Here is a 57,671-nt window from a genome sequence, read left to right as displayed (position 1 = left end):
GGCGGCGTGGTTCCGGGCGTGCGCCCCTTTTCGTCGTTCGAACACCGCTTGACCCTACGACCTGTCGGGCGCCGGAGGCACGAAGGATGTCCGTGGATTCCGAAACAGGCGACCTGTTCGGGTACCGTAACGTTTCTACACCCTTGTAAAAGCAGTGGATCTTGGGCCGGGGGGGGGGGGGGGGGGGGGGGGGGGGGGGGGGGGGGAGGGAGGGGGGGGGGGGGGGGGGGGGGGGGGAGGGGTGCTCCCCCCCCCCCCCCCCCCCCCCCCCCCCCCCCCCCCCCCCCCCCCCCCCCCCCCCCCCCCCCCCCCCCCCCCCCCCCCCCCCCCCCCGGTCCGGGAACAGCAGAAGGAAACGCCACCCGCATGGAAACAGCCACACCGACCTCCGTGGTGCACCGCGGCCGCCGCCGCGCGAACGGAGCGCTGGAGGGCGAGGTGCTCGCCGCGTTGCAGCGCGCCGAGGGGCCGCTGACCCCCCGCGAGGTCCAGAGCCGGCTGGCCGGTGAGCTGACGTACAGCACGGTGGTGACGATCCTGTCCCGGCTGCACGGCAAGGAGGTGCTCTCGCGCACGCCGCGGGGGCGGGCCTACGCCTATGCCCCGGTGGCCGACGAGGCCGGGCTCGCGGCGCGGCGCATGCGCAGGGTCCTGGACGGCCTCGCCGACCGCGAGGCCGTGCTGACGCGCTTCGTGGCGGAGCTGCCGCCCTCCGACGAGGCGCTGCTGCGCTCGCTCTTCACGAGCTCCTTCCCCGCCGTGCGCTGACCCCTCAGCCGCGCCTGCGCCGGCGCAGCAGGACCCCCGTCACGCCCGCGGCGGCGACGGCCGCCCCCAGCACCACGCCGATCGGCGCCCCTGATCCCGGCGCCGGCTCGGCCGGCGCGGCGGCGGCCTGCGGGCCCGGCTCCCCCGCCGCCGTCACCGGCGTCATCGCCGCGTCCTCCGTGCGCACCGAGCCGTCCTTGTCGAGCAGCACCCGCCGCTCGTGCGGGTGCGCGAAGTCGAAGAGGTTGAGCAGCGACCCGGCCCGGCTGTCGAAGGACGCGCCGCCGATGGGGGCGGTGTGCCAGTTCCACTCCACGAACCTCAGCACCGAGGTCTGCTCGGTCGGCGTGTGGTCGACGGTGTTGACCTTGCTGTACGGCGAGATCACCAGCAGCGGCTGCCGGGGGCCAGGCCCGCAGCGGTCGGCGAAGCCCCCGGCGGGGGCGGGCCCCTTCCGGCAGGCCGGACCGTCGACGGCGCGCCCCCTGGGGCCCTTGCCACGGTCGAGGGAGCCGTTCAGGGGCTTGGCGTAGGCGTGGTCGTACCAGCCGTCGGAGTCGTCGTAGGCGATCACCACGGCGGTGTTCCGCCACTCCGGCGCGCTCTGGATCTTGTTGATCCACTCCACCAGGAAGTGCTGCTCGTCGAGGGGGCCGGAGTATCCGGCGTGGCCGTCCTGGTAGGCCGGGGCCTTCAGGAAGCTCACCGCGGGCAGCCGTCCGGCGCGCAGGGCGGCGTCGAAGTCGGCCAGGTCGTACTGATGGTTGGCCGGCCCGTCGTGGCCGATCTCGGCGACGGAGCGCGGCGGCAGGTGGTGCGGGTTCGCCGTCGACGCGTAGTACTGGAACGGCTCGTGGTGCGGGCTGTAGTCGACGACCCGCGCGCCGCCGGCGTTGGTGTGGGTGCTGCCGGAGCACTTCGCGTAGTGGCCGCGGCGGCCGTCCCAGGCGGTGCTCGGCCGGAAGCCGCCCTGGAACCAGCCCCAGGACACGCCCTCCTCGCCGAGCCGGTCGCCGATGTTGGGCCCCTGGAGGGCGGCCAGGGCGCCGCGGCCGGTGTGGTCGTTGCCCGAGCAGTCGTCGTACGCCGGGTCCGGGTCGTTGATGAGCGTGCCGACGCCGTCGGCGCCGGGCGAGGCCACGGCGTACGGGTCGGGCTTCGGCGTGCGCCGCGGGTGCTCGGTGCCGGACGCGGGGTCCATCGAGACCACCCCATGGGTCTGGCCGGAGACGAGGTTGATCGCGCCGGGCGTGGACGGGCCGTAGGTGGTACCGAAGGAGCGGTCGCTCATGCTGAAGTGCTGGGCGTAGTTCCACAGCGCGGTGACGGTGTTGCCGTCGTAGTAGTCCATGACGAGGCCGGGCTCGCCGTAGAGCTTGCCCGAGCACTTGCCGGAGTCGGTGTCCTGGACGTAGCGGTCGGCCCTTCCGGCGGCGGCCGCGTACTGCTCGGGGCTGTAGGAGTGGTTCTGGTCGCAGGTCATCGCCTGCCGCGGGCCGAGCCGCTTCGGGGGGTACTGGTTGGGGTTCTTCGCGAGCAGGCCCGCGGTGCGCAGGTTGTCCACGCGGGGTGTGTCACCGGCGGGGGTGAAGCGGGTGCCGTCGGTGTTGGCCGCCTTGGGGTAGGTGGCGAAGTAGTGGTCGAAGGAGACGTTCTCGTCGAAGACGACCACCAGGTGCTCGACGGGCGAGGCGGTGTCCGCCGCCCGCGAGGGGGTGGCCGGTGCCATGGCCAGCGCGGCGGCGCCGAGCGCGGCGACGAGGCCGGGGCAGCGGGTGACTGTGCCGTCATGGGCGTTACGGAGCATGTGCGGTCCCACTCTCGTCCATCAAGGCGCGGCCGTAGAAGTCCGCGCCGTCGCGCACCCCGGGCAGCGCGAAGAAATAGCCGCCGCCGAACGGGGTGACGTAGTCGGTCAGCGGCTCGCCCGCCAGGCTCCGCTGCACGGCGGCGAACTGCCGCTCCGGGTCCTGCTGGTAGCAGCAGAAGAGCAGCCCCATGTCGAGGTTGCCGTTGCGGTCCGTCCCCCGGTCGTAGTTGTAGGAGCGGCGCAGGATGCGCCGGGGCTCCGCCTCGGGGGTGCGCGGGCCGGCCAGCCGGATGTGGCTGTCCAGCGGGATCACGTCGCCCTTGGGATCGAGGGCGTAGCGCGGCGCGTCCGACTCCCGGTCGCCGTCCAGCGGGGCGCCGGTGTCGCGGTCGCGGCCGAGGATCCGCTGCTGCTCGGTGAGGGAGACGCGGTCCCAGAACTCGACCAGCATCCGGATCAGGCGCACCACCTGATAGCTGCCGCCGGTCGCCCAGCGGGGCTCGCCACTGTGCGCGCCGGTCCACACGAGCCGGTCCATCAGGCGGGTGTCGCGGGGGTCGGGGCTGGCGGTGCCGTCCTTGAAGCCGAAGAGGTTGCGGGGGGTGCCGGAGGGGCGGGGCGGGGCGGTGAAGCCGTCGGTCCGCCAGCGAATCTGGAGGGCGCCGCGCGTGTGCCGGGTCAGGTCCCGCAGGGCGTGCAGGACGGTGTCGGTGCTGTCGGCGCAGAGCTGGACGCTGAGGTCGCCGTGGCACCAGGCGGGGTCGAGGTCGTCGTCCGGGAACGCCGGCATGGCCCGCAGCCGGCGCGGTGCGCTGCCGGACAGCCCGAAGCGGTCGTCGAAGAGCGAGGAGCCGACGGCCACGGTCACCCGGAGCCCGCCGTCGGCGGGCACGCTCGGGCCGAGGAGCCCGGAGTCGGAGGGCGGGCCGGTGATGCCGACCGGGGGCGGGGTGCCGCCGGCCGTCAGGAAGCGGGCGCGCGCGGTGAGCGTACGCAGCAGGTCGGTGAGCTCGCCCCGGCCTTCGGCGGTGACGTCGAAGGCGACGAAGGCGGTGCTCCGGGCGGGCGGGGTGAGCACGGCCGCCTGGTGGGTGCCGTGGAAGCCGGCGTACGGCTCGGGGGGCGCGGCACCGGCGGCGGCACCGGCCGGGAACCGCCTCGGGCCGCCGCCCCGTTCGAGCACGCTCCCGGCCATCGCCCCGCCGAGCCCCAGGGCGGCTCCCCGCAGGAGGCCGCGCCGCGGTGGCCGCGGTGGCCACATCATGGTGCCCTCCGGGGTTCGCAGAGGGTCGCGACGGGGGCCAGGCGTTCCACGAGGTCGGCGACGGCGGCGTCGACGCGCTCGCGGTCGGCGCGGGAGAGCCGGGCGAGCGGGGTCCAGCGGGGGTGGCCGGGACGGGGTCCCTGGCGGTCCAGCAGGGCGGCGGCGCGGGCCAGGTGCCGGTCCAGACCGGCGAGACCGGGGTGGCGGCCGCGCAGGAGCGGCCGGAGGCGGTCGAGGACGGCGCGGGTGCCGTCGAGGCCGGCGCGTGCGGTGGCGAGGTTCGTGCCGCTGCCGTGGTCGGTGCGGCCGGTCAGCTCGTGCTCCAGGGTGTCCTCCAGGATCTCGTGGGCGCGCAGGCCGAGTTCGGCGGGGTCCATGCGCGTCCGGTCCCAGGTGTCGCGCAGCGCGCGGACGTCGGTGGCGAGGCGGCGCGCGGCGCGGCGCAGGGCGGGGCCGCGCTCGCCGTGCCACAGGCCGTGCTCGACGCGGTGGAAGCCGGTGAACTCCGGGTCGCGCACGCCGCCCGGGAGTCCGGCGGCGGTGCGGTCGACCGCGCGGCCCGCGTCGCCGAAGGCGCCGTACGCGCCGCCCAGCCGCGCGTAGTCGAGGTGGGCCGGCAGCCAGGCCGCGCGGGCGGCGGCCCGGTCGCCGCGCTCGACGGCGGCCCGCAGGGCGTCCGTGGCGGTCACGAGCCCGGCCATCCGCTCGCTCACCCACCGCTGGTAGTCCTGGGCGGCCGGGATCAGGTCCTCGCTCGTGACGGGGACGGCCGCGGGCCCGCCGCCGCTCCCCCGCGCGGGCCCGGCGATCCGCACGGTGGGGCCGGTGACGGCGTCCGCGTCGTCGGGCAGGCAGACGAAGGCGTACGCACCGGGCCCGAGCCGGGCGCGCAACGCCCGGTGCGTACCGGGAGCGAGGTCCTCGGCCTCGGCGTGGACGGCGCCGGTACGGTCCACGAGGCGGGCCTCGGTCGCGGCGCCGGAGATGTTGTGCAGGACGAAGGTCTGGTCGCCGGGGCGGGGACGGGGCCAGGCGGTGCCGCAGGCGCCGGGCGAGATCTCGATGAGGACGGGGGGCCGCACCGGGCGGGCGGCCGACGGCGCGGCGACGGCGAGCACGGCGACGGCGGCGAAGACCAGGCCGGTCAGACGCCGCTTCCGCGAATTCCGCGACGGGACGCCGGGGGCGGGGGTGATGGCCGGGCAACTCCCGCGGCTGGGCGCGGACTTGAGAGCCGGGCTCCCGGAGGCTGGGAGGGGCGGGCTGGCATCGCACCCGGCGGCACCCGTCGCCGGTCTCACGCCGGTCGACATCGCTCCCGCATCAACGCCGCATCCGGCTGCGGGAGGCGGCGAGCCTGTGTCGCGTCCGGCAGTTGTCGTCGCCGACGGCGTCTCCCCCACATCGGCGGCGCGCCCGCTACCGGAGCCAGGCGCGGGCCCGACGACCGGACACCCGGCCACGAGAGCCCGCGGGCTCGCATCGCACCCGGCGGCGTCCACCTCTGACGGCGCCTCCCCCACACCAGCGGCGCACCCGGCGGCCGGACGCCCGGCCACAAGAGACGGCAGGCATTCGGCGCAGCCGGCGGATCTCGTCGCCGGTTGCCCGGGGGGCGACATCGCTCCCGCGTCAGCGCCGTGCCCGGTCACGGGAAGCGGCAGGCCCGCGTCACCCCGTCTCACCCGCCGCAGCGTCGCCCCCGCCCCACCGCCGCCGCGGCCCTCGGGCGTTCGAGGGTGGTCAGGGCCCGGTTCTGGCACTGCGACGGCTCCCTATGGCAGGCGGACGGTTCGAGCGCGCACGTCCTGGCCATGCTGGCACCGGGGCGCCCGCCCGCGGCGGGTCACCGCACCGCGCGCCCCGAAAGAGGCCGAGGATTCACCCGGGCGGTGACTCTCACGCCCACAGCCAGACGCGGCGGTTGCGGGCCACCGTGTGGACGCGGTCGGCGCGGCGGGGGTGCAGCGCCCCGCCGCCGGCGCCGAGCGTGGCCGCCGCCGGGGCCTCCAGCACCAGGACGTCCTCCAGCGACGGGTCCACCTCCACGCGCTCGGCTCCCACGAACACCAGGACCGGCCGCACCTGGACGAGGAAGCCGCAGCCCTTGGTCAGGACGAGCGAGGCCCGCGCGCAGTCGTGCCGGATCTCGCGGACGTACGGGAGCGGGTGGCGTTCGCGGGAGCTGCGGACCGAGGTCTCGCCCACCCGGACGCGGGCCTTGGACGCGGCCTTGGAGGCGACGCCGAAGACCCCGCCGGGGCCGATGAGGAGGTGCGCTATGACGGCGTCGCCGGGCAGGACGATCGAGTGGACCACGTCCCAGCCGCCCGCCGTCAGCTCGTCCAGGGCCGTGCCCACGGTCTGTTCGGCCGCGAGCGCGCGCCGCCAGCCGTCCTCGGCCGGGCGCCGGCCGAGGCAGCGGGCGAGCGCCAGGGCCACGCGGCCGGTGCCGGAGGCGTCGAGCCGGGCGCGGAGCGTCTCGCCGGGCCGGTTGGGGGCGAGGTCGTCGTCCGGGGGCAGGAACAACCGCTCCGGGTCGTATGCCTTCCCGTTGGCGCTCGTCTTCCCGTCCGGCCGCTCACGCACGACCACCACCCCCCACCCGCCATATTGCCGCAGATGCGGGGGAACCAACCCGATCGGCCGTCCGTTTGAAGCGGTGAGGCCCCGCGACATCCCCCCGATCGCGGGGCCTCACCAGTGCCCGGGGCCGCGGGCGAGCAGGGCGCGGAACAGGTCAACGTACCAACGGCCCCACCCGCCACGGGCGGCCTTGCCCCCGCAGTGACGCAGACCACATGTGCGGCCCGGATCCCGGGAAGCGGGTGAAGGTCCAGGCCAGGCCCCGGTTCGGGGGCGGCCCCCGGCGGCCGGGTTCGCGGAAGTCCCGTGCCGATCAGCGCGCAGGGCCTACGGTGCGGTGCCGCACGAGGAGGCATCATGCGATCGTTCACCGGCACCGGCCTGGTCGTCACCGCGCTCACGGCGACCCTCGCCGCGCTGCTCTTCCCGCTCTGGTCCTACCGCGACCGCACCGGCACCGGGGCCGTCGACCTCACCGCGGGGTCCGTGGCCACGCCGTACGGGCCACTGTCCGCGCTCGACCGCGACTTCGTCGACCGCGTCCGGCAGGCCGGGCTGTGGGAGCTGCCCGCCGGGCAGCAGGCCGAGGAGCGTGGCACCACGGACGCCGTGCGGCGGGCGGGCGAGCATCTCGTCGAGGGCCACACCGCGCTCGACCGGCACGTCCGCGACGTCGCGGCCCGGCTGGGCCTGGAGCTGCCGAGCCAGCCCAGCGCCCAGCAGCGGCAGTGGCTGACCCGGCTCGCGGCGGCGCGGGGCGGCCGTTACGACCGGGAGTTCACCAACATCCTGCGGCTCGCGCACGGCACGGTCTTCACGGTCGTCGCCCAGGTGCGGGCCACCACCCGCAACGCGGCGGTGCGGGAGCTCGCCGACGACGCGAACACCACGGTCCTCGACCACATGAAGGTGCTGGAGGACACGGGCCTGGTCGACTTCGACGGCATCGCGGCCGGCACGAAGCTCCGGCAGCCGCCCCCGCCGACCGCGGTCCCGTCGGGCATCCGCGCGCCGAGCGCCTTCCCGCTCCCGCCGGCCGCCACCCGGTCCGAGCCCTCCCCCGGCACCACCATGCCCTCCGCGATCTCCCCGACCCCCGCGACCCCCTCATCCCCCCAGCCCTCGGAGAAATGAGTTCCCATGCCCGTACGTCACCGGCGCCGGCTCGGCGCCAAGCACCTCGTCCTCATCGCGTTACTCGCGCTGCTCGGCTCGGCCGGCACCTTCGTCGCCGTCACGGGCAGCGCCTCCGCCCACCCCGACCCCTCGTCCGGCGCGGCGTCACCCGACGGCGGCCACGCCCACGCGGGCCCGGCCGCCGCGGACTTCGCCGACATCCGCGCCGCGCGGCCCGGCCCCCGCGACCCGCGGAGCGGGCCGGACGCCTCCACCGGCTCCTTCACCACCCGCTGCGGGCGCAACGAGAACGGCCACCGCAACCCCGACAACTTCATCGTCACGCCGGGCGTCACCAACGGCGCCCACCACCTGCACGACTACGTCGGCAACCGCTCGACCGACGCCTTCTCCACCGACGACTCGCTGCGCGCGGCGGGCACCACGTGCTCGCAGGGCGACAAGTCGGCGTACTTCTGGCCCGTCCTGCGCGTCCTTTCCCGGCGCGCCGAGGGGCGCGGGGCGGCCGACCGGGCCAACCCCGGGCGCGTCCTCACCGCCGACAGCGTCGCGCTCACCTTCCGCGGCAATCCGGCCGCCCGCGTCACCGCGATGCCCGACGCGCTGCGGGTGATCACCGGCGACGCGAAGGCCCTCACGAACGGGACGGCGAACGCCCGCGCGCGGTGGACGTGCACGGGCTTCACCGACCGCGCCTTCACGGACCGGTATCCGCTGTGCCCGTCCGGCAGCCGGGTCATGCGGGTGCTGGACTTCCCCAGCTGCTGGGACGGCAGGAACACCGACAGCGCCGGCCACCGCTCGCACATCGGCTTCCCGGACGCCGCGACGGGCCGCTGCCCGCGCGGCCGCACGCCCGTGCCGCAGCTGCGGATGACGCTGACCTACAGCGTGCCGCCGGGCCCGGTGTTCGCGGTCGACAGCTTCCCCGAGGAGCTGCGCAAACCGGTCACCGACCACGCCGACTTCGAGAACGTGATGCCGCGCGGCCTCATGGCGACGGCCGTGCGCTGCATCAACTCCGGCCGCCGCTGCGGCTGAGCGTTCCGGCGGCGATGTGGGCCGCATCCGGGCGGAACAGCCGTCCGGATGCCGGTCCGACCGATGGCGGGATCACGGGACGGTCGAGTACACATCCTGTATGTGGGTCCTCCTCCTGCTCGTCGCCTGGGCCGCCGCCTTCCTCACCTGCGGCCGCCTCTGTCTGGCCGCGGCCGCCGCCGGGCAGGCCCCGGAGCCCGCCCCGGGCGGCGTCCGGCCGCGGACGCTGACGCTCTACGAGGCGGCGTTCCTCGCCGGCGGCCCGGGCCGGGTCACCGACCTCGCGCTGGTCACGATGGGCCGGCAGCGCCGGCTGCTGCTGGCCCGCACCGGCTGGGCGACGGTCGTCGACCCGGTGGGCCGTGACGAGCTGGAGCGCTCGGTGATCACCGCCATAGGGCCGGAGGGCCAGTCGCCGGTGCCCGAGGTGCGCGTCGCGCACGCCGCCGCCGACGCCGTGCGGGCGCTGGCCGACCGGCTGACCGCCGCCGGGCTCGCGGTGCCCGCCCCGGCCCGTACGCACATGTCCGCGGCGGTGCGGCAGGTCCGCGGGGCCTGCCTGCTGATCCTGGTGACCGGCGCGACGGCGGTGCTGCTGGCCGCGCCGGGGGCGGACCAGGGGCAGGTGGCGGCCTGGTTCTCGCTCCCGCTGCTGCTCACGGGCGCCTGCCTCGCGATCGCCCGGATCGAGATCCACCCCTATACGAGCTGGGCCTCGCCCGCGGGGCAGGAGCTGCTGGGCCACCTCTCCGGCGGGCTGCCCCGCCGGAGGCTGCTCCCCTCCCGCGCGGCGGCCGGTGCCGCGGGCGACGACACGGGCCTGCTCACCGCGCTCGCCATCAAGGGCCGCAAGACGCTCACCGACCCCGAGCTGCGCTCCGCCCTCGCCGAAACCCTGCGCGACCACCGTTACTGACGGGCCGTCGGGACGGCGGCCGCCGCTGAGCCCATCGTGCCCAATGCGCCCGACACCGGGCGTGGGTGCTGTACTTCACCCACCACCGAATCAATTATCCCTTTTGTCGGATTAGCACCGCGAAGGGATGGCCAGTGAGATCAGCAGCCTTGTACGGAGCCCTCGGATCCCTGGTCCTCACCGCGCTCACCGCGGCCCCCGCGCCGGCCCACGGCCCCGGCGAGGCGTGGCCGCCGGGCGGCCGCGCCGAGGCCCGCGGGGTGGAGCTCGCCGCCCGGCAGGCCGCCGCGAAGGGCATCCGCTTCGGCGCCTGCCCCGCCTCCGAGCAGCTGCCCGCGCCCGTGCAGTGCGGCATCGTCTCCGTCCCCCTGGACTACGCCCGGCCCGGCGGCAAGCACATCGGCATCACCGTCAGCCGCGCCCGCTCGCTGGGCACCCGCTCCCAGCACCAGGGCGCGCTCCTCTACAACCCCGGCGGGCCGGGCGGGTCCGGCATGTTCTTCCCGCTGCTCACCGCCGTCAAGCAGTGGCAGAGCACGGCCAGGGCCTACGACTTCGTGGGCTACGCGCCCCGCGGCGTCGCCCGCTCGGCACCGCTGTCCTGCGCCGACCCGGCGAGCTTCACCAAGGCTCCCAGCCCGGCCGAGGAGCACCCCACGGCCGCGTTCAAACGACAGCGGATCGCCGAGGCCAGGGCGTACGCGCGGGGCTGCGCCCGCCGGGCCGGGCAGGACCTGCCGTACTACAACAGCCTCAACAACGCCCGTGACCTGGACGTCCTGCGCGCGGCGCTCGGCGAGAAGAAGCTCAACTACATGGGGGCGTCGTACGGCACGTACTTCGGCGCGCTCTACGCCACGCTCTTCCCCGGTCACGCGCGCCGGATGGTCTTCGACAGCGTGGTCGACCCCACCCGGAGCAAGATCTGGTACGACAGCAACCTCACCCAGTCCGCCGCCTTCGAGCGGCGCTGGGGCGACTGGCGCCGCTGGGTGGCCAAGCACGACGCGGTCTATCACCTGGGGCGCACGCCGCAGCAGGTGGCCGCGGCCTACGAGCGGGCCCGGCAGCGGCTCGCCCGGCGGGCCGCCGGCGGCAAGGTCGGCCCCGGCGAGCTGCACTCGGCCTTCCTCCAGGTCGGCTACAGCGACAGCCACTGGGCCCGGAGCGCGGACGCGCTGTCGGCGTATCTGCGCGGTGACGACCGGGCGTTGCGCACCCTCGCGACGCCCGACCCGGCGGCCGCGCGGGCGAGCGAGAACTCCAACGCCGTCTACACCGCCGTCGAGTGCAACGACGCGGCCTGGCCGCGCTCCTGGTCGGTGTGGGACCGGGACAACACCCGGCTCGCCCGCCGGGCGCCGTTCGAGACCTGGCAGAACGCCTGGATGAACCTGCCGTGCGCCTTCTGGACCGCGCACCGGCAGCGCCCCATCGACGTCGGGGCGGCGCCGCGCGCGCTGCCGCCGACGCTGCTGCTGGCCGCCGAGCGGGACGCCGCGACGCCGTACGAGGGCGCGGTGGAGCTGCACCGGAGGCTGCCGGGCTCGTCCCTGGTGACCGAGCGGGGCGCGGGCACGCACGGGATCGCGTACGGGCCGAACGCGTGCGTCAACCGGCACGTGGAGCGCTACCTGCTCACCGGCCAGGTGCCGGGCCGGCACGCCTCCTGCGGACCCCGCCAGGAGCCGGCGGCGACGACGGGCGCGAAGACGGCGCCCGGCCTGGCCGGCTAGGCCGGGGAACCGGGCGGGCCGCGAGGCCCGCCCGGCCCGCGTTACGCCAGGCCGGCGACGAGCTCCGCGACCGCCTTGCGGCGGCCCGTGTAGAACGGGACCTCTTCGCGGACGTGCATGCGGGCCTCGGAGGCGCGCAGGTGGCGCATGAGGTCGACGATGCGGTAGAGGTCGTTCGCCTCGAAGGCGAGGATCCACTCGTAGTCGCCCAGCGAGAAGGACGCCACCGTGTTGGCCCGGACGTCGGGGTAGCCGCGCGCCATCTTGCCGTGGTCCGCGAGCATGCGGCGGCGGTCCTCGTCGGGCAGCAGGTACCAGTCGTAGCTGCGGACGAAGGGGTAGACGCTGACGTAGTCGCGCGGCGTCTCGTCGGCGAGGAACGCCGGGATGTGCGACTTGTTGAACTCCGCCGGGCGGTGCAGCGCCATGTTCGACCACACCGGCTCCAGGGTGCGGCCGAACTTCGTGCGGCGGAAGCGGTTGTACGCGTCCTGGAGGGCGTCCGAGGTCTCGGAGTGCCACCAGATCATCACGTCGGCGTCGGCCCGCAGGCCCGAGAGGTCGTACGTGCCACGCACGGTGACGTCCTTCTCGGCGAGCTGCGCGAACAGCTCCTCCACCTCGTCGGCGTAGCCGGAGCGGTCCTGGGGCAGGACGTCGCGGAGCTTGAACACGGACCAGAGGGTGTAGCGGATGACCTCGTTGAGGTCCTTCGCCTTCTTGCCGGCGTTCTGGATCTTCTCAGGGGCGTCAGTCATGTCCCTATTGTCACTCGCCGCTTCCGGCGCCCGGGACCAGGGGGGTCAGGGCCGCCAGGATCTCGTCGGCGGCCCGGTGCGCGCTGGACACGCAGGCCGGGATGCCGACCCCGTCGTAGGCGGCGCCGCACACCCGCAGGCCCGGCACGGCGCCCACGTGATCACGGATCCGGGCGACGCGGCCGAGGTGCCCGACGGGGTACTGCGGCAGGCCGCCGGTCCACCGGTCGACGCGGGTCTCCAGCGGGGCCGCCGCCAGGCCGACCGCGTCACCGAGGTCCTTCAGCGACATCGCGACCAGCTCGGCGTCCTCGCGCTCCAGGTCGGCCTCGTCCCCGAACCGCCCGATCGAGGTGCGCAGCACAAAGGTGTCCGGGCCGGCGTCCGCGATCCAGCCCCACTTGTTGCTCGCGAAGGTGGACGCCTTGATCTTCCGGCCGTCGACCGGCGGCACGAGGAAGCCGCTGCCCTGGGGCAGTCCGGCGGTGTCGGAGCGGCGGAAGGCCATGGTGACCAGGGCCATCGAGGCGTACTCCACGGTCGCGAGCTCCGCCGCCGCGGCGCCCGCCGTGCCGTCCAGGAGGCGGGCCGCGGCGCCCGCCGGGGTGGCGACGACGACCGCGTCGGCCGTCAGCCGCCCGGCGCCCAGGGCGACCCACCAGCCGTCGGCGCCGCGGCCGATCGCGGTCACGGGGGCGTCCGTGCGGATCTCGCCGCCCGCCGCGCGCACCGCGTCGGCGACCGCGAGCGGCAGCCGCCCGATGCCGCCGTCGATGCCCATGAAGACCGGCCCGGTCCGCTGCCGCGCGGCGGCCCGCCGCTGGGCCTCGCGCACGCCGTCGGTCAACGACCGGTGAGTGCGGGCGAGTTCGAAGAGCTGCGGCACGGCGGCGCGCATCGAGATGCGGTACGGGTCGCCCGCGTAGACGCCGCCGAGCAGCGGCTCCACCAGCCGGTCGACGACCTCGCGGCCCATGCGGTCCGCGATGTACGCGCCGATGGCGACGTCCTCGCCGACCTCGGTGGGCGGCAGTTCGGTGTCGCGGGCCACCCGGGCGAGGCCCTCCTCGGAGAGGACCCCGGAGGCGGCGAGCGGGGCGAGGTCGCCGGGCACGCCCATCATGTGGCCCTTGGGCATCGGCCGCAGGCTGCCGCGCGTCCAGATGCCGGCGGTGGCGGTGGCCGGGGGCTGGAGGCGCTCCGCGAGGCCGACCGCGCGGGCCAGTTCGACCGCCTCCGGCCGCCGGGCCAGCATCGACTCGGCGCCCAGGTCCACCGGGACCCCGGCGATCTCACCGGCGTGGAGCTTGCCGCCGAGCCGCCCGGACGCCTCCAGCAGCGTGACCCGCGCGCCGCCCGTCACCAGCCGGTGGGCCGCCGCCAGCCCGGAGATCCCGCCGCCGATGACCACCACGTGACGACCGGGGCGCTGCCTGGGAATGTCGCTCATGCCCCCACTCTCTCAAACGCCCCTGCGGCGCCGGGTGCCCGGTCAGCCGATGGGGAGCGCGCGGTGGACGGTGGCCGTGCGCAGGTCCGCCCCGATGCGGGCCGCGGCCTCGCGCAGGGCGGGCAGGACGTCGCGGCGGAGGCCGTCGGCGGTGCCACGGGAGGCGTGGGTGGCGACGTTGAGCGCGGCGACGACGCGGCCGTGGGCGTCCTCGACCGGTACGGCGATCGAGCGCAGCCCCTCCTCCAGCTCCTGGTCGACGAGCGCGTATCCCTCGCGCGCCACCTCGGCGAGGATTCCGGCGAGCTCGGCGGGGGACGTCACGGTGTAGGGGGTCAGAGGCCGTGCCGCCGCGCCCGTCCCGTCCCGTCCCGATCCGGCGAGCAGCACCCGGCCCATGGAGGTGGCGTGTGCGGGGAAGCGCGTGCCGATGGTGATGTCGACGCTCATGATGCGCACGGTGGGGAGACGGGCGACGTAGCGGATGTCGTCCCCGTCGAGCACCGCCATGGACGCCGACTCGCCGACGCGCTCGACGAGTTCGCGCAGGTGGGGGTGGACGAGTTCGGTGAACGTGAGCGCGGTGAGCGGCGCGTGGCCGAGTGCCAGGACGCGCGGGAGCGGCCAAAAGCGGCCGTCTTCCGCGGCGACGTAGCCGAGCGCGGTGAGGGTGAGGAGCGCGCGGCGGGCGGTGGCGCGCGGGAGCCCGGTGGCGCGGGCGAGCTCGGCGAGGGTGGCGCCCCGGTGGGGCGCGTCGCTCACGGTGCCGAACGCCCGCAGGACGGCGAGGCCGCGCGCGAGCGACTGGAGGTAGGCGCTGCCGAGTTCGCGCTTGGCGGCGGGCGAGGGGTCCTCGGCGGGCGCGGCCGGGAGCCGGGGGCCGGGCGGCGCCGCGAGGGCCGCCTCCAGCGCGGGGAGCGCGGCCCGCAGTCGGGGCAGGGCCGCTTCCTCCAGCGAGTGCGCGGAGTGCCTGCTGGTGTGGCTGGTGACGGTGACGGCACAGGCCGGGTGACCGGAGGGGGCGCGGACGGGCACGGCCACGGCGACCAGGCCGGGTTCGGTGCCCTGGTCGTCCACGGCCCAGTCGGCCGGGTCCGGCCGGGCGAGGAGGGCACCGGCCGCGCAGCGGTCGCCGGGGAGGAGGTCGCCGACCCGGAGGGTGAGGGAGACGGCCCGCCGCCGTCCGTGGTGGGCGACCACACGGACGTCCCCCGCGTCGGCCACGCCCACCGAGACGGGCTCGTCCAGCTCGGCGGCCAGCCGCTCGATGTGCGGGCCGAGCGCGGCGGGGACACCGCTCGCCGTCAGATAGGCGTTGCCGAGCTCCATCAGCCCCACGGCGAGGCCGACGTCACGGCCGTCGGACCGTACGTGGCCGAGGTGCCCGAGCGTGGCGAGGACGCGGTCGACGACGGAGCGGGAGAGGCCGGTCGCGCGGGCGATGTCGGCCGGGCGCACCCGGGCCGTGGCCTCGTGCCCGGCGAGGGCACGCAGCACCGCGAGCCCGCGCACCAGCGGGCCCGCGCCGGGAGCGGTGGTGATCGGTTCGAGGCCGTTGACAGCGGGTGGCGGCGGCCCGAGACTCGGCATGGGTTCGATTATGAACGAAAGTTCACTGGGCGAACGCCCCTGGGAGCGCCGAGGAGCAGGCATGAACGACCGGGTCCGGGATGTGTTCGTCGTGGACGCCGTGCGCACCCCGGTGGGCAAGTACGGCGGCGCGCTGTCGGCCGTGCGCCCCGACGACCTCGCGGCGCACGTCGTCGGGGCCGTGGCCGGCCGGTCGCCCGGCCTGGACCCGGCCCGTATCGACGACGTGGTGCTCGGCAACGCCAACGGCGCCGGTGAGGAGAACCGCGACGTGGCCCGCATGGCGGTGCTGCTGGCCGGGCTGCCGGTCTCGGTGCCCGGCGTGACGGTCAACCGGCTGTGCGCCTCCGGCCTCGAGGCGGTGGTGCACGCGTACCGCGCGATCGCGCTCGGGGACGCGTCGGTGGTGGTCGCGGGCGGCGTCGAGTCGATGAGCCGGGCCCCCTACGTCCTGCCGAAGCCCGAACGGGCCTTTCCCGCGGCCCACCAGGAGATGTTCTCCACGACGCTGGGCTGGCGGATGACCAATCCGGCCATGCCTCGGCGGTGGACGACGCCGCTGGGCGAGGGCGCCGAGCTGATCGCCGACAAGCACGGCATCAGCCGGGAGCGGCAGGACGCCTTCGCGCTCGCCAGCCACCGGAAGGCGGCGCGGGCGTGGAAGGAGGGCGCGTACGACGCCGAGGTCGTGCCGCTGCCGGAGGTCGTGCTGCCGCGCGACGAGACCATCCGGGACAACACCTCCGCCGAGGCCCTCGCCCGCCTCAAGCCGGCGTTCCGCAAGGAGAACGGCACGGTCACCGCGGGCAACTCCTCGCCGCTGAACGACGGCGCGGCCGCGCTGCTGCTGTGCGACGAGGAGGGGCTGCGGGCGACGGGCCGGGAGCCGCTGGCGCGGGTGCGGGCCTCCGCCGTCACCGGCATCGAGCCGGATCTGTACGGCCTCGGTCCGGTCGAGGCGGTGCGGCGCGTCCTGGCCAAGGCCGGCCGCACGTTCGCCGACGTCACGCACTTCGAGCTGAACGAGGCGTACGCGGCACAGGTGCTGGGCTGCTTCGCCGAGTGGCCGGAGCTCGATCCGGAGGTGGTCAACCCGCGCGGCGGGGCGATCGCGATCGGCCATCCTCTGGGGTGCTCGGGGGCCCGGCTGGTGGGGTCGGTCGCGCATCAGCTGGCCGCGGCGGGTACGGGCGTGGGGCTGGCGGCGCTGTGCATCGGGGTGGGGCAGGGGCAGGCGCTGGTCCTCGAACGCTGAGCCGGGCCCTGGCCGGGAATCACGCACCGACGGCCCGCGCCGGGCGGCCGGGGATGACCCGTGGGGGCGCCGGGGTAGGGGTCGCCCATGGCATCGGAACCCCTCCAGGAACAGCTGAGCCGTCGCATATCCGCCCTCCCCGCCGTGGACCGCGCGAACGGCGCGCCCGCGGGCGACTCCGTCCCCTACCGGGGCATGCCGGCACGGCAGCCCGCCCTGCCTCCCGTGCCCGTCGTCGCGCCCGGCGCCGTCGAGCTGACCGGCCCCGTCTTCGGGCGGGCCGATGTCGGCCCGCTGGATCACGACCTGACCCGGCGGCACCGCGGCGAGCCGCTCGGCGAGCGCATCACCCTCTCCGGCCGGGTCCTGGACCGCGACGGCCGTCCGGTGCGCGGCCAGTTGGTGGAGGTGTGGCAGGCGAACGCGGCGGGCCGCTACGCCCACCGCACCGATCAGCACGCCGCGCCCCTCGACCCGAACTTCACCGGCGCGGGCCGCTGCCTCACCGACGACGACGGCCGCTACCACTTCACCACCGTGCGCCCCGGCGCCTATCCCTGGAACCTCCACACCAACGCCTGGCGCCCGCCGCACGTGCACTTCTCCCTCTTCGGCACGGCGTTCACCCAGCGCCTCGTGACGCAGATGTACTTCCCCGGCGACCCGCTGACGCCGCACGACGCGATCTGGCGCGCCGTCGGCGATCCCGCGGCGAGAGCCCGTCTGATCGCCGCCTACGACCCCGCCCTCAACGTGCCCGAGTGGTCGCTCGGCTACCGCTGGGACATCGTCCTGGACGGGCCGGCCGCCACCCCGGCCGAAGGGAGCCGGTGAATGTCGCTCCCCCTCACGCCCTCGCAGACCATCGGCCCCTTCTTCGGCGACGCGCTGCCGGTGCCGGGCGGTGGTGAACTCGCCCCCGCCGGGCACCCGGACACCGTCACCGTGCACGGGTACGTCCACGACGGCGAGGGCGCGCCCGTGCCGAACGCGCTGCTGGAGTTCTGGCAGGCGGCCCCGGACGGCTCGCTCAGGGGCGCGCCCGGCAGCCTGGACCGCGACGGCGTCACCTTCACCGGCTTCGCCCGGGTGCCCACCCGCGCGGACGGCCGTTACGTCCTGCGGACGCTGCGGCCCGGCGGCGCGCCCTTCCTCTCCCTGTGCGTCTTCGCGCCCGGCGTGAGCCGCGCTCTGTTCACCCGGGTCTACCTCACCTTCCCGCCGGACGACGGGCTGCTCCTGGGCCTGCCCGCCGAGCGCCGGGCGACGCTCCTCGCGGCGAGGGATCCGGCGACACGCCGGGGGTACCGCTTCGACGTGCGCCTGAGCGGCGAGCGGGAGACGGTCTTCCTGACGTTCGCGAGCGCCGGCCCCGCGGAAGAAGCGGGCCCGTCCGGCGGTTGAGGGCACATCGGCGCAGCCGCGTCCGGCACGGCGAGAGGGGACAATCGTGGTCGCATCAGAGCGCATGGTGGTCATCGGGGGCGACGCCGCGGGGATGTCCGCCGCCTCCCGGGCCCGGCGGCACCGGGAGGCCGGCTCGCTGGAGATCACCGCCTTCGAGCGCGGTCACTTCACCTCCTACTCCGCCTGCGGCATCCCCTACTGGGCGGGCGGTGAGGTCGACGGCCCGGACGCGCTGATCGCGCGTACGGCCGAGGAGCACCGCGAGCGCGGCATCGACCTGCGGACGCGCACCGAGGTGACCGAGATCGACGTGGCGCGGCAGCGCGTGCGGGCCCGCGACCTGGAGGGCGGCACGGACCGCTGGCACCACTTCGACCACCTCGTCGTGGCGACGGGCGCCCGGCCGGTGCGGCCGCGCCTGGAGGGGATCGACGCCCCCGGGGTGTACGGGGTACAGACCCTGGACGACGGCGGCGCCCTGATCGACGGGCTCACCCGGGCGGAGGGCCGCCGGGCCGTGGTCATCGGCGCGGGGTACATCGGCGTGGAGATGGCGGAGGCGCTCGTGCGCCGCGGCTTCGGGGTGACCGTCGTCGACCGGTCCGCGCAGCCGATGGCCACGCTCGACCCGGACATGGGCGCGCTGGTGCACGAGGCGATGTGCGGGATGGGCATCGAGGTGGTGACGGAGGCCGAGGTCACCGGCATCGTCACCGGCCCGGACGGCCGGGTGGCCGCGGTCGCGACGGCGGCGAAGGAGTACCCGGCGGACGTGGTGGTGCTCGGCCTGGGAGTACGCCCCGAGACGTCGCTGGCCGAGGCGGCCGGGCTGCCGCTCGGGGAGTCCGGCGGGCTGCTGACGGACCTGGCGATGCGGGTGCGGGGCCACGGCAACGTCTGGGCGGGCGGCGACTGTGTGGAGGTGCTCGACCTGGTCTCCGGCCGCACCCGGCACATCGCGCTGGGCACCCACGCGAACAAGCACGGGCAGGTCATCGGCACCAACATCGGCGGCGGCTACGCCACGTTCCCCGGGGTGGTGGGCACGGCCGTCAGCAAGGTGTGCGACCTGGAGATCGCCCGCACGGGCCTGCTGGAGGCCGGGGCGCGGGCGGTGGGCCTGCGCTTCGTGACGGCGACGATCGAGTCGACGAGCCGCGCCGGCTACTACCCGGGGGCCCGGCCCATGCGCGTGAAGATGCTGGCCGAGCGCGGCACGGGGCGGCTGCTCGGCACGCAGATCGTGGGCCGGGAGGGCGCCGCGAAGCGGGTGGACGTGGCGGCGGTGGCCCTGACCGCCCGGATGACGGTGGATCAGATGACGGCGCTGGACCTGGGCTACGCGCCGCCGTTCTCGCCGGTGTGGGACCCGGTGCTGGTCGCGGCGCGCAAGGCGGCCGCCGCGGTCCGGGAGGCGGGGGCGTAGCCCGCCCGGCCGGGGCGGTACGGCCCCGGCCCGTACGGTGCCGCCCAGCGGGCCGGGGGAAGTCCACCGCGGTCCGGCGGCGCGGCCAGAAGCCGGTGTGCGGCTGCGCCGCGCGGGCGCGGCCGGCCGCGACGGCGCCGCGGACGACCGGCGGCGCCTCGCGGAATGTCCGGCGGAGCGGTCAGCGCGCCGTCTGTTCGTGGACGAACTCCACGAGGCGGGTCAGCGCGTCCGGGTCCGTCGTCGGGAGGACGCCGTGGCCCAGGTTGAAGACATGGCCTTCCAGGCCGCGCGCGGCCTGGAGGACCTCGCGGGTCTTCGTCTCGACCGCCTCGCGGCCGGCGAAGAGGACGGCCGGGTCCAGGTTGCCCTGGAGCGCCTTGCCGGGGCCGGCACGGCGGGCGGCCTCGTCCAGCGGGATCCGCCAGTCGACGCCGACGACGTCCGCGCCCGCCTCGCCCATGAGGCCGAGCAGCTCGCCCGTGCCGACACCGAAGTGGATGCGCGGCACGCCGAGGCCGGCGACGGCGTCGAAGACCTTGGTGGAGGCGGGCATGACGGAGCGGCGATAGTCCGCGGGGGCGAGCGCGCCGACCCAGGAGTCGAAGAGCTGCACGGCCGAGGCCCCGGCCGCGATCTGCACCTTCAGGAAGGAGGCGGTGATGTCCGCGAGCCGGTCCAGGAGGTCGGCCCACAGCTCGGGGTCGCCGTACATGAGCGCCTTGGTGTGCTCGTGGTTGCGCGAGGGGCCGCCCTCGACCAGATAGCTGGCCAGGGTGAAGGGCGCCCCGGCGAAGCCGATGAGCGGGGTGGCGCCGAGCTCGGCGGTGAGCATGCCGATGGCCTCGGTGACGTACGGCACGTCAGAGGCGTCGAGCGGGCGGAGCCGGTCCAGGTCGGCGCGGGTGCGGATCGGCTCGGCGACGACGGGGCCGACGCCGGGCTTGATGTCCAGGTCGATCCCGATGGCCTTCAGCGGGACGACGATGTCGCTGAAGAAGATCGCGGCGTCGACGCCGTGCCGCCGGACGGGCTGGAGGGTGATCTCGGTGACGAGGTCGGGCCGCATGCAGGAGTCCAGCATGGGGATGCCCTCGCGGAGCTTGCGGTACTCCGGCAGCGAGCGGCCCGCCTGACGCATGAACCACACCGGTGTGTGCGGCACCGGCTCGCGTCGGCACGCCCTCAGGAACGCCGAGTCGTACGCCGCGGTGCGGCCGGTCTGCTGCTGGCTGGCGGGCTGGCTGGGCTCCCTGCGCTCACTCATGCCCCAAATCTTCGCACGGGCCGAACGAGTGACCCGCCCATGTGGGTGTCCTACCCGGAACGGGGCCACCTTCCGCCTAGTCTTCCGGGCATGGCTGCGGCGCAGGGACACCTCTCGGACGGTCCGGACGACGCGGATGGGGAGGACTCCCCGTCCGTCTTCCGGCAAGCGGTCGCGGGACTGCAAGGAGTGCGCCTGCGGCCCGAGATCGAGCTGGACGCGACACCGCCGCCCCAGCGGCTCGCCCCTTTCTCGTACGCACTGGAGGCCGCGGTCGTCGTCGACGACGAGGAGCTGGCGGACGGCCGGCTGATCCTGCTGCACGACCCGGCGGGCCACGAGGCGTGGGGCGGTACGTTCCGGCTGGTCACGCTGGTGCACGCCGACCTGGAGCCGGAGATGGCGGCGGACCCGCTGCTGCCGGAGGTGTGCTGGTCGTGGCTGACGGGCGCGCTGGAGGCGCGGCGGGTGCCCTACGGGGCGCCGAGCGGGACGGTGACCCGGGCGAGCTCGCACTACTTCGGAGGGCTGCGGGAGCGGGAGCCGTCGACCCGCATCGAGATCCGGGCCTCGTGGTCGCCCGCGGAGCCGCCCGCGGGCCCGGCGGGGCAGGCCGCCGCGGGGGCGGGCGGCGGCGTGCCGGACACGGCGGCGCACCTCGCCGCCTGGTGCGACCTGCTGTGCCAGATCGCGGGGCTGCCGCCGGGCGGGGGCCCGGAGGCCGGGGTGGTGACGCTTCCCCAGCGCCGGGATCCGCAGAGTCGGTGACCGGCGCGTTGACCAGCGCCGTTGATCGACCAACCGTCCGAATTGCCCGAATTGTTACTCATCAATTCGTGATCATTCCCTAAAGCCGGGACGCTTCGCTGCCGAAGAGGCTTGTGACCCTTCCCATACGGATCGCCCCGGCACACCCCCCACGCCGGCACCGTCCCCCCGCCACTCCCCCCTGGAGGCTTGGTGTCCGTTCTCCTCGAGCAACCTGCGAGCCTCGCCTACCGCCCGAACAAACCGACGGCCATGGTCGTCGTCGCCGACCCCCGCGTCCGCTCCACCGTCACCCGCCACCTGTGGGCGCTGGGCGTGCGAGATGTGATCGAGGCGTCGTCCATCGCGGAGGCGCGCCCCCGCGTCGGCAACCCGCGCGACATCTGCGTGGCCGACGTCCACCTTCCCGACGGCTCGGGGCTCACCCTGCTGTCCGAGACCCGCGCCGCGGGCTGGCCCAACGGCCTGGCCCTGTCCGCCGCCGATGACATCGGCGCCGTGCGCAACGCCCTCGCTGGAGGCGTCAAGGGCTATGTCGTCACCGGCACCCGCACCAACCTGGGCCTGCCCGGCCGCCCCGGCGCCGCGCCCATCGGCTCCGCCGCCGCGGCCCGCATGCACCGCCGCCCGCCCGGCGCCCCCGGCCACCCCGGCGGTTACCGCGAGCTCTCCGGCCGGGAGGTCGAGGTGCTGCGGCTGGTCGCGGAGGGTCAGTCCAACAAGGCCATCGGCGTCTCGATGGGCCTGTCCGCGCTCACCGTCAAGAGCCACCTCGCCCGCATCGCGCGCAAGCTCGGCACCGGCGACCGCGCCGGAATGGTCGCCGTCGCGCTGCGCACCGGCATCATCCACTGACCGCTCCCGGCGGGCGCCGCGCGCCCCTGGAATCGGCACCGCGCCCGCCGAGGGGACGTACCGTCGGCGGGCGCTTGCCATACACAGATACCCTTGACCGGTGACCGACGCCCAAGAGACCGCAGAAGACACGACACTGCGAACCACCGGGGGCGCTCCCCCGGACGACGTCGATTCGGCGCCGATCCCCCTGCTGGAACCACGCGAAGGCATCCCGCCGGTCGTCGCTGACAACGATGCCCTGGCCGCCGTCGTCGCGGCGTTCGCAGCGGGCACCGGCCCCGTCGCCGTCGACGCGGAGCGCGCCTCCGGCTACCGCTACGGCCAGCGCGCCTACCTCGTGCAGCTCCGCCGCGAAGGCGCGGGCTCCACCCTGATCGACCCCGTCGGCTGCCCCGACCTGTCCACGCTCGGCGCGGCCATCGGCGACGCCGAGTGGGTGCTGCACGCCGCCACGCAGGACCTGCCGTGTCTGCGCGAGATAGGGATGACACCGTCGCGGCTCTTCGACACGGAGCTGGCGGGACGGCTCGCCGGATTCGCGCGCGTCGGCCTCGGCGCCATGGTCGAGAACGTCCTCGGCTACGCCCTGGAGAAGGGTCACTCCGCCGTCGACTGGTCCACTCGCCCGCTGCCCGACCCCTGGCTTCGCTACGCCGCGCTCGACGTGGAACTGCTCGTCGACCTGCGCGACGCCCTGGAGACCGAGCTGAACCGGCAGGGCAAGCTGGAGTGGGCCCGCGAGGAGTTCGCGGCCATCGCCGCCGCCCCGCCCGCGCCGCCGCGCAAGGACCCGTGGCGCCGCACCTCCGGCATGCACAAGGTCCGGCGGCGCCGGCAGATGGCCGTGGTCCGCGAGCTGTGGACCGCGCGCGACCTGATCGCGCAGCGGCGCGACGTCTCGCCGGGGAAGGTGCTCGGCGACGCCGCGATCATCGAGGCCGCCCTGAACCTGCCGCCGAACGCGCACGCTCTGGCGGCGCTCCCCGGCTTCGGGCACCGCATGAGCCGCAAGCAGCTCGAAGGCTGGCAGGCCGCGGTCGACCGCGCCCGCGCGATCCCCGACGCCGAGCTGCCGCAGCCCGGTCAGCCGCTGACCGGCCCGCCGCCGCCCCGCGCCTGGGCGGACAAGGACCCCGCCGCCGCGGCCCGCCTCTCGGCCGCTCGCACGGCGGTCACCGCGCTGGCGGAGGAGCTGAACATGCCGCAGGAGAACCTGATCGCCCCGGACACCGTGCGCCGCCTGTGCTGGGAGCCGCCGTCGGAGCCGACCGCGGAGAAGGTCACGGAGATCCTCGCGGCGCACGGCGCGCGCAACTGGCAGATCGAGCAGGTGACGCCGCCGCTGGTGGCGGCACTGAGGAACGCGACGGGCTGAGGATTTCTCCCTCCTTCGTGACGGGCTGGATGCCGGGCCACGGTCCGTGCGATCCAGCCCGTCCGGCGTTTGAGGACGCTCCCGGAGGGAGCTCCCGCCGCAGGCGGCGACGCCAGGGCAGCCGGGAAACGGAGCGCTCCCCAATGTGACGTTCGCCGCCCCGCAGGGGGGCTGGGCAGCATGGTTACCCGCAAGTAGCATGACGGCATGAGTCCGCGTCGCGGCGGAGCCGTACCGGCATGCCCGCGCGCAGCGATCCGCACCTGGAGGAGAGCCAACGTGCCTCGTACCGCTAGGGACGTCGTTTTCGTCGACGGCGTCCGCACCCCGTTCGGCAAGGCGGGCCCGAAGGGCATCTACCACGAGACCCGCGCGGACGACCTCGTCGTCAAGTGCATCCGTGAGCTGCTGCGCCGCAACCCGGCCCTGGATCCCGCCAAGATCGACGAGGTCGCGGTCGCCGCGACGACGCAGATCGGCGACCAGGGTCTGACCCTGGGCCGCACGGCCGGCATCCTCGCGGGGCTGCCGCAGTCCGTGCCGGGCCTGTCCATCGACCGCATGTGCGCCGGCGCGATGACGGCCGTGACGACCGTCGCCGGTGGCGTCGCGTTCGGCGCGTACGACATCGCGGTCGCGGGCGGCGTCGAGCACATGGGCCGCCACCCGATGGGCGAGGGCGTGGACCCCAACCCGCGCTTCGTGTCGGAGAAGCTGGTCGACGAGTCGGCCCTCTTCATGGGCATGACCGCGGAGAACCTGCACGACCGGTTCCCGCAGCTCACCAAGGAGCGCTCGGACGCCTACGCGGTCCGCAGCCAGGAGAAGGCCGCCAAGGCGTACGCCGACGGCAAGATCCAGCCCGACCTGGTGCCCATCTCCATCCGCCGCACCTCCCCCGAGGGCGGCGAGCTCGGCTGGGGCCTGGCCACGGCCGACGAGCCGATGCGCCCGGGCACCACGATGGAGGGCATCGCCAATCTCAAGACGCCCTTCCGCCCGCACGGCCGGGTGACCGCCGCCAACTCCTCCGGCCTCAACGACGGCGCGACCGCCTCGCTGATCGCCGCCGAGGACGTGGCGCGCGAGCTGGGCCTGCCGGTCCGGATGCGCCTGGTGTCGTACGCCTTCGTCGGCGTCGAGCCCGAGGTGATGGGCTACGGCCCGATCCCGGCGACCGAGAAGGCGCTGGCCAAGGCGGGCCTGTCGATCGACGACATCGGCCTGTTCGAGATGAACGAGGCGTACGCGGTGCAGGTGCTCGCGTTCCTCGACCACTACGGCATCGCGGACGACGACCCGCGGGTCAACCAGTACGGCGGCGCGATCGCCTTCGGCCACCCCCTCGCCTCCTCCGGCGTGCGTCTGATGACGCAGCTGGCCCGGCAGTTCGAGGAGCAGCCGCACGTCCGCTACGGCATCACCTCGATGTGTGTCGGCTTCGGCATGGGCGGAACGGTCATCTGGGAGAACCCGCACTTCGAGGGGGACAAGTGAGCACCACCGCTGAGCTGTTGAAGGGTGCGGCCGAGCTGTTCCCCGACGAGGTCGTGACGCAGGCGCACGTGCGCCACCTCGACCTCCCCCTGGGCGCGGGCAGCTTCGCGCTCATCACGCTGGACAACGGCCTGGACCACACCAAGCCGACCACCTTCGGCCCGCAGTCGCTGGCCAACCTGGACGCCGCCCTCGACCAGGTCGAGGCGGAGGCCAGGGACGGGAAGATCGTCGGCGTCGGCGTCACCGGCAAGCCGTTCATCTTCGCCGTGGGCGCGGACCTCAAGGGCGTGGAGCTGCTCAAGCGCCACGAGGACGCGGTGGCCATCGGCAAGGGCGGCCACGACGTCTTCAAGCGCCTCTCCGCGCTGGCGGTCCCGACGTTCGCGTACTACAACGGCGCGGCGATGGGCGGTGGCGTCGAGGTCGGTCTGCACTGCTCCTACCGCACGGTGTCCAAGGCGATCCCCGCCTTCTCGCTGCCCGAGGTCTTCCTCGGTCTGGTCCCGGGCTGGGGCGGCTGCGCGCTGCTGCCGAACCTCATCGGCGCGGACCGCGCGATCTCGGTCGTCATCGAGAACTCGCTCAGCCAGAACCGGCAGCTGAAGGGCAAGCAGGTCTTCGAGCTCGGCATCGCCGACGCGATCTTCGAGGGCGCCGACTTCCTGGAGCAGTCGCTGCTGTGGACCGCGTCCGTCCTCAAGGGCGAGACCGAGGTCGTGCGGCAGGAGATCGACCGCGGCGAGGCGTGGGACCAGGCCGTCGAGCGCGGGCGGGCGATCGCCGACTCCAAGGTGCACGGCGCGGCCCCGGCCGCCTACCGCGCGCTGGACATCATCGCCGCGGCCAAGAACGGCGACCTGCGCCAGGGCTTCGAGGCCGAGACGCAGGCCCTCGCGGACCTGATCATGGGCAGCGAGCTGCGCAGCGGCATCTACGCCTTCAACCTGGTGCAGAAGCGCGCCAAGCGCCCGGCCGGCGCGCCGGACAAGTCGCTGGCCCGCCCGGTCACCAAGGTGGGCGTCGTCGGCGCCGGCCTGATGGCCTCTCAGCTCGCGCTGCTCTTCGCGCGCCGCCTGGAGGTGCCGGTCGTGCTGACCGACATCGACCAGGAGCGGATCGACAAGGGCGTGGGCTATGTCCACGGCGAGATCGACAAGCTGCTCGCCAAGGGCCGGATCAACCGGGACAAGGCGAACCGCCTGAAGGCCGCGGTCACGGGCTCCCTCGACAAGGCCGCGGCGTTCGGCGACGCGGACTTCGTCATCGAGGCCGTCTTCGAGGAGATGGGCGTCAAGCAGCAGGTGTTCGCCGAGGTCGAGGCGGTCGTCCCGGCCCACACGATCCTGGCGACCAACACCTCCTCGCTGTCGGTCAGCGAGATGGCGTCGGAGCTGAAGCACCCCGAGCGGGTCGTCGGCTTCCACTTCTTCAACCCCGTCGCGATCCTGCCGCTGCTGGAGATCGTGCGCGGCGAGCGGACCGACGACGCGGCGCTGGCCACGGCCTTCGGTGTGGCGAAGAAGCTGAAGAAGACCGCGGTGCTGGTGAAGGACGCCCCGGCGTTCGTCGTCAACCGCATCCTCACCCGCTTCATGGGCGAGATCCAGAACGTCATCGACGAGGGCACCCCGGTCGAGACCGCCGAGAAGGCCGTCGAGCCGCTGGGCCTGCCGATGTCGCCGCTGGTGCTCCTGGAGCTGGTCGGTCCGGCGATCGGTCTGCACGTCTCCGAGACGCTGGCCGGTGCCTTCCCCGACCGCTTCAAGGTGTCGCCGAACCTGGCCGCCGTGGTCAAGGCCGGCAAGCGCGGCTTCTACGTCTACGACTCCGGCAAGCCGGAGCTGGACCCCGAGGTGGCCTCCCTCCTGGTGCAGGGCGACTCCGTCCTCACCGAGGAGCAGGTGCGCGAGCGGGTCCTGGACGCCGTCGCGCAGGAGATCGGCATCATGCTGGACGAGGGCGTCGTCGCCGAGGCGCAGGACATCGACCTGTGCCTGATCACGGGCGCGGGCTGGCCGTTCCACCTGGGCGGCATCACGCCGTACCTGGACCGCGCGGGCGTCTCCGAGCGCGCCGTCGGCAAGCGGTTCCTCGCCGAGGGGATCGCCAGCGTTCCGGCGTGACCCAGCGGGTGTGCGAAGGGGGGGGGGGGGGGGGGGGGGGGGGGGGGGGGGGGGGGGGGGGGGGGGGGGGGGGGGGGGGGGGGGGGGGGGGGGGGGGGAGGGTACTCCAACCCCCTCCCCCACCCCCTCCCCCCCCCCCCTCCCCCCCCCCCCCCCCCCCCCCCCCCCCCCCCCCCCCCCCCCCCCCCCCCCCCCCCCCCCCCCCTTCCGCGTCGCCTGTCGGCTACGGCACGGCCCGGCCGGACGCCACCGAGGGAGTCATGGCCGAAGGCGTCGAGTGGGCCGAGGTGACGTGGAGATCACCGTGGTCCGCCGGGCGCAGCCCCTCGAACATCCAGTAGTCGTGGAGCGGGCCCTCGGCCGGGGCGGGAGTGAGACCGGCGGGGTGGTATCCGGCGATGTCCAGGCACAGTTCGGAAGTGCCGGCCTCGATCCCGCCACCGTGCGAGGGGTACCCGTCGGACGCCCCGGCGGACGTCTTCGCGCTCGCTCCGGCGGCGGTGCCGGATCCGGGCAGGACCGGGGAGGCCACGGCGGTGGAGGCCAGGAAGGCCCGCCTGCCGAGGCGGGACATGACGGCGTCCTTCACCGACACGCCTCGGCCGACAGCTCCGTGGCGGCGAATTCGCGCAGCCACGTACGGAACTCCGGTCCGAGGTCGTCGCGTTCGCAGGCGAGCCGGACCGTGGCGCGCAGGTACTCACCGCGGTCCCCGGTGTCGTAGCGGCGGCCGCGGAAGACGACTCCGTGCACCGGGCCGCCCGCTCCCGTGGTGGCCAGCGTGTGCAGCGCGTCGGTGAGCTGGATCTCTCCGCCCCGGCCCGGGGCGGTGCGCCGCAGGACGTCGAAGACGGCGGGGTCGAGCACATAGCGGCCGATGACCGCGTAGTTGCTGGGGGCCGTGCCGGGCGCGGGCTTCTCCACCAGCCCCGTGATCCTCAGGGCCTCGCCGTCGCCCGCCGACGGCTCCACCACCGCGCAGCCGTAGAGGTGGATACGGTCCGCGGGCACCTCGGTGAGGGCGATCACGCTGCCGCCCAGTCGCTCCCGCACGGCGATCATGTGCGACAGGAGCGGGTCGCGGGGGTCGATGAGGTCGTCACCGAGCAGGACCGCGAAGGGGCTCCGCCCGACATGGGCCTCGGCGGCCAGCACCGCGTGTCCCAGGCCCAGCGGGTCGCCCTGGCGGGCGTAGTGCAGGGTGGCCAGGGTGCTGGACTCCCGTACGAGCGAGAGGCGTTCGCGGTCGCCCTTGGCCTCCAGCACGGTCTCCAGCTCGTGGGCCCGGTCGAAGTGGTCCTCCAGAGCGCGCTTGTTGCGCCCGGTGATCATGAGGACGTCCGTGAGCCCCGCCGTCGCCGCTTCCTCCACGACGTACTGGATGGCCGGCTTGTCGACGACGGGCAGCATCTCCTTGGGCGTGGCCTTGGTGGCCGGCAGGAAACGCGTGCCCATGCCCGCGGCGGGGATGACGGCCTTGACCACGGGGGTGGTGGGTGTCTGCATGACGGGGCGTGGCCGAGGCCACTCCTTCCTCGTGTGGGTTTCGCGCGGTGTCGGCGCTGCGGGTGCCGGGGGGTGTCCGGCGGACGGCCGCGGGTTCGCGGCACCGGTCACGGGGTGGCCTCGAACGTGCTGGAGGCGCGGCCCAGGGCGTGGAAGTCCCAGCCGGCGGCGGTCCAGGCGGCGGCGTCCAGGGCACCGCGGCCGTCCACGATCCGCGGGTGGCGTGCCAGCGGCGCCAGCGCCGCGGGGTCCAGTTCCCGGAATTCCCGCCACTCGGTCAGGTGCAGGACGACATCCGCTCCGCGCACGGCGTCCTCGGCCGACAGCGCGTAGCCCAGCGGCGGGTGGGCCTTGCGGGCGTTGTCCATGGCCTTCGGGTCGTACACGCTCACGTCCGCGCCGGCGAGCTGGAGACGGGCTGCGACGTCCAGGGCCGGGGAGTCACGGATGTCGTCGGACTCCGGCTTGAACGCGGCGCCGAGCACCGCGACGCGCCTGCCGGGGAGCGGGCCGCCGCACAGCTCGCGGGCCAGCTCGACGACGCGGTCGCGCCGACGCAGGTTGATCGCGTCGACCTCGCGGAGGAAGGCCAGCGAACGGCCGGTGCCCAGCTCCTCGGCGCGCGCCATGAAGGCGCGGATGTCCTTGGGCAGGCAGCCGCCGCCGAAGCCGACCCCGGCGCGGAGGAAGCGGGCGCCGATGCGCTCGTCGTGACCGATGGCCCTCGCCAGCACGGACACGTCCGCGTCCGCCGCCTCGCACAGCTCCGCCATGGCGTTGATGAAGGAGATCTTGGTGGCGAGGAAGGCGTTGGCGGCGGTCTTGACCAGCTCGGCCGTGGGGAAGTCGGTGGTGACCACGGGGGTCCCGGCGGCGATGACCGGCGCGTAGACCTCGCGCAGCAGCGCCTCGGCGGTGGCGGAACGCACCCCGAGGACCAGCCGGTCGGGACGGAGCGTGTCCCGCACGGCGAATCCCTCGCGCAGGAACTCGGGATTCCACGCCAGCTCCGCGCGGGAGCCGGCCGGAGCGAGCTCCGCGAGCCGCCGGGCCAGCCGGGCCGCGGTGCCCACCGGCACGGTGGACTTCCCGGCCACCAGCGCGGGCCGGGTCAGGTGCGGACCGAGGGCCTCGATCACCGCGTCCACATAGGTGAGGTCGGCGGCGTCGGAGCCCTCGCGCTGCGGGGTGCCGACACACAGGAAGTGCACCTGCCCGAACTCCGCCGCCTCCTCGTAGGAGGTGGTGAAGCGCAGCCGGCCCGACGCCGTGTGTTTCGCCAGCAGCTCTGCCAGCTCCGGCTCGTAGAAGGGGACCCGTCCCGCGCGCAGCGCGCCGATCTTCTCCGGATCGACGTCGACCCCGAGCACCTCGTGCCCGAGCTCCGCCATGCAGACTGCGTGGGTGGCACCGAGATAGCCGGTGCCGATGACAGTGAGCCGCAAAGACACGGCTTCTCCTTGTGACGTTTTCCTGGGAGCGGACAGCCCCGGGGACATGGACGGATCGCCAAGCGGGTCGGATGAAGTCCACTGCGGTTCGCCAGCGCCCTGAAGGGCGCGGGGAACCGCGCGACCAGCCACGACGGTGCCGCAGACGGCTGACGGCGCGTCTCGGTACTTCCGGCGGAGCGCTCAGCGCTTGACCCACACGCGGTAGGCCCCGGTGCCGGAGGAGTTCTCGAAGGGGACGGTGGCCAGCAGCCGGTAGCGCGGGTTCGCCTTGAGGTTGTCGGCGATGACGGCGTCGGTGCCGCCGGCGGAGAGCCCGTCGAGCACGACGAGGTCGAACCACCCGTCGCCGAGCGCCTTCTCATAGCCGTCCTCGCCGGTGTGCGTGACGCCGCGGGAGTCCTGGTAGCTGATGTTGTCGGTCGGGGTCCACTGCCGCTGGCCGGTCTGGCCGCGGAGGTAGTAGACGGCCACTTCGTGCGTGTCGCCGAGGTAGCGGCCCTTGTCGTTCACGTACGGGCGGAGCACGTCGACCAGCTGCGTGGAGTTCGGCCAGACACCGAAGCGCCAGGTCGACTGGGCCAGCCCCACGCAGAGCATCACGACCCAGAGCAGGATGCCCAGCTGGGGGTAGCGGAAGTGCGCGCCGACCAGGCGGCTCACGCCGATTCCCGCCATGGGGGCCGCGAAGAGCAGCCCGAACCCGATGTGCTTGAACAGCGACACCCCTGTGCCCAGATACATCTGGTAGGCGGGCGCCAGCAGGGCCGTGCCGCAGAGCACGAGGCCGATCACGAGCCGCCGGCGGCGGCCGGGCCCGCTCATGCTCAAGGACCGGGGGGACTCGTTCATGCGGCCGCGGCGCGCGTAGGAGAACGCCCCGACGCACGCTGTCGCGAACAGCAGCCCGCCCCAGCCGGCCGACCTCTTCAGGAGGTCGAAGGCGCTCTCCGTGCCGTGTTCACGGCCGGTCGTGGTCTTCTGGATGCCCGCGAGCGCGTCGGAGGCGAGCAGGGCGATGCCGAGCAGCGCCGCGATGCCGGCGGCCAGGGCCAGGCCCCGCCACAGGGACCGCTTGCCCCGGTGCGGCCAGGCGGTGAGCACGGCGAGCACGACGATCGTCGGAAGGTAGAGGGCGGCGGCGTATTTCACTCCGACGGCCAGGGCGGCGACCGGGGCCGCGAGCAGCACGGCGGCGACGGGCGCCCGGTCGGTGCGCACGACGATCCAGGTGGCGAGCGTGAGCAGGAAGAGCGCCGCGGCGTCGTACGTCGCGAAGTTGCCCAGCACGATCGTGGACTGGGTGACGGCGAACAGCGCCGCCGCCGCCAGTGCCACCCGTTCGTTGAACATCCGCCGGGTGAAGGAGTAGAGCAGCGCCGTGGTGCCCAGCATGCAGGCGAGGCTGAGGGCGCGCGCCCCGGCCAGCCCGAACGCGGAGTCGGCGAGGGCGGCCAGCACGGGGTACAGCGACGACGAGCCGGAGAAGTAGGCGTTGTAGTCGGCCGGCGGCTCGGCACCGTGGAGCAGGTGGTCGAGCTCCATGTGACCGGCGTAGAGGTAGAGCGCCTCGTCCTGGAAGGCGGTGTTGCTCAGCCGCAGGGAGAGCACCGCCTGGATGGCCAGGACGCACAAGAGCACGGCCCGGCTGACCCATCCCCGGCGCCTGCTCTGGGCCATGTCCCAGCCCGCGTCGGGAGTCTCCGGAATGCGGTACGCCGGCTCGGGGTCCGCAGGGGGCCGCTCGTGCTCGGCGGGCGGGGCGTCCTGCTGCCACTGGGGCACCTGCGCCGCCTGCTGCTCCTGGTGCGGGGCGGGGTGCTGCGCGTACGGCGCGGCGGCCGCTGCCTGGGCCGCGGGCCAGGGCTCGGCGTACGGCGCCGCCGGGTACGGGTCGGTGGTGTACGGGTCGTACGTCTGCTGCTCGGGCCCGGTGACCTGCCCGCCGGCCCAGCCCATGTCGTAGTACGGGTCGCTGTCGTCAGCCGTACGGCCGTCCCGCTGCCGCGGCACGCGGTACCCGCGTCCCCTGGGGTCGTCGATCGAAGGTTCCATCACGGCTTCCGCACGTCGAAGCCGAAGGAGTCATCGGCTGCCAGTCGTTTGAACTCGGCCAGCGCCAGCGGGCTGACCTCCAGCCGCCAGTCGGCGCGCTTGTTGTGGTCGAACCAGACGAAGCCGATGATGTCGTCCCGGTCGGTGACGCCCTTGAAGAGGTTCCGCACGTCGGCCCGGCGGCGGGCGCCCGGCTCGGCCGCGGTTTCGAGGATGAGCAGGGGCTTGTCGCTGAAGGTGCGGACCTTCTTGATGGTCGGGCCGAAGACGTAGTCGAAGGCGTTGTCCTCGTACTGGGTGAAGTAGCCGACCAGGCCCACCCAGTCGACGTAGGCGTCACCGGGGTAGTACTTCTCGATGTCGACGCTCTTGACCGAGTTGACGATGTTCGGCGACCAGGCCCAGATGACGTTGGTGGCGCCGGCCTCGTCGAAGACCTCGCGGAGGTGCTTCCAGGCCCGGACGTAGTCGGCGGGCTTGACGTGCTTGGTGCCCCACGTCTCCCAGTGGCCGTTCATCTCGTCCGCGAAGCTGACGGCGACGGGCAGGCCGAGCTTCCGCACCTCCCCGGCGTACTTCTTGAGGTAGGCGTCGGTCCTGCCGTCGGCGATGTCGGCGATGGTGGTGCCGGCGGGCTCCCAGGACACCACGGTCAGGGCGCCGGCGTCCCAGGCGTTGCGCACGCCCGCGGCGTTGAAGTCGTCGCCCCAGGCCGCGTAGTACTCCAGCAGGTTCGGCCGCTTGCCCACCATCCCGGTGTACTTCTCCACCGGGGCCATGGAGGTAGGCGCCTTCTCCACCGCGGCGCCGAAGTACTTCTTGCGGGGCTGGATCAGGGGGCGGAGGTCATGGGGCTTGACGAACTCCTCGGTCGCCTTGGCCGCGGGCCGCGCCTCCGCGGTGGACTGTGCCGGGGAGCAGGCGGCCAGGGGGGCCACCACGGCGGCGGCCAGGGCGACGGCCGCCGCGGTACGGGCTATGTGCGAGGTCATGCGGCACTCTCCGCTCGGGGCTGGACCAGGACCCGGCCGACGACCAGGGCGTAGAACAGGCCGGAAGAAAGGATCAGGGCGAAGTCGGGGGCGTACATGGTGAACATGCGCCAGACGGCGGCGCCCACCCAGAGCAGCGCGGTGCCGCCGCTCCACACCCACATCCCGATCCAGAAGCGCCGGGTCTTGTTCTTCTTCGCGCCGGAGGAGCCGGTCGGCTGCCACCCCATGCGGTTCTTGCGGAGGATGTCCCAGATGGCGAAGACGTGTGCCCAGCCGTACATCATGCGGGCCGACCACGCCTCCAGCCGGTAGGGCGCCTTGTGCCAGAGGGGGAAGATGATCGTGGTGTACACGATGCTGGGCAGGACGAGCAGCAGGTGCTCGACCTTCAGCTTCTCCGGCATGGCCAGCAGCAGCACGAGCGGGATGACCGGGGCCGCGAAGGTGAACAGCGCCGTGTGGATGTAGTAGAAGAACCCGGAGAGATAGCAGAGCCGGCTGGAGAGCCGGATCTTCGCCTGCCAGAACTTCCGGCTGGACATCAGGCTCATCGACCCGGAGCACCAGCGGTACTGCTGGTTGAAGAACGCTCCGGCGGTGTCCGGGCACACCCCGGTCGACACGGCGACCGGCACATAGCGAAGGTCCCAGCCCAGGCCCCGGAGATCGAAGCCGGTGTGCACGTCCTCGGAGTGCTCGATCAGCGTGGTGCCGCCGTTGGTGTCGAGCGCCGCCCGCCGGTAGACCGCGCAGCTGCCCACGCAGATGGCGCCGTCGCTGCCCTGTCGCGAGACCTGGACCGACCGGTAGAACAGCTCCTGGACGGCTCCCGCGCCGCGCTCGATCCAGTTCTGCGAATCGAGCACCCGGAAGTACTGCGGCGACTGGACGATTCCGATCCGGTCGTCGTCCTCCATGTACGGGAGCAATTCCTCCAGGAGGTCCGAGCGCGGCGCGAAGTCGGCGTCGAGGATGAGGATGTACTTTCCGTCGGACTGCCCGTAGCCGAAATGCATGTTGCCGGCCTTCTTGAACCAGCCGCGGTTCGGCCGGGTGCCGTAGCGGAAGCCGAAGTCGGCGGCCATGGCGGCCAGTTCGGGATTGGCGGCGTCATCCATGACGAACGGCACACAGACGCCCGGATAGCGGTCGGCCAGGGCGCGCACATGCGTCCAGGTGTTGTGGAGCACCTCGATGGGCTCGCCGCACACGGGGAGAAAGACGTCGACCGACGGATATTCGGCGGGCTTCCAGTTCCGGACCAGGCGCTTATGGTGCTTGATGTCGAAATCACGGGTGACAGCGTTCACCCGGAGCGAGATCAAGTAGTAGACGACGGTAAAGACCAGCAGCGGCACATAGACCCACAGCAAGGGAGTCGACGCCGCGAGCTTGAACTGGCTCAGCACAAGACAGACGAAGCTGATCAGCGAGCTCAGAGTCAGCACCCACAGGTGGCGCTTCACGTACGCGTACTTCTCGCGGTCCGTGGGCGGCTGCGGCAGCAACCCGCCGTGCGCGGCCCCTCCGTGCGCGGCGCGCCGCCGGCCCCCACCGGAACGCGCCCGATGCCCGCCCGTGCGGGCAGGCCGAACTGAACTCATCTGAACCCCTCCGGGCCGACCGGCCCGCCTCGTCCCCACCCCGACACCAAAAGGTCCACTGGTCTGAACCAATGGACGATGAAAGTATATAACCCGTAAAGGGATGTCAAAGTCGCCATAGTGGAGCAATCGATTCCACTGGGCGGGAATCCAAGATCGTCGCTCATGGCGGACATGGCAGACTTGTCGGGTTCACGAAATCGGCAAGGGAAGTTGGCCACGGTGCCGGACCAGGCAAGGCCCTCGGCGACGAGGGAGTCGACGCGAAGCACGGCCGGGCAGCGGGCCCGCCGGAGGATCGGACGGCTGGCGGGAGGCGCCGGGGCGCGGCTGTGGTCCACACGTCGGCGCCGGCTGGCCACGGTGGGAACGTCCGGCGGTCTGCTCGTGGCCGTGATCGCCGGATGTCTCTACCTGTGGTTCGAGGACCCCGGCGCCCAGCCCGGCGGCAAGGGTGCGCGCAAGCTGGTCATCGCGTACATCGACGCGCTGGCCGACGGCGACATGAAGGAGGCGTGCCACCTGATGCACCCCCGGGTCACCGCGTCCATGGACCGGGCGGACGGCGGGTGCCCGGGGGCGATGCGCGCCCAGGTAGGCGACCGGCTGAGCGGCGAGGACCGCGGCCGGGTCGGCGCCATCGACGTCGGCCCGGCCCAGGTCGACGGCAGGACCGCACGCGTCGAGGTGCGCTCCGGGGCGGACGGCACGAGGAAGAGCACGGTCGTCGTGGAGCGTATCGACGATCACTGGCGGGTCCTCGAGGACTGAGAGGACTGAGCGGGAGGGGTGGGCGGCGGGCACGCACCGCGCCCACCCCTCTCATGCACATCTCCCGCACACCGCCGCGTCTCACCCTCACCGTCGCGCGAGCGCCACGGCCTCACCAACCGATCTGCCCGGCTGGCTACTTGGCGGCCTCCGCGGACGGCCTGCCCGCGCCCTTCTTCGCCGTGGGGCCACCGGTGAACAGCGACTCGGGCTGGACGCTGCGCTTCGTCCTCGCGCCCGGGGCCGCCAGGGCCGGCGCGCCGTTGGCCGCCGAGAGCCAGTACATGCGCTCAACGCCCTCGGTGTCGAGGAAGAAGACGCCCCAGCCACCGTCGCCCATCTGCACGACCGCGGGATCGGTCGCCGCCTTCCCGGACCAGACCAGGGACCAGCCGCCGAAGGACCCGTCCGGGCGCTGCGCGGAGTAGCGGACGTAGCCCTTGTCGTCGCGGACGAGGACGCCGAGCGTCTTGTCCTTGTTGACGACGACCACGGGGGACCCCTCGGTCTTCACGCCCGGCAGCACCGCCCCGTCGCCGAAGAAGCCGTTGAGGGTCTTGCCGCCCGCCGAGCGCGCGGACTCGGTCGCGGTCCAGATCTCCCCGTCCTTGTTCCGGGCGAAGGCCGTCATCTTCCCGTCCGCTCCCCGGGCCGCGACGGGGGTGCCGGTGAGCCCGGTGACATCGGAGACGCCCCACACCCACCACCCGTTGCGCTGGTCGTCGGCGCGGTTCACACCGAGGCGGCCCTGCTTGTCGAGGCCCAGGACGAACGGGCGGTCGCTCTCCCCGTCCACCACGGTCGCCTGGCTCGCCCCGGCGAAGGTCGCCTGCTCGTAGCCGGCGGCCACGGGGGAATAGGCGTCCTGGGTCCGCCAGGGGATGAAGTCCTCGGTGTTGGCGGCGCGCTGGTTCAGATACCAGAGCTTGCCGTCGCGGCCGAAGGCGTGCACCGTCACGATGCCCTTGGAGTTGCGGAGGACGGTCGGAGCGCCGACGAAGTTTCCGCCGAGGTCCGTGAGCGAGGACCAGGTCGCGCCCGGCCGGCGCTTGGTCATGTAGATGTGGCCGTCCTTGCCCAGGACGAAGGCCATCGGGGTGCCGTCGGCCTGCTCGGTGACGACGGGCTGGTCGACCATGTTCTGTGCGCCGGGCACGACGCTGTAGACCACGGTGCCGATGTCGTTGATCTCGCGCTGCGCGCCCTGGATGAGCCAGCCGCGTTCGTCGACGTAGAACTGCTGGATGAGCTGGTCCCTGCCCTGGCGCAGGGCGGCGGGGATGCGGGGGCGCGGGGTGACGGGGGCCGGCTCCGGCTGCGCGGGAGCGTGGCAGGCGTCCGTGCGCAGGGCGATGCCCTGGAACACCTGGAAACCCCAGCCGGCCTTGCGGCGGGTGCCGTCCACCCAGACACCGGCGTTCTGGTCCCAGCGGTACCAGAAGAGCGTGCCGTCCTGGTGCAGGGCGTAGAGGGTGCCGCCACCGGCCGAGCGGATCTCCCGCAGGTTCTGCCAGCCGACCGCCCACGCCGGGACCTTCATGTCCAGCCACTGCTGCCGGTCGACGTCGAAGCGGTACCGGTAGAGGTCGCCGCCCTTGCGGGCGAAGATCAGGCCGTCGCCCGCGGCGACGATGAGGTCGTACTCGCCCCAGCCGACCGGGTCGATGACCCGGCCCCGGCCGGGCAGGACCGCTCCCGTCTTCTGGTCGTACTGATAGAAGCGCAGGGAGCCGTCGTCGTGGACCGCGAAGATGTTGCCGCGGTCGTCGACCGTGACGCGGTTGCGCCGGGAGGCGGCCAGATAGGCCCCCCAGCCGTCGTCGATCTTCTCGCCACGGGCGCGCTCCCAGCTGTCGGCGGCGGGGTCGTAGCGATAGCGGAAGAGGTTGCCCTCGGAGTTGATGCTGTAGAACCAGCCGCCCGCGCCGCCGAGGGTGAGGCGGGGCGCCTGCCAGCCTCCGGTGCCGATCTCCTTGTTGATGACGGGCCAGTTGAACGAGCCGTTGGCCGGGTCGGCGTGCGCGTAGTACTTCAGCGGCCCGTCGGTGGCCGAGGCGTACAGCTCGGTCTGGGGGCGGCAGCTCACCTGCACGGCCGGTGCCGCGGCGGGGGATGTCGGGTCCGCCGAGGCCGCGGGAGCGCATATCAGCCCCAGCGGCAGGGCCGTGACGGCGGCGAGGGTGAGGGCTGCCGCACGGGAGGCAGACGGGCGGAAACGGCTCTTCGGCATGCGGGAGCGCTTTCATGACGGGGAGACAGGGGCCGGTCGCGGCCCGAGGCCCGGCCGAGAACGAGGCCGGGCGACATGCATCGTAACCACACCCTTTACCTCCAATTGATACGGCAATTACGCTCGATCACCGAAATCCATGACAAAGGCCCCACAGCACCCCATTTATGAGCGCGGAGCGTAATTGTTTGCCATAGGTCGATTTATTGACTCGCAATGAGCACCCCATCACCTTGCAATGTCGATCTTTATTCGGATAGAACATCAACCTATGCCCGCCATCTCATGGTTGTGGCTTTCTGTGGCAACCCCTGCCGTTTGGCAGGGGTTGGTCGCATTTTGAGACGACGCTTGGGGTGGAGTTCTTCGTGATTCCTGGCAGTCGGCGCACCGGACCCGGTGCGCGTCGCCGCCGCGGTGGTTTCAGACACCGCTCGTTCCTCAGTCGACGGCCCGGCCTGAGCCGGGCCGTCGCGCTGACCGCCGCGATGCTGGTCTTCGCCGGCGCCGCACCCTCCGAGGCGGTGGGCCGGGCCGAGTCCGGGCCCGGGCTTCCCGGCGTCAAGGGGCATACGAAACGCCCCGACGGCCAGCGCTGGGGAAGCGCGGCAGGGCGGGACCACCTCGACGGCACGGCGAAGCCCGTCAAGGCCACCGGGCCGCAGACGCTGCACGGCAAATACGCCGTGGAGCACCCCGGGACCCCCGGCCTGGCAGCCCGCAACGAGGTCAAGGTCGAGCAGGCACCGGCCAAGGACGTCAAGGGTTACGACCCCAAGAGCAGCACCGAATCGGCCGGCAAGCGGGGCGAGTTCGAGCGCACCTTCACCAACAAGGACGGCTCGCAGACCACCCAGTTCTCCAAGGAGCGGCTCAACTACCGGCGGTCCGACGGAAGCTGGCAGCCCATCGACGCCCGTCTGGTCCCCCAGGACAAGGGCACCGGCGGCTGGCGCAACGCCGCGGACAGCCTCGGCATCGATCTCGCGGCGCGGGCCGACAGCGAGAGCCTGGCCCGGCTCGTCGTCGACGCCGACCACGAGGTCGCGTTCGGCCTGCGAGGCGCCCAGCGCTCGGCCGGCCGCGTCGACGGGAAGAACCCCTTCTCCGTCACCTACCCCGATGTCCTCAAGGACGCCGACCTGGAGCTGATATCCAAGCCCGGCGGCCTCAAGGAGGTCATGGTCCTGCGTTCGGCGAACGCGCCGCGCAGCTGGACCTTTCCGCTGCGGACCAAGGGGCTGACGGCGTCCGTCGACAACGGCGACGTGGTCCTGAAGGACGCGGACGGCAAGCAGCGCGTCCGTATCCCGCACGGGTACATGGAGGACTCCAAGGTCAACCCGGAGTCCGGTGACGGCGCGATATCCACCAAGGTCGACTACCGGATCGTCGAGCAGGACGGCGGAGTGGCCCTGCGCGTGGACCTCGACAGCGCCTGGCTCGCCGCCCCGGAGCGCTCGTTCCCCGTCCGCGTCGACCCGCCCATGGTGGAGCCCGTCGGTGCCTCGTCGAGCATGTACGTGGAGAAGTCCGGCGGTAACAACTGGAGTTCGGCGTCCGAGGACACCCTGAAGCTGGGCTCGGTCACCGACGGCGGTACCACCAGCCAGGCCGCCGGCTATCTGGCCTTCCCCGGCGTCGCGTCCAAGCTGCGCAACCACAAGATCTTCGGCGCCTCGCTCACCGTGCTGAACTACTGGTCGGCCTCCTGCCGCCCGCGCGAGGTGAACGTCCACCCGGTCACCGAGGCGTGGACCGCGGGCAAGGGACACTCCTACCCCGGGCCCAAGTTCGGCCCGAAGATAGCTGGCTCCTCCTTCGCGCACGGCTTCATCGCCGAGGGCCAGTCCAGCTCCGCCTGCCCGGCGGCCTGGGAGGCCATCGACCTCGGCACCAAGGGCCGCGACCTGATCGAGGGCTGGGCCGACGGAAGCCGTCCCAACTACGGTCTGACCCTGCGCGGCGCGGACTCCGAGCCTGCGAACTGGAAGAAGTTCTCCAGCACCAGCAGCGCCAACCCGCCGTCGCTGTACGTCACGCACACGCCGTACAACGCGAAGTACTCCGTCGAGCGCTCGACGCCGCAGCCGCCGGTCAGCCGTGGCACGGACGGCAAGGTCAAGATCAAGGTCACCAACCTCGGTGCCGAGACCTGGACCCCCGCCACCTATGAACTGGGCTACCGCGCCTACAAGGACGGCCGGCTGGTCAAGCAGGCGGTCGCCGCGCAGTTGCCCAAGGACGTGCCCCGGGGCGCGAGCGTCTCCCTCGACGCCGTGGTCCACAAGGCCGACGCGGGCCAGTACCTCTTCGACTTCTCCATGGTCCGCAAGGGCAAGGCCGTCTTCACCGACGAGGGCATACCCCCGGTCCGCCTCGCCCTGAACGTGGTGGCCATCCCGCCGGTGGTCGACGCCTTCCACCCGGCCAACGGCTACCAGTCCCCCACGCTCTCCCCCGAGCTGTGGGCCAACGCGCGGGACATGGACAAGACCGGCCAGAAGCTGCAGTACCGCTACGAGGTCTGCGAGGCCGGCAAGGACAACAAGCCGAAGGACTGCTTCTTCTCCGACTGGTCCCCCGACCGCAGCTGGGTCGTGCCCACCGGCAAGCTCTCCTGGTCCAAGACGTACCTGTGGCGTCCCTGGAGCAAGGACAACGCCGCCACCAGCCCCGAGCTGCCCTACACCACGTTCCTCACCTCGGTCCCCCAGCCGGTCATCACCTCGCACCTGGCGGGTTCGCCGTACGGCTCTTCCGACAAGCCCTTTGACCCGCAGGTCGGCAACTTCGCCAGCTCGGCCGTCGACGCCTCGGTACCCACCGTCGGCCCTGACCTCACCGTCACCCGGACCTACAACAGCCTCGACCCCGGCACGGACCACATCTTCGGCGCCGGCTGGGCCTCACGCCTCGACATGCGCGTGACCCCCGACGACGACGGCACCGGCAATGTGGTCGTCACCTATCCCGACGGCCAGCAGGTCCGCTTCGGCCGCAACCCGGGCGGCTCCTTCGCCCCGCCGCAGGGCCGTGACGCCGTATTCGCGTCGGCCAAGGACGGCGGCTGGCAGCTGACCGACAAGAACGGTGTGCGGTACGGCTTCCGCGGCGACGGCCGGCTCGGCACGGTCACGGACGCGAGCGGGCTCACGCAGACCCTCACGTACACGGACGGCAAGCTCGTCCAGGTCGTCAACGACAGCAGCAGGCGGAGCCTGTTCTTCCAGTGGTCGGGCGGCCACGTCACCGCCGTCGGTACCGATCCTCTCGGGACCAAGCCGCTGACCTGGACGTACGACTACGACGGCGACAAGCTGACCAAGGTCTGCTCGCCCGAGAAGACCTGCACCACCTACGACTACGCGGCCGGATCCCACTACCGCAGCGTGGCCCTGGACTCTGGCCCGTACGCCTACTGGCGGTTCGGCGAGGACTCCGGCGACGACGCCGTCAGCCAGGTCACCGTCAACCAGGGCAAGGACCAGGCCCAGTACGTGAACGTCGGCCACGACGCCACCGGGCCGCTCGGCGGCACGGAGGAGAACGCGGCCACCTTCAACGGCACCTCCTCGCGCGTCGACCTGCCCGAGAACCTGCTGAACCTCCAGCGCAACCTCGCGGTCAGCATGTGGTTCCGCACCACAGGCAGCGGTGTACTGCTGAACTACCGGTCCGACAAGCACTCCGACTCGGCCGCCGGTTCGAGCGCGCCCATCCTGTACATCGGCGCCGACGGCAAGCTCCGCGGTCAGTTCCGCACCGGCGGCATCACGCCCATCACCGCCTCCGCTCCCGTCAACGACGGCAACTGGCACCAGGTCGTGCTCAGTTCGGACGGCGGCCGCCAGACGCTCTTCCTCGACGGGAAGAACAACGGCAGCCTCGCCGCGCCCGTCGACCACAGCGCGCAGCGCTTCGCCGAGATCGGCACCGGCTGGGCCTCCTCCTGGCCGTCCGCTCCCGCCAAGGGCACCGCGTACTTCAAGGGTGACATCGACGAGGTCGCCGTCCACCACAAGCCGCTCGGCACCGCCGCCGCGCAGGCGCTCCACGCCGCGCGCGGCCAGGCCGACCAGCTGACCAAGGTGACGACGCCCAACGGCCGGACGGCCGTCGAGGTCACCTACGACACCAACGTGGACCGCGTCAGCAAGCTGACCGACGTCAACGGCGGACAGTGGAAGCTCGGTGTCCCGGTCACCGGCCTGTACGGCAAGGAGCTCATCCGCACCGTCCAGGTGACGGACCCCAAGGACCGCCGCCACTTCTACGACTACGACCCGCTCGCGGGCCGCGTCATCCGCTACGTCTCCCCCTTGCGCGACAACCCGAAGGAGACGGCGAAGCCCGCGCCCAGCGGCTCCGCCGAGCCCGGCATCGCCGAGGGCGGCCTCTTCGAGGGCGGCCAGACCGGCACCGGCCAGCCTCCCGTCGACTACCCCGACCCCCAGTTCGTCGGCGGCGCCGTGAACGCCATGGGCGTGCGCGGCTTCGGCTACGACGACAAGGGCCTGCAAAACCGCGTCGTGGACGAGCTCGGCCACGCCGTGGACATGACCTACGACGGCCAGGGCAATGTCGCCACCCGGACGACCTGCCGCGGCGTGGGCCAGTGCCAGACGACCTATTACAGCTACTACCTCAACGACCAGGACCCGGTCGACCCCCGCAACGGCAAGCTCACCGAGTCCCGTGACGCCCGGTCGAAGGACGCCTCGGACAACACCTACCGGACGACGTACTCCTACGACGCCCGGGGCCAGCTGACCGAGCAGACCGCCCCGGACGGCCGCAAGGCGATCCGGACGTTCACCACCGGCAGCGAGTCCGCCTTCGACGGCCAGGGCACCATGCCCGCCGGGCTGCTCGCGTCGATGACCGACGCGAAGGGCAAGACGGCCCGCTACCGCTACTTCGCGAACGGTGATCTCGCCGAGACCACCGACCCGGCGGGGCTGATCACCCGCTACACGTACGACCGGCTCGGCCGCAAGCTCACCGAGACCGACATCAGCGACTCCCAGCCCAAGGGGGTGACCGTCACCTTCACCTACGACGGCGTCAACCGGGTGGTCACCACCACCAAGCCCGGGGTCAGGAACGAGGTCACCGGCGTCACCCACACCCAGCGCACCACCGTCGAGTACGACAAGGACGGTCTGCAGGTCCGCTCCGAGGTCACCGACCTCACCGGAGGCGACCCCGCGCGCGAGACCCGCACCGAGTACGACGACTCGGCGCGCCCGGTGCGGGTGACGGACGCCGAGGGCTCCGAGAGCAGCTACGGCTACGACGTGCTGGGCAACCGCGTCTGGGAGGCCGACCCGAACGGCACCCGCTCCGAGACCGTCTACACCCCGCGCAACAGCGTGGCCGAGGTGCGGGTGCGCGACTGGCGCGGCGATCCGCAGGAGGCGCCCAAGGACGCCTCGGGTGACGAAAAGGTCCTGGTGACGGACTCCTACGCGTACGACATGGCCGGCCGGCTCACCCGCCACACCGATGCCATGGGCCGCACGCGCGAGTTCAGTTACTACGACGACGGTCTCCAGAAGGCCGTCCGCGCCCTCGACGTGCCGCAGCCGGACGGCTCCACCCGCGACATCGACCTGGAGCGGAACACCTACGACGCGCTCGGCAACGTGACGCGCAAGGTCACCGGCAACGGCACGGTCACCACCGACTACGCCTACGACGTGTCGGGCCGTACGCAGAGCATCACCACGGACCCGGGCAAGCTGGACCGCAAGGTCGCCTACACCTACGACGACGCGGACAACGTGACCCGTGTCGTGCACACCGGCCGGTCCTCCAACATCCCGTTCAGCAGCGGCAACTCCGAGGTCGTCGACTACACCTACGACGCCGTCGGCCGGGAGCTGAGCGAGACCACCCAGAACGGCAAGCAGCGCCTGACCACCACCTTCGCGTGGGACCAGCGCGGTCTGCTGCTCGCCGAGACCGAGCCGCGCGGCAACGCCGAGGGCGCGAACGCCGAGGAGTTCACCACCACCCACGCCTATGACGCGCTCGGCCGCAAGATCTCGGTCACCGAGCCCGCCGCCGACGTGGAGACCGGCCGGGAGGGCGACAGCGGCAAGCCCGCCAAGCTCCGCCCGACCACGCTCACCGGCTACAACACCTTCGACGAGGCGACCCAGACCAAGGACCCGCAGGGCAGGCTGACCTCGGTCACCTTCGACAAGTCCGGCCGGCCCACGTCGAGCACCTCCCCCTCCTACACCCCGCCCGGCGCGACCGAGCCCATCACCCCCGTCAGCCGCAACGAGTACGACGCGGCGGGCCGGGTCACCGCGACCACGGACGCGCTCGGCAACACCAAGCGCTTCAGCTACGACCAGCTGGGCCGCATGGTCCAGCGGGAGGAGCCGCGCGCCTCGAAGCTGCTCGGTCTCGTCACCGAGCCCGGCAAGAGCGTGCCCTCCGGCGCGGGCGCCGTGTGGTCGTACACCTACAGCCGCACCGGCGAGCAGCTCTCGGAGACCGACCCGACCGGGGCGCGCACCGAGAGCACGTACGACGGTCTCGGCCGGGTCGCCACGGCGACCCAGGTGGAGCGGAAGTCCGGGCAGACCCGGTACTTCACGTCCACCTTCGCCTACGACGACGCCGACCGCATGGTCGCCAGGACCACGCCCGGCGGTGACACCACCCGCTACACCTACGACGCTCTCGGCCAGCTCACCGGCACCGAGGACCCGGCCGGGGTGAGGACCAGCACCGGCTACGACATGGCCGGACGGATCATCAACAGCACCGACGCCCTGGGCCGTTCGGTGCGGCAGACCTACGACCAGGCCGGCCGGATGACGGGCCAGCTCTGGCTGGACAAGGACGACAACCCGCTGCGGGACCGCAGTTTCCGCTACGACTTCGCGGGCAACGTCATCGCCTCCGACGACGCGAAGGGCAAGACCACCCGCTTCTCCTTCGACGCGCAGAACCAGCTCGTCCAGCAGGTGGAGCCGGTCGGCTCCGGCAAGTCCATCACCACGACCTTCGGCTACGACGCGAACGGCAACCGCACGCGCTACACCGACGGCCGCGGCAACACCACCCGCTACACCTTCAACACCCTCGGTCTGCCCGAGTCGGTGATCGAACCGGAGACCAAGGAGTTCCCGGCCGCCGCCGACCGCACGTGGACCACGGGCTACGACGCCGTCGGCAACCCGGTCAGGCTGACCGAGCCCGGCAAGGTCGAGCGCCTGCGCACGTACGACCCGAGCGGTCTGCTGCTGCGCGAGACCGGCACCGGCGCGGAGGTCTCGACCCCGGACCGCGCCTATGAGTACGACGCCAACGGCCGGGTCGTCTCGGCCAGCGCGCCGAAGGGTGTCAACAGCTACGAGTACAACGACCGCGGTCTGCTCACCGCCGCCCACGGCCGCTCCGGTGAGGCCAGCTTCGGCTACGACGAGGACGGGCGGCTGCTCACCCGCGTCGACGGCGCCGGCACGGCGGTGTTCGGCTATGAGAAGGGCCGACTGAAGTCGGTCAAGGACGCCCAGTCGCAGCAGCTGTTCAGCTACCGCTACGACAGGACGGGCGCCCTGGAGGGCATCGACTCGCCCGGCGTCAGCCGCAGCTTCGGCTACGACTCGCTGGGCCGGCAGACCTCCGACGTCACCAAGTCGTCCGTCTCGGGGACGGTGCTGGCCACCGCCGAGTACCGCTTCGACGACAACGACCGCCTGATATCGAAGAAGACGACCGGCACGGCGGACTCGGGCGAGCAGAAGTACGCCTACGACGACGCCGGGCGTCTGACCTCGTGGACCGACAAGGGAGGCAAGACCACCGGCTACGCGTGGGACGACGCCGGCAACCGCGTCCAGTCCGGCGAGCGCAAGGCGTCGTACGACGCGCGCAACCGGCTTCAGTCGGACGGCGATTCGACCTACACCTACAGCGCGCGCGGCACCCGGAAGACCTCGTCGAGCTCCGGCCTCGCGGAGGAGAGCCGCTTCGACGCCTTCGGCCAGCTGGCCAAACAGGGCGACATCTCCTACGCCTACGACGCGTTCGGCCGCCTGGTCGACCGTGACGGCACGGAGCACACGTACTCGGGCCTGGGCGACGACGTCGTCGCGGACGGGCGCGGTGTCTACAGCCGCGGCCTGACGGGCGAACTGATCTCCGTCACGCAGGGCGGCACGACGCGCATCGCCATGGACGACCGCCACGGCGACGTCGTCGGCACGGTGGACGCGAAGGACGCCGACCCGAAGCAGCTCGCTTCGTCGGCGGGCTTCGACCCGTTCGGCAAGGCGACGGACACGGCCGGCGAGCAGATCGCCATCGGTTACCAGGGCGACTGGACGGACCCGTCGTCCAAGCAGGTCGACATGGCCGCGCGGTGGTACGACGCGGGGACCGGGGCGTTCACGTCACGCGACTCCATGACGCTGGACGCGAACCCGTCCGTGCAGGCGAACCGCTACACGTACGCGAACGCGGATCCGATGGACAACACGGATCCGACGGGGCACTGGCCCAAGTGGCTCAAGAAGGCCGCGAACAAGGTCAAGCACGTGGCCACCTCGACCTACCACTACGTGGAGAAGAAGGTCACGTCGGCCTACCACTATGTGGAGAGGAAGATCACCTCTGCCTACCACTACGTGGAGAACAAGGTCCGCTCGGCCGTCAACTGGGTGTCCGAGAAGGTGTCGTCCGGAGCCAGATGGCTGGGCAACAAGGTCTCGTCGGCCGGCCGGTACCTGAGGAACCAGTCCACCAGGATCTACAAATCCGCGGCGCAGATCTACCGCGAGAGCAAGAGGTACATCAGCGACAAGGCCCGCTCCGCGAAGAAGTACATCGCGACGCACAACCCGCTGCCGGTGCTGGCCAAGGCACTTCGCCCGGTCTATGCCGGGATGAAGACGGTGGTCTCCGCGGCGGTCAATCTGCCGGCGATGATCGTCCAGGAGACCAAGCAGGTCGTCCAGGACGTGGCCAAGGTGGCCACCGAGGTCACGAAGATCGTCGTCGACGTCAGCGCCAAGATGGTCTCCGCGGTCGACACCGCGATCACGGCGGTGTCCGAGTTCGCCCAGACCGCCGCGCCGTATCTGAAGGCGGCGTGGGACTTCACCGCTGAGGTCACCGGCATCAACGACGCCGTCGCGTGTGCCACCAAGGGCGACGTCGAGGCGTGTCTGTGGACGGCGGTGACGGTCGCGAGCGTCTTCGTCCCGGGTTCCACCGGGGCGGTGCGCGGGGCGAAGGCCGTGCGGACGGCCGGCAAGGTCGAGCATGCCGCCGCGGGAGGCTCGAAGACGGTCAAGAAGGCCGAGAAGGTCCTCGAGGAGGTCTCCGGCGGGGCGTGCCCCGTCCCGAACAGCTTCACCCCGGAAACCCTGGTGGTGATGGCCGACGGGTCCACGAAGCCGATCAGGGACATCCAGGCCGGTGAGAAGGTCCTCGCGACCGACCCGACGACGGGCAGGACCGAGGCCCGCCCGGTCGACGACGTCATCGTCGGCAACGGCGAGAAGCACCTGGTGAGGCTCACCGTCGACACGGACGGCGACAAGGGCGACGCCACCGACACCATCACGGCCACCGAAGGCCACCCCTTCTGGCTGGAGGACCAGCACACCTGGGCCAAGGCCGCCGACATCAAGCCGGGCTCGCTGCTCCGCACGTCGACGGGCACCTGGGTCAAGGTCACGGCCACACGCGCGTGGACCGCGGTCCAGCAGGTGTTCAACCTCTCGGTGAGCGGGATCCATACGTACTATGTCCAGGCGGGCGCGGCGCCGGTGCTGGTGCACAACGCTCGACCGCCACGCCAGCGGCCTCACCCGGACGCGGAAGGCCCGCATACGACCTTCATGCGGGACAACGCCACCGGCGAGATCAAGAAATACGCGGAATGGACACCCAACACCAATCCCCGGGACCCGAGGTCGTTCGACCTCGCCAAGCGGTTCGACCGCTTCGGTCCTGCTCACACCAACGCGGACGGATCAGTGATACCGACCCCGCACATCAACGAAGCGGACGGGAGCGCGAGGGCCTTGCAGGACTGGGAGAAGCCGATGGGATGCCCGTGATCGCATGAACGACGCACTGCACTTCCTCCAGTCCTGGTACGAAGCTCAATGCGACGAGGACTGGGAGCATGAGTTCGGCGTCCGCATCGCGACTCTGGACAATCCGGGGTGGATCATCGAGATCGACCTGATCGGTACCACGATCGAAGGGCGCGAGCTTCGGAAGTCGAAGCACGAGTCGCAGGACGGCCGATGGATCTGGTCGTGGTCCGACGGCGAGAAATACCATGCGTCCTGTGACCCGTTCTCCCTGGAGAGTGCGATTCTCCGGTTCAAGGAGTTCACCGAAAGAGGGACAGAGAACGCATAGCGAGAAGGCAGGCAGCCCGCGACGGGCCGCCTGCCTTCTTCTTATGGAGCCGCTGCTCGGAGCGGGGCGCGGCCGAGCGGGGAACTTCCGGGCCGGGCCCGGGAATCGGGCCCCGCCGCACGCCGGCGGAGCCGCGGGTGACTACACCCGCACCCAGTCCCCCAGCGCGAGCCCCGGCTCCGACATACGCTGGCGGGCCACCCGCAGGCGGCCGTCCGCGCCGAGCACCGCCAGGGTCACCCGGCCGAGTGCGTCCAGGGCCAGGGCGGGCGCGCCCGCGAAGTCCTCGCCCGTTTCCGACCATTGGCCCCCGGCCGGCTCGTCACCGGTGGGGAAGACGGCGACGGCGGGGACGCCGGAGGCGGCCCGCTGGGCGAGCACCGTGCAGTCGAGGCCGTCGAGAGTCGTGCGGAGCGCGGCGGCGGGACCGGTGCCGACGGCGCCCAGGGAGGCGCTGACCGGCTCGTCGTCGGCCCCGTCGGCCGCGGGGAGGACGGTGTGGAGCGCGGAGTCCGCGGCCTCACGCCAGAAGTGGGTGACCCGGTCGTCGCCGGTGGCGACGGCCGTGGCGGTCGCGGGCGCCGGCTTCGCGGGGGTGTTGCGGACGCGCTCCAGCTGGCCGCCGGGCTGTCTCTGCCGCCAGCGCAGCACGAACTCGGCCGCCGGGGCGAGGAGTTCCACGCGGCCGGTGGAGGTCGCGGCCGCGGTCATCCCGTCGAGGACGTGACTGCCCTTCAGGTCGGTCCAGGGGCCCCAGATGCCGCGCGCGTCCATCTGGCGGCCGCACACGCCGCCGCCCGCGTTGCGCACGAAGACGTGCAGGCCGACGGAGTCCACGACGGCCGTCGGGGTGCCGATCTGCGCCGCGCGGTCCCAGTCCTGGCCGTGGGGCGTGCCGATCGACCGCCAGTTGGTGACCGGGCGGCCCGACTGGAGCTGTGTGGCATAGACCACCTCGGTCGCGGACCAGTCGCCGGCGTCGCTCGGGACGTTACGGCGGCGGACGCCGACCAGATACACATAGCCCTGCGCGGTGCGCGCTATGGACAGGTGCGGGTCCAGGCCGGGCGCGGGCAGGAGCTCCGGGCCGGTCCACTCGGGCCCGCCGGGCCGGGTCTCGGTCCAGCGCGCGACGCCGCCCCCGGCCGGCGCGTAGGCGGTGAGACGGCCGTCACTGCCTCGCAGCAGCCAGCCGGTTACCGGGGTGGCGGTACGCACTGCCATGTCTCGCTGCCAGCCTTTCTCGCACTCGGGCATTTCCGCACCCGGGCGCAATTGCGCGCCGCGCGGACCCCTTTTGTCGACCCTCGACAATAACATCGCGGGCGCCGCCGAATTCCGCCCGGAATTGACGTGGGAGGCTGGTCGCATGACTGCTCTCCTCGTCGTGGACGGCGCGAATGTCGTCGGTTCGGTGCCCGACGGCTGGTGGCGCGACCGCCTCGGTGCGGCCCGGCGGCTGCGGGACAGGCTCGTCGCGTACTCGGCCGAGGGCGGCGGCGCGGCCCTGCCGCCGGGGGCCGTCGAGCCCGCGCTCACGCCCCCGCCGGAGATCGTACTGGTGGTGGAGGGCGCGGCACGCGGCGTCGAGCCGGTGCCCGGGGTGCGGGTGGAGCGGGCGGACGGCAGCGGTGACGACCGGATCGTGCGCGTGGTGGCGGAGCGGGCCCCGGGCCGGCGCTGCGTGGTCGTCACCGCGGACCGCGGGCTGCGCGAGCGCGTCAGGGCGCTCGGCGCCGAGGTCACCGGGCCCCGCGCGGTGTCCCCCTGGCGGCCGGGACGTCCGTGACGGCGCCCGCCGGGGCGTAGAGCACCGCGCCGTCGGCCGTGCCCACCCGCTCGTACCCCCGGTCCAGGACGGCCCGCAGCGACGGCAGCCGGGCCGGGCCGTACGGCTTGCCGCGTGAGTCGTCGACGATGAGCGCGGGCGGACGGCGGGTCAGCTCGCGGCGGAAGACGGGCCACGAGCCCGGCACGCCGTACGCCTCGCCGACGTGCGAAGGGCCGCGTCCCCCGCTGTAGTTGGTGAGCAGCCCGGCGGTCAGGAAGCGGCCCGCGGGCGGGCGGTCCGCGAGCCAGTACGTCTCGGGGTGCATGCCCCAGCACAGCACGCGGGCGGTGGGCGCGGTGCGCTCGCGGACGGCGCGGGCCACCTTGAGGGTGTGCGGCAGGTCGGGCGGCTGGCCGGCGAGCCCCCAGGCCAGGAAGAACGCGCAGGAGAGGGCGGAGAGCGCGAGCGAGGTGCCCAGCAGCCGTCCGTCGAGCGCGGCGAGCGCCGAGGTGCCCAGCAGGGTGAGCGGCGGGATCAGCTGGAGGTAGTAGTGGCCGAAGAAGTGGAAGCCGGTGGCGACGGCCACGGCCGAGGCGGCGAGCCACAGCCACAGCTCGGGGGGCGCGGCGCGGCACCGGTCCAGCAGCCGCCGGGTGACCGGCAGCAGCAGTCCGGCGCAGCCCGCGGCGAGGGTGCTCGCGTTGGAGACCGCCTGGCCCGCGGCGAGCGCGACGGCACCGGCCGCCGAGGCGTACGTCCCGGAGCCGGTCACGGACCAGAACAGCAGCCGGGCGGGTCCGGTGGCGCAGGCGACGGCGGCGGTGGGCAGGAGCACGCCGAGGGCGAGGGCACCGGCGCCGACGGCCCGGTGGCGCGCGGTCCACAGCAGCAGGAGGACGGGGGCGAGGACCGCTCCGCCGGTCTGCTTGGTGAGCATGGCGGCGGCGACGGCGAGCCCCGCGGCGCCCCAGCGGCGGCGGTCCGCGCACCACATGGCGGCGACGGTCCACGGCACCATGAACACCTCGAAGGCCGCGGCCTGGGTGTCCTCGGGGGCGAGGGCGATGGACGCGAGGAGATAGAGCGCGCCCGCCGCGCGCCCGGCGCGTTCGCCCCAGCGGCGGCGGGCGAGCGAGGCGAGCAGCACGGCGGTGAGGAGCTGGGCGAGGACCGCGAGGGCCTTCAGCGGCAGCAGGGAGCGGTCGCCGAAGAGCGCGAAGCACAGTTCGTAGAGCCAGGGCAGCACGGGTGGCTTGCGGTCGACGACGGTGCTGTAGAGGACGGCGCCGTGGGCGAGCATGCGGGCCTCGGTGGCGAGGAAGCCCTCGTCGGGGTTCCACAGGGGGCGCAGGAAGGACGGCAGCCGGGTGACGAGGGCGAGGGCAGCGAGGACGGGCAGCAGGCGCGGCCAGAAGGCGTCGCGGTTCCCCGGCGGGGCCGCGGGCCCGTGCGGGGCCCGGACGTGCGGTGCGGGGGCGGCGGCCGGGGCGGCCGCGCGCTGGGCGACGGGCATGCGGGTCAACCTAGGGGTAACGGCCTCGGGGGTGGCGCGGTCCGCGGAGGGCAGGCGGGCGGGTGGTGGCGCCCGCCCGCCCGGGGTGGTCAGGGCACGCGGCTGTGGCGGCGCCCGTAGACGAAGTAGACGACGAAGCCCAGCACCATCCAGGCCGCGAACCTCAGCCAGGTCTCGGCCGTCAGGTTGAGCATGAGCCACAGCGAGGCCAGGACGGACAGCACCGGCACCAGGGGGACGAGCGGGGTGCGGAAGGCCCGGTGCAGGTCGGGGCGGCTGCGGCGGAGCAGGATGACGCCGAGGGCGACGACGACGAAGGCGAAGAGCGTGCCGATGTTGACGAGTTCGGCGAGGACGTCGATGGAGGTGAAGCCGGCGAGCACGGCGACGACGACGCCGAGCAGGATCGTGGAGCGGTAGGGCGTGCCGTAGCGGGGGTGGACGCGGGAGAAGATCCTCGGCAGCAGCCCGTCCCGGCTCATCGCGAAGAAGACCCGGCTCTGGCCGAGCAGCAGGATCATGCAGACGGTGGTGAGGCCGACGGCCGCGCCGAAGCTGATCAGCCCGGCCCAGAAGGGGTGGCCCGTGGCCTTGAAGGCGTCGGCGAGGGGGGCGTCGGTGGAGAGCTCGCTGTAGCGCTGCATGCCGGTGACGACGATGGAGACGGCCACATAGAGGACCGTGCAGATGGCGAGCGAGCCGAGGATGCCGCGGGGCACGTCGCGCTGCGGGTTGCGGGTCTCCTCGGCGGCGGTGGCGACGATGTCGAAGCCGATGAACGCGAAGAAGACGACGGCGGCGGCGGAGAAGATGCCCATGAGGCCGAAGTTCGACGGTGAGAAGCCGAACATCAGCTGCACCAGCGGGGCCTTGATGTCGCCCCCGGCCTCGGTGGGGACGGAGGCGGGGATGAACGGGTGGTAGTTGGCGCCCGAGATGAAGAACGCCCCGACGACGATCACGATCAGGACGACGGTGACCTTGACGGCGACGACGACGGTCGTCACCCGGGAGGACAGCTTCATCCCGAGGACGAGGATCACGGTGAGCACGAGGACGAGCGCGCAGGCGAGGATGTCGAAGCCGAAGTGGCCCCCGTGGGTGCCCTGGAGGCCCGTCGGCAGGTGCCAGCCCGCGTTGTCCAGCAGCGAGCGGATGTAACCGGACCAGCCGACGGCGACGACCGCGCAGCCCAGGGCCAGCTCCAGGACCAGGTCCCAGCCGATGATCCAGGCGGGCAGCTCGCCGAGGGAGGCGTACGAGAAGGTGTAGGCGGAGCCGGCCACCGGCACGGTGGAGGCGAACTCGGCGTAGCACAGCGCCGCGAGCCCGCAGACGACGCCCGCGAGGACGAAGGCGAGGGCCACCGAGGGGCCCGCGTTCTCCTTGGCGACCTTGCCGGTGAGCACGAAGATGCCGGTGCCGATGACGACACCGACGCCGAAGACGGTGAGGTCGAGGGCGGTGAGGGACTTGCGGAGCGCGTGCTCGGGCTCCTCGGTGTCCCGGATGGACTGCTCCACCGTCTTGGTCCGGAAGACGCCGCGCCTTCCGGGGCTGTTCTTGAGGGGTTGTTCCGTGCTCATCGGCCCACCTCCTGCTCGACCCGTCGCTCATCCGTGAACTGAGCGAGTGTCCGCGATGTTCGGTCCCACGCGGGGTGGGGCCCGGCCACCGCTCCCAGGATTCACCCGATGGGACGCACCCCGCAGTATGCGGACGGGTCACGCTTCCACCCGGATAGGGGGCGCACGCACGTTGGCCGGGATCGAGGGAGCGAGCCCGGCCGGCGTCGGAGCGAGAGGGGGACCGGTCAGTCGCGGGCCACCTCGGCGGCCGGCTCGGCCTCCTCGTAGCGGCCGTCGAGCTTCGAGACCAGACCCGTCACCTGGCGGGCGATGTCCGGCGCGGTCAGGCCGATCTCCGCCATGACCTCCTTGCGGGAGGCGTGGTCGAGGAAGCGCGGCGGGATGCCGAAGTCGCGCAGCGGGAGGTCGACGTCCGCGTCGCGCAGCGCCTGGGCGACGGCCGAACCGACGCCGCCCACACGGCTGTTGTCCTCGACGGTGACCACGACGCGGTGCCGCGCGGCGAGCGGCGGCAGCGCCTCGTCGACCGGCTTGACCCAGCGCGGGTCGACGACGGTCGAGGAGATGCCCTGCTGGTCGAGCAGGCCGGCGATCTCCAGGCACATGGGGGCGAGGGCGCCCACGGAGACGAGGAGGACGTCGGGCCGCTCGGTGCCCTCCGCGGGCTCGCGCAGGATGTCCATGCCGCCGATCCGGCCGACGGCCTCGACGGCCGGGCCGACCGCGCCCTTGGAGTAGCGCACGACGGTCGGCGCGTCCTTGACCTCGACGGCCTCGCGGAGCTGCGCGCGGACCTGGTCGGCGTCGCGCGGGGCGGCGATCCGCAGGCCGGGGACGACCTGGAGGATCGACATGTCCCACATGCCGTTGTGCGAGGCGCCGTCGGTGCCGGTGACCCCGGCCCGGTCCAGCACGAAGGTGACACCGCACTTGTGCAGCGCCACGTCCATCAGCACCTGGTCGAAGGCCCGGTTCAAAAACGTCGCGTACACCGCGAAGACCGGGTGCAGACCGCCCGTCGCCAGACCGGCCGCCGACGTCGCCGCGTGCTGCTCCGCGATCCCGACGTCGTAGACGCGGTCGGGGAACGCCTTGGCGAACTTCTCCAGGCCCACGGGCTGGAGCATGGCCGCGGTGATCGCGACGATGTCCTCCCGCTCGCGGCCGAGCTCGACCATCTCGTCACCGAAGACGGAGGTCCAGTCGGCGCCGCCCGAGGAGACCGGCAGGCCGGTGTCGGGGTGGATGACGCCGATGCCGTGGAAGCGGTCGCCCTCGTGCTGCTCGGCGGGCTTGTAGCCGCGGCCCTTCTGGGTGAGGCAGTGCACGATGACGGGCCCGCCGAAGCGCTTGGCGCGCTGGAGGGCGGATTCGAGGGCCTCGATGTCGTGGCCGTCGATCGGGCCGATGTACTTCAGGCCCAGGTCCTCGAACATGCCCTGCGGGGCGATGAAGTCCTTGAGGCCCTTCTTGGCGCCGTGCAGCGTCTCGTAGAGCGGCTTGCCGAGGACGGGGGTGCGCTCCAGCAGGTCCTTCCCGCGGGCCAGGAAACGCTCGTAGCCGTCGGTGGTGCGGAGCGTGGCCAGGTGGTTGGCGAGGCCGCCGATGGTCGGGGCGTAGGAGCGCTCGTTGTCGTTGACGACGATGACCAGCGGGCGGTCCTTGGCGACCGCGATGTTGTTGAGCGCCTCCCAGGCCATGCCGCCGGTCAGCGCGCCGTCACCGATGACGGCGACGACGTGGTCACCGGCGCCGCGGACCTGATTGGCCTTGGCGAGGCCGTCGGCCCAGCCGAGCACGGTGGAGGCGTGGCTGTTCTCGATGACGTCGTGCTCGGACTCGGCGCGCGAGGGGTAGCCGGACAGGCCGTCCTTGGCGCGCAGCTTCGAGAAGTCCTGGCGGCCGGTGAGCAGCTTGTGCACATAGCTCTGGTGGCCGGTGTCGAAGAGGACCTTGTCCCTCGGCGACTCGAAGACGCGGTGCAGGGCGATGGTGAGCTCGACCACGCCGAGGTTGGGGCCGAGGTGGCCGCCGGTCTTGGCCACGGCGTCGACGAGGAAGGAGCGGATCTCCGCGGCCAGCCGGTCGAGCTGCTCCGGGCTCAGCCGGTCCAGATCGCGCGGTCCCCTGATGCGGGTCAGCAGCGCCACCCGTGCCTCCTTCATCGAGCTGTACGAGCCTGTCGGGCTTGCCGGTCTGTCGAGTCTAATGTTCCGCCCGCGATGGCGGTGAACGGGTGGTGCGAGGTATGTCACGCGATCGGCGTAGCAAGGTCACGGACCGCGCGGAATGCCGGGTGGGTTCCCCTTTGGGACCCCTGGCCGCCCGGTGGCCGCCCGGCGTCGCAGGGGCACGCGGGGATACCGCCGATAGCAAGCCTTTGCTGTTCGCTCGGTTGTCCCTTGGGAACGGTCGTCGCTACGTTCGACGCATGCCACCACCCACCGGGGTGGCACTTTCCGAGGGGGAACTTGTCATGCACTCGACATTTCCCTGTACTCCGGCGATCACCGGCGCCCCCTCGGCTCCTTTCGTTCACGGGTGACATCCGACCCCCCATGGAGGGCTGTTCCGTGCAAGCCAAGAGACGGCAGACGAAGAGATCCTTCCGCTCCAGACGGCCGGCCGGCCGTGCCACCACCGCGCTGCTCTCGCTCGCGGCGCTCGTCACCGGCGGCCTGATAGCCGCCTCCCCCGCCGCCACCGCGGCCCCGCACACCACCGCCACCGCCACCGCCCACACCAAGCGGCTCTGCTCCCAGGCCACCCAGCCCGGCAGGATGTCCTGCCTAGCCCTGGCCCGTACGGACATCCAGCAGCACCAGGGCGTCTCGGCGGGCATCATGCCCTCCGGCTACGGCCCGGCCGACCTCAGCAGCGCCTACGCCCTGCCGGCCGGGGCCGGCTCCGGCGCCACCGTGGCCATCGTCGACGCCAACGACGACCCCAACGCGGAATCGGACCTGGCCGCCTACCGCTCGCAGTACGGGCTGCCCGCCTGTACCACGGCCAACGGCTGCTTCCACAAGGTGGACCAGAACGGCGGCACCTCCTATCCGGCGGCCGACTCCGGCTGGGCGGGCGAGATCTCGCTCGACGTCGACATGGTCAGCGCCGTCTGCCCGCAGTGCCACATCCTGCTGGTCGAGGCCAACAGCGCGAGCATGGAGGACCTCGGCACCGCGGTGAACCGCGCCGTGACCATGGGCGCCAAATACGTCTCCAACAGCTACGGCGGCACCGAGGACGCGACCGACCCGACGTCCGACTCCTCCTACTTCGACCACCCCGGCGTCGCGATCACCGTCAGCTCCGGTGACAGCGGCTTCGGCGTCGAGTACCCGGCGGCTTCCCGCTTCGTGACGTCCGTGGGCGGCACCTCGCTCAGCCGGGCGGGCAACGCCCGCGGCTGGACCGAATCGGTGTGGGGCTCGAGCGCGGGCGGCCAGGGCGCCGGATCCGGCTGCTCGGCCTATGACGCCAAGCCGGCCTGGCAGCACGACAGCGGCTGCGCGAAGCGGACCGTCGCGGACGTCTCGGCCGTCGCCGACCCCGCCACGGGCCTCGCGGTCTACGACACGTACCAGGCGGGCGGCTGGAACGTCTACGGCGGCACCAGCGCCTCCTCGCCCATCATCGCCGCGGTCTACGCCCTCGCGGGCACGCCCGCCGCGGGCGGCTACCCGGCCTCGTACCCCTACGCGCACCCCTACGCGCTCAACGACGTCACCAGCGGCGCCAACGGCAGCTGCAGCCCGTCCTACCTGTGCACCGCGGGCACCGGCTACGACGGACCGACCGGGCTCGGCACCCCCAACGGCACCGGCGCCTTCACCTCCGGGTCCACCGGCGGCAACACCGTCTCGGTGCAGAGCCCCGGCGACCAGAGCGGCACGGTCGGCACGGCCGTCTCCCTCTCCGTCAAGGCCACCGACTCCGACACCGCCCAGTCGCTCACCTACAGCGCCACCGGGCTGCCCGCCGGGCTGGCCATCAACGCGAGCACCGGCGTCATCAGCGGCACGCCGACCACCGCCGGCACCTCGCACGTCACCGTGACCGCCCAGGACACCACCAAGGCCAGCGGCAGCGCCTCCTTCACCTGGACCGTCAACGCGGCCGGCGGCAGCTGCACGGCGGCCCAGCTGCTGGGCAACGCGGGCTTCGAGAGCGGCACGGCCGCGCCCTGGACCGCCACCTCCGGCGTGATCGACAACAGCGCGTCCCAGCCCGCGCACTCCGGCTCCTGGAAGGCGTGGCTCGACGGCTACGGCAGCGCCCACACCGACACGCTCGCGCAGACCGTGAGCGTCCCGGCGGGCTGCCACGCGACCTTGAGCTTCTGGCTGCACGTCGACACGAAGGAGACGGGCAGCACGGCCTACGACACCCTGACCCTCAAGGCGGGCACCACCCAGCTGGCCTCCTGGTCCAACGCCGACAGCAACAGCGGCTACGCGCAGAAGACGTACGACCTGTCGTCGTACGCGGGCAAGACGGTGACGCTGACCTTCACCGGCACCGAGGACTCCTCCCTGGCGACCGACTTCGTCATCGACGACACCGCGCTGAACGTGAGCTGAGGCGGCGGGGCTCCGGCCCCTCCTCGACCTCGGTCGCGGGGGGGGGGGGGGGGGGGGGGGGGGGGGGGGGGGGGGGGTGTCTGGGGGGGGGGGGGAGGGGGGGCCACGTTAGAAACCAACAGAGCCACGGTCAGGGAAGAGGGAGGGGGGCGGAAGAAGAAAAGACC

Annotated in this window: 38 protein-coding genes and 1 pseudogene (1 of these 39 only partly in view); 19 read left to right on the top strand and 20 right to left on the bottom strand. The window is 73.0% G+C overall.

The features are described from left to right. On the bottom strand, window positions 1–45 hold the beginning of the coding sequence (locus tag ACZ4A5_RS15395; protein ID WP_467582948.1) for a transglycosylase domain-containing protein. Its footprint begins 1,980 nt before the window's first position; the window shows 45 of its 2,025 coding nt (coding positions 1–45); its start codon is at window positions 43–45; its stop codon lies beyond the left edge, outside the window. Window positions 46–366: 321 nt separating this feature from the next. On the opposite strand from ACZ4A5_RS15395, the gene ACZ4A5_RS15390 reads away from it, so the two are divergent. Further along, the gene (locus ACZ4A5_RS15390; protein WP_361531525.1) at window positions 367–768 is read left to right on the top strand and encodes a BlaI/MecI/CopY family transcriptional regulator; all 402 of its coding nucleotides are present in this window, start codon (window positions 367–369) and stop codon (window positions 766–768) included. A gap of 4 nt (window positions 769–772) precedes the next feature. Here the strand turns inward: ACZ4A5_RS15390 and ACZ4A5_RS15385 are convergent, their stop codons facing one another. The 4 genes from ACZ4A5_RS15385 to ACZ4A5_RS15370 all read right to left on the bottom strand — a co-directional run bounded on the left by ACZ4A5_RS15385 (window position 773) and on the right by ACZ4A5_RS15370 (window position 6,431). Continuing rightward, window positions 773–2,575, bottom strand: a complete 1,803-nt coding sequence (locus ACZ4A5_RS15385; protein ID WP_467582944.1) for a phospholipase C — start codon at window positions 2,573–2,575, stop codon at window positions 773–775. Further along, window positions 2,565–3,842 carry an iron uptake transporter deferrochelatase/peroxidase subunit gene (gene efeB / locus ACZ4A5_RS15380; RefSeq protein WP_467582942.1) on the bottom strand — a complete coding sequence of 426 codons (1,278 nt, stop codon included), beginning with the start codon at window positions 3,840–3,842 and terminating at the stop codon, window positions 2,565–2,567. Before efeB ends, ACZ4A5_RS15385 begins: the two co-directional genes overlap by 11 nt. After that, entirely contained in the window at window positions 3,839–5,155 is a 1,317-nt protein-coding gene (locus tag ACZ4A5_RS15375) for an imelysin family protein (RefSeq protein ID WP_467582939.1), read from the bottom strand. The genes efeB and ACZ4A5_RS15375 overlap by 4 nt, the downstream gene beginning before the upstream one ends. Window positions 5,156–5,741: 586 nt before the next feature. Then, complete coding sequence (locus ACZ4A5_RS15370) at window positions 5,742–6,431, bottom strand: nuclease-related domain-containing protein (RefSeq protein ID WP_467582936.1); 690 nt, start codon at window positions 6,429–6,431, stop codon at window positions 5,742–5,744. Window positions 6,432–6,785: 354 nt separating this feature from the next. Between ACZ4A5_RS15370 and ACZ4A5_RS15365 the strand changes: the two genes are divergently transcribed. The 4 genes from ACZ4A5_RS15365 to ACZ4A5_RS15350 all read left to right on the top strand — a co-directional run bounded on the left by ACZ4A5_RS15365 (window position 6,786) and on the right by ACZ4A5_RS15350 (window position 11,258). Continuing rightward, entirely contained in the window at window positions 6,786–7,562 is a 777-nt protein-coding gene (locus ACZ4A5_RS15365; RefSeq protein WP_467582933.1) for a DUF4142 domain-containing protein, read from the top strand. A gap of 6 nt (window positions 7,563–7,568) precedes the next feature. Further along, window positions 7,569–8,606 (top strand): DUF1996 domain-containing protein, encoded by a 1,038-nt coding sequence (locus ACZ4A5_RS15360; RefSeq protein ID WP_467582930.1) that lies wholly within the window; start codon window positions 7,569–7,571, stop codon window positions 8,604–8,606. A 100-nt stretch (window positions 8,607–8,706) separates the two neighbouring features. Continuing rightward, window positions 8,707–9,522 carry a TIGR04222 domain-containing membrane protein gene (locus ACZ4A5_RS15355; RefSeq protein WP_467582927.1) on the top strand — a complete coding sequence of 272 codons (816 nt, stop codon included), beginning with the start codon at window positions 8,707–8,709 and terminating at the stop codon, window positions 9,520–9,522. 134 nt (window positions 9,523–9,656) lie between these two features. Further along, the gene (locus ACZ4A5_RS15350) at window positions 9,657–11,258 is read left to right on the top strand and encodes an alpha/beta hydrolase (protein WP_467582924.1); all 1,602 of its coding nucleotides are present in this window, start codon (window positions 9,657–9,659) and stop codon (window positions 11,256–11,258) included. A gap of 41 nt (window positions 11,259–11,299) precedes the next feature. Here the strand turns inward: ACZ4A5_RS15350 and hemQ are convergent, their stop codons facing one another. The 3 genes from hemQ to ACZ4A5_RS15335 are packed head-to-tail and all read right to left on the bottom strand — an operon-like array spanning window position 11,300 to window position 15,056. Beyond that, window positions 11,300–12,016: a hydrogen peroxide-dependent heme synthase gene (hemQ, locus tag ACZ4A5_RS15345; RefSeq protein ID WP_361530452.1), complete on the bottom strand. Its 717-nt coding sequence runs from the start codon at window positions 12,014–12,016 to the stop codon at window positions 11,300–11,302. 10 nt (window positions 12,017–12,026) lie between these two features. Further along, on the bottom strand, window positions 12,027–13,466 hold the full coding sequence (gene hemG, locus ACZ4A5_RS15340; RefSeq protein ID WP_467582920.1) for a protoporphyrinogen oxidase: 1,440 nt from the start codon (window positions 13,464–13,466) through the stop codon (window positions 12,027–12,029). 42 nt (window positions 13,467–13,508) lie between these two features. After that, the gene (locus ACZ4A5_RS15335) at window positions 13,509–15,056 is read right to left on the bottom strand and encodes an IclR family transcriptional regulator domain-containing protein (protein WP_467582917.1); all 1,548 of its coding nucleotides are present in this window, start codon (window positions 15,054–15,056) and stop codon (window positions 13,509–13,511) included. Between the two features lie 61 nt (window positions 15,057–15,117). On the opposite strand from ACZ4A5_RS15335, the gene ACZ4A5_RS15330 reads away from it, so the two are divergent. The 4 genes from ACZ4A5_RS15330 to ACZ4A5_RS15315 all read left to right on the top strand — a co-directional run bounded on the left by ACZ4A5_RS15330 (window position 15,118) and on the right by ACZ4A5_RS15315 (window position 19,144). Beyond that, on the top strand, window positions 15,118–16,311 hold the full coding sequence (locus ACZ4A5_RS15330) for a thiolase family protein (protein WP_467582914.1): 1,194 nt from the start codon (window positions 15,118–15,120) through the stop codon (window positions 16,309–16,311). Window positions 16,312–16,506: 195 nt separating this feature from the next. Next, entirely contained in the window at window positions 16,507–17,145 is a 639-nt protein-coding gene (gene pcaH, locus ACZ4A5_RS15325; protein ID WP_467582964.1) for a protocatechuate 3,4-dioxygenase subunit beta, read from the top strand. After that, the gene (locus ACZ4A5_RS15320) at window positions 17,146–17,715 is read left to right on the top strand and encodes a dioxygenase family protein (protein ID WP_467582911.1); all 570 of its coding nucleotides are present in this window, start codon (window positions 17,146–17,148) and stop codon (window positions 17,713–17,715) included. Between the two features lie 64 nt (window positions 17,716–17,779). After that, a complete protein-coding gene (locus tag ACZ4A5_RS15315; protein WP_467582961.1) occupies window positions 17,780–19,144 on the top strand; it encodes an FAD-dependent oxidoreductase in 1,365 nt (454 codons plus the stop codon). A 181-nt stretch (window positions 19,145–19,325) separates the two neighbouring features. On the opposite strand, the gene hemE is transcribed toward ACZ4A5_RS15315, so the two are convergent. Beyond that, entirely contained in the window at window positions 19,326–20,411 is a 1,086-nt protein-coding gene (gene hemE / locus ACZ4A5_RS15310; RefSeq protein ID WP_467582908.1) for a uroporphyrinogen decarboxylase, read from the bottom strand. A 90-nt stretch (window positions 20,412–20,501) separates the two neighbouring features. Here hemE and ACZ4A5_RS15305 point away from each other — a divergent pair, with 90 nt between their 5' ends. The 5 genes from ACZ4A5_RS15305 (at window position 20,502) to ACZ4A5_RS15285 (ending at window position 27,035) form a co-directional block, all read left to right on the top strand. Beyond that, entirely contained in the window at window positions 20,502–21,179 is a 678-nt protein-coding gene (locus ACZ4A5_RS15305) for a DUF3000 domain-containing protein (protein WP_398870815.1), read from the top strand. Between the two features lie 192 nt (window positions 21,180–21,371). Further along, window positions 21,372–22,034, top strand: a complete 663-nt coding sequence (locus ACZ4A5_RS15300; RefSeq protein WP_116214433.1) for a response regulator transcription factor — start codon at window positions 21,372–21,374, stop codon at window positions 22,032–22,034. Window positions 22,035–22,134: 100 nt separating this feature from the next. Further along, a complete protein-coding gene (locus ACZ4A5_RS15295; RefSeq protein ID WP_467582905.1) occupies window positions 22,135–23,412 on the top strand; it encodes an HRDC domain-containing protein in 1,278 nt (425 codons plus the stop codon). A gap of 279 nt (window positions 23,413–23,691) precedes the next feature. Next, window positions 23,692–24,909, top strand: coding sequence for a thiolase family protein (locus tag ACZ4A5_RS15290; RefSeq protein WP_467582902.1), 1,218 nt, complete (start codon window positions 23,692–23,694; stop codon window positions 24,907–24,909). Beyond that, the gene (locus ACZ4A5_RS15285) at window positions 24,906–27,035 is read left to right on the top strand and encodes a 3-hydroxyacyl-CoA dehydrogenase NAD-binding domain-containing protein (RefSeq protein WP_467582898.1); all 2,130 of its coding nucleotides are present in this window, start codon (window positions 24,906–24,908) and stop codon (window positions 27,033–27,035) included. The genes ACZ4A5_RS15290 and ACZ4A5_RS15285 overlap by 4 nt, the downstream gene beginning before the upstream one ends. Before the next feature lie 283 nt (window positions 27,036–27,318). Here the strand turns inward: ACZ4A5_RS15285 and ACZ4A5_RS15280 are convergent. The 6 genes and pseudogenes from ACZ4A5_RS15280 to ACZ4A5_RS15255 all read right to left on the bottom strand — a co-directional run. Beyond that, window positions 27,319–27,609, bottom strand: a pseudogene (locus ACZ4A5_RS15280) (poly-gamma-glutamate hydrolase family protein); the annotation flags it as partial. 11 nt (window positions 27,610–27,620) lie between these two features. After that, on the bottom strand, window positions 27,621–28,541 hold the full coding sequence (locus tag ACZ4A5_RS15275; RefSeq protein WP_467582895.1) for a UTP--glucose-1-phosphate uridylyltransferase: 921 nt from the start codon (window positions 28,539–28,541) through the stop codon (window positions 27,621–27,623). A gap of 107 nt (window positions 28,542–28,648) precedes the next feature. After that, complete coding sequence (locus ACZ4A5_RS15270; RefSeq protein WP_467582892.1) at window positions 28,649–29,992, bottom strand: UDP-glucose dehydrogenase family protein; 1,344 nt, start codon at window positions 29,990–29,992, stop codon at window positions 28,649–28,651. A gap of 183 nt (window positions 29,993–30,175) precedes the next feature. Beyond that, window positions 30,176–32,047 (bottom strand): glycosyltransferase family 39 protein, encoded by a 1,872-nt coding sequence (locus ACZ4A5_RS15265; protein ID WP_467582889.1) that lies wholly within the window; start codon window positions 32,045–32,047, stop codon window positions 30,176–30,178. Beyond that, window positions 32,047–33,039 (bottom strand): glycoside hydrolase family 26 protein, encoded by a 993-nt coding sequence (locus ACZ4A5_RS15260; RefSeq protein WP_467582886.1) that lies wholly within the window; start codon window positions 33,037–33,039, stop codon window positions 32,047–32,049. Before ACZ4A5_RS15260 ends, ACZ4A5_RS15265 begins: the two co-directional genes overlap by 1 nt. After that, window positions 33,036–34,646, bottom strand: a complete 1,611-nt coding sequence (locus tag ACZ4A5_RS15255; RefSeq protein WP_467582883.1) for a glycosyltransferase family 2 protein — start codon at window positions 34,644–34,646, stop codon at window positions 33,036–33,038. The genes ACZ4A5_RS15260 and ACZ4A5_RS15255 overlap by 4 nt, the downstream gene beginning before the upstream one ends. A gap of 222 nt (window positions 34,647–34,868) precedes the next feature. Here ACZ4A5_RS15255 and ACZ4A5_RS15250 point away from each other — a divergent pair, with 222 nt between their 5' ends. After that, entirely contained in the window at window positions 34,869–35,417 is a 549-nt protein-coding gene (locus tag ACZ4A5_RS15250) for a hypothetical protein (protein WP_467582880.1), read from the top strand. A gap of 136 nt (window positions 35,418–35,553) precedes the next feature. On the opposite strand, the gene ACZ4A5_RS15245 is transcribed toward ACZ4A5_RS15250, so the two are convergent. Further along, window positions 35,554–37,647, bottom strand: coding sequence for a tachylectin-related carbohydrate-binding protein (locus ACZ4A5_RS15245; RefSeq protein ID WP_467582877.1), 2,094 nt, complete (start codon window positions 37,645–37,647; stop codon window positions 35,554–35,556). 368 nt (window positions 37,648–38,015) lie between these two features. Between ACZ4A5_RS15245 and ACZ4A5_RS15240 the strand changes: the two genes are divergently transcribed. Together ACZ4A5_RS15240 and ACZ4A5_RS15235 are read left to right on the top strand one after the other, a co-directional pair. Further along, window positions 38,016–47,738, top strand: coding sequence for a DNRLRE domain-containing protein (locus ACZ4A5_RS15240; protein ID WP_467582874.1), 9,723 nt, complete (start codon window positions 38,016–38,018; stop codon window positions 47,736–47,738). A gap of 4 nt (window positions 47,739–47,742) precedes the next feature. After that, window positions 47,743–48,048, top strand: coding sequence for an Imm53 family immunity protein (locus tag ACZ4A5_RS15235; protein ID WP_467582871.1), 306 nt, complete (start codon window positions 47,743–47,745; stop codon window positions 48,046–48,048). A 141-nt stretch (window positions 48,049–48,189) separates the two neighbouring features. Here the strand turns inward: ACZ4A5_RS15235 and ACZ4A5_RS15230 are convergent, their stop codons facing one another. Next, on the bottom strand, window positions 48,190–49,272 hold the full coding sequence (locus ACZ4A5_RS15230; RefSeq protein ID WP_467582868.1) for a hypothetical protein: 1,083 nt from the start codon (window positions 49,270–49,272) through the stop codon (window positions 48,190–48,192). A 145-nt stretch (window positions 49,273–49,417) separates the two neighbouring features. On the opposite strand from ACZ4A5_RS15230, the gene ACZ4A5_RS15225 reads away from it, so the two are divergent. Beyond that, the gene (locus ACZ4A5_RS15225) at window positions 49,418–49,837 is read left to right on the top strand and encodes an NYN domain-containing protein (RefSeq protein ID WP_467582865.1); all 420 of its coding nucleotides are present in this window, start codon (window positions 49,418–49,420) and stop codon (window positions 49,835–49,837) included. Here ACZ4A5_RS15225 and ACZ4A5_RS15220 read toward each other — a convergent pair. From ACZ4A5_RS15220 to dxs, 3 genes are all read right to left on the bottom strand, one after another. Further along, entirely contained in the window at window positions 49,791–51,332 is a 1,542-nt protein-coding gene (locus ACZ4A5_RS15220) for an ArnT family glycosyltransferase (RefSeq protein ID WP_467582862.1), read from the bottom strand. The genes ACZ4A5_RS15225 and ACZ4A5_RS15220 overlap by 47 nt on opposite strands. 89 nt (window positions 51,333–51,421) lie before the next feature. Then, on the bottom strand, window positions 51,422–52,918 hold the full coding sequence (locus ACZ4A5_RS15215) for an amino acid permease (protein ID WP_467582859.1): 1,497 nt from the start codon (window positions 52,916–52,918) through the stop codon (window positions 51,422–51,424). A 227-nt stretch (window positions 52,919–53,145) separates the two neighbouring features. Beyond that, on the bottom strand, window positions 53,146–55,086 hold the full coding sequence (gene dxs, locus ACZ4A5_RS15210) for a 1-deoxy-D-xylulose-5-phosphate synthase (protein ID WP_467582856.1): 1,941 nt from the start codon (window positions 55,084–55,086) through the stop codon (window positions 53,146–53,148). A gap of 408 nt (window positions 55,087–55,494) precedes the next feature. Here dxs and ACZ4A5_RS15205 point away from each other — a divergent pair, with 408 nt between their 5' ends. After that, complete coding sequence (locus ACZ4A5_RS15205) at window positions 55,495–57,504, top strand: putative Ig domain-containing protein (RefSeq protein ID WP_467582853.1); 2,010 nt, start codon at window positions 55,495–55,497, stop codon at window positions 57,502–57,504. Window positions 57,505–57,671 lie beyond the last annotated feature (167 nt).

The sequence above is a fragment of the Streptomyces sp. NPDC025618 genome, assembly GCF_055558795.1.
The sequence above is the reverse complement of the archived record's forward strand: the minus strand, read 5'-3'. Positions and strand labels throughout refer to the sequence as shown.

Coding starts and splice junctions, on each gene's coding strand:
- ACZ4A5_RS15390 (WP_361531525.1), top strand. CDS start 367: ATGGAAACAGCCACACCGACCTCCGTGGTGCACCGCGGCCGCCGCCGC.
- ACZ4A5_RS15385 (WP_467582944.1), bottom strand. CDS start 2,575: ATGCTCCGTAACGCCCATGACGGCACAGTCACCCGCTGCCCCGGCCTC.
- efeB (WP_467582942.1), bottom strand. CDS start 3,842: ATGATGTGGCCACCGCGGCCACCGCGGCGCGGCCTCCTGCGGGGAGCC.
- ACZ4A5_RS15375 (WP_467582939.1), bottom strand. CDS start 5,155: ATGTCGACCGGCGTGAGACCGGCGACGGGTGCCGCCGGGTGCGATGCC.
- ACZ4A5_RS15365 (WP_467582933.1), top strand. CDS start 6,786: ATGCGATCGTTCACCGGCACCGGCCTGGTCGTCACCGCGCTCACGGCG.
- ACZ4A5_RS15360 (WP_467582930.1), top strand. CDS start 7,569: ATGCCCGTACGTCACCGGCGCCGGCTCGGCGCCAAGCACCTCGTCCTC.
- ACZ4A5_RS15355 (WP_467582927.1), top strand. CDS start 8,707: ATGTGGGTCCTCCTCCTGCTCGTCGCCTGGGCCGCCGCCTTCCTCACC.
- hemQ (WP_361530452.1), bottom strand. CDS start 12,016: ATGACTGACGCCCCTGAGAAGATCCAGAACGCCGGCAAGAAGGCGAAG.
- hemG (WP_467582920.1), bottom strand. CDS start 13,466: ATGAGCGACATTCCCAGGCAGCGCCCCGGTCGTCACGTGGTGGTCATC.
- ACZ4A5_RS15335 (WP_467582917.1), bottom strand. CDS start 15,056: ATGCCGAGTCTCGGGCCGCCGCCACCCGCTGTCAACGGCCTCGAACCG.
- ACZ4A5_RS15330 (WP_467582914.1), top strand. CDS start 15,118: ATGAACGACCGGGTCCGGGATGTGTTCGTCGTGGACGCCGTGCGCACC.
- pcaH (WP_467582964.1), top strand. CDS start 16,507: ATGCCGGCACGGCAGCCCGCCCTGCCTCCCGTGCCCGTCGTCGCGCCC.
- ACZ4A5_RS15320 (WP_467582911.1), top strand. CDS start 17,146: ATGTCGCTCCCCCTCACGCCCTCGCAGACCATCGGCCCCTTCTTCGGC.
- ACZ4A5_RS15315 (WP_467582961.1), top strand. CDS start 17,780: ATGGTGGTCATCGGGGGCGACGCCGCGGGGATGTCCGCCGCCTCCCGG.
- hemE (WP_467582908.1), bottom strand. CDS start 20,411: ATGAGTGAGCGCAGGGAGCCCAGCCAGCCCGCCAGCCAGCAGCAGACC.
- ACZ4A5_RS15305 (WP_398870815.1), top strand. CDS start 20,502: ATGGCTGCGGCGCAGGGACACCTCTCGGACGGTCCGGACGACGCGGAT.
- ACZ4A5_RS15275 (WP_467582895.1), bottom strand. CDS start 28,541: ATGCAGACACCCACCACCCCCGTGGTCAAGGCCGTCATCCCCGCCGCG.
- ACZ4A5_RS15265 (WP_467582889.1), bottom strand. CDS start 32,047: ATGGAACCTTCGATCGACGACCCCAGGGGACGCGGGTACCGCGTGCCG.
- ACZ4A5_RS15260 (WP_467582886.1), bottom strand. CDS start 33,039: ATGACCTCGCACATAGCCCGTACCGCGGCGGCCGTCGCCCTGGCCGCC.
- ACZ4A5_RS15255 (WP_467582883.1), bottom strand. CDS start 34,646: ATGAGTTCAGTTCGGCCTGCCCGCACGGGCGGGCATCGGGCGCGTTCC.
- ACZ4A5_RS15245 (WP_467582877.1), bottom strand. CDS start 37,647: ATGCCGAAGAGCCGTTTCCGCCCGTCTGCCTCCCGTGCGGCAGCCCTC.
- ACZ4A5_RS15235 (WP_467582871.1), top strand. CDS start 47,743: ATGAACGACGCACTGCACTTCCTCCAGTCCTGGTACGAAGCTCAATGC.
- ACZ4A5_RS15230 (WP_467582868.1), bottom strand. CDS start 49,272: ATGGCAGTGCGTACCGCCACCCCGGTAACCGGCTGGCTGCTGCGAGGC.
- ACZ4A5_RS15225 (WP_467582865.1), top strand. CDS start 49,418: ATGACTGCTCTCCTCGTCGTGGACGGCGCGAATGTCGTCGGTTCGGTG.
- ACZ4A5_RS15220 (WP_467582862.1), bottom strand. CDS start 51,332: ATGCCCGTCGCCCAGCGCGCGGCCGCCCCGGCCGCCGCCCCCGCACCG.
- ACZ4A5_RS15215 (WP_467582859.1), bottom strand. CDS start 52,918: ATGAGCACGGAACAACCCCTCAAGAACAGCCCCGGAAGGCGCGGCGTC.
- dxs (WP_467582856.1), bottom strand. CDS start 55,086: ATGAAGGAGGCACGGGTGGCGCTGCTGACCCGCATCAGGGGACCGCGC.